The organism is Providencia sp. PROV236, from assembly GCF_033676985.1.
In the GTDB taxonomy this organism is placed as follows: domain Bacteria; phylum Pseudomonadota; class Gammaproteobacteria; order Enterobacterales; family Enterobacteriaceae; genus Providencia; species Providencia manganoxydans.
This window is the reverse complement of the sequence record NZ_CP096297.1, coordinates 1,153,430-1,211,100: the sequence shown is the minus strand read 5'-3', so window position 1 is coordinate 1,211,100 and position 57,671 is coordinate 1,153,430. Positions and strand designations below refer to the sequence as shown.

The following is a 57,671-nucleotide window of genomic DNA, read 5'->3' as shown; positions in this document are numbered from 1 at the left end:
GTACCACTGGGTATTATCGGTGCGTTACTATTTACCTCAGTGCGTGGGCTTTCAAACGACGTATACTTTAAGGTGGGCCTCTTAACAACCATTGGTTTATCGGCGAAAAACGCAATCTTGATTGTTGAATTCGCCAAAGACTTGATGGAAAAAGAAGGCAAAGGACTCGTCGAAGCAACACTTAACGCAGTTAAGATGCGTTTACGACCAATCCTGATGACATCTCTAGCCTTTATGTTAGGTGTTATCCCACTGGTATTTAGTAATGGTGCAGGTTCTGCGGCACAAAACTCCGTTGGTACAGGTGTACTCGGTGGTATGTTTGCAGCGACCTCTTTGGCTATCTTCTTCGTTCCGGTATTCTTTGTGGTGATCCGTCGCCGCTTTAATAAGAAATCGGATGATATAGAGCATAGTCAACCACCGGCAAAAACTGAATAATCAGTTGAAATAAAATCATAGTTAAGGGTCACAGATAATTGTGGCCCTTTTTATTTTATAGTGATTATGAACTAATGGGTCTCTTGAATAGCTAAAACTGCATCATTTGCTAGTGGTTTCACCATTCGGTTATTCAAAAGCGAGCTTGATAAGCCACTATTTCTCATTTGGCTTATTTGCTCAGATAATACAGAATAGCTTTTTGATTTATTTTGATATGCATTACTAGAAGATTGTGCGACTAGTAATGTTAGTATCGCCACCGAAAGGTTTTTATCTCTAAAGAAATCAGCCATAAACTCTGCATGCAAATTATATACGTTATCATTGATTCTAATTTCAAAATGACGATAATATTCATATTTCGAGCTATATATTCCCATTAAAATAAGAGAAGTTTTATTCTCAATATCAAACACCACTAAATCATCACCACTGCGTTTAATAAAAAGTTTATCAAGACCATCATCAATGGATAGATCGATATAATCTACTTCTTTATATACAGCATAATTATCAATAATAATCGAATCATACTGTTGCCAATCTTGATAATTAAATTTATAAATATCAATGCCTTCTCCACCACTTACTGTAAGATGTTTCACATCACCTATTTTGTTGACATGAAGAAAATCATCATAGTTAGTTCCATTGATAACTAAAGAAGATCCTAATGTATATTTATTTCTAACTTCGTAATCATTAGATACTGGGTGATAAATAACTCCATTATTTTCCATTATCAATAATAGCCCTCCATCAACTAATTTAACGTCTTTGAATATTAAATTAGGATAGATTATGGTAGCCTCTGGTAAAAAATGAGTATCTTCAATCATAACAAGAGACTCACCAAACGCTCCCTCTAATTCGTTATACTGCACTGCCTTTTGATAATGTAATTTACCTGTTATTGTATCAAGAATATATCCGCCTTGATAATCATCAGAAAAACCGACAAAGTTTAACTTATGTGAAGATGCTAAGGATTTGGCAATAATTGTTTTTCCTTTAAAATACCATGCAGGAACTAAGTTACTATGAAGATCTTTAAGCCCCAATAATGCTATAGGATGGGTGAGATCTGTATAGTACTGCTCTAATTTCATCCACCAAGTCATATTATTGCTTGTATTTTTAAGCCATGTTTTATTAAAAGCCACTAAATGCATACTTCCATCGGCATAAATTTGTTCAATACCACCAAATTCTCCAATAAGTAATAGCTTACCATTATCTTGAATAACATTATCAATAAATGGAATATCTGCAATTATTTTAGCTGTAGGTACATTATCATCCAGTTTATCTTGTCCCAAACCTTCCTGACGGTAAACCTTATTTTCTTTTTTACTAAAAAAGAAAAATATTTCATTGCCTGTATCATCAATTAAGCTTCCTCCTAGTTTTACATCATCAGGAGGAGTCCATTTTTTATTATTTATAATATTATTTGGTGAGTGAATACTAGATTCAATATTTGGTTTTATCAGTGTATTAGAACTCATCCTTAACCAATAACGACGATTAATTCCATTACTATCTTTTCCATCAATTTCTAATACATCATCATTATAAATAGAGTCAAGTACATTATTTTTTTCAGTAACGGTGAGCTCATCTGATGGGTGATAAAGTAAATAATCGATAAATTTAAATTTATCAGGAAGGTTTTCAGTTGCTGTATTCGCCAAATTGTCAAGCAAATAAGAATTATTTGTTAACCTGTTAAGTAAAAGAGTTTTTTCATATGGTGTAAATCTAGCAATAACCTCTTTATCTCTAATTTTAATACTAGCTTCAATAAAGATTAGGTCATTTCTTTTCCATATATAATTTACTATTGCTGTGTCATTATTTACTTTTATTTTTGAAAAATCATAAGTTCCTTTAATTTTCCCACTATTAATATCAACATACCAAGCTAATGTCTTATCATCAGAAATAAAATAGGCATAATCGTTATCGACTAACGAGAGCACACCTGAACGATATTGCTTACCATATGCCTCAGTGAATATCATTCTTTTATGTTTAGTATCATAATAAGAGCGACCGACATTTTTATGATTATGCTGATAATTGTGAACAACAATATAGGGAGTATCAATAAAGTTTTTACTCTCTAATTGATTAAAGTATTGTTCGAATGATAGTCTTTTTTTTAATCTTGTTACTTTTGAATTGAATGCTATTTCCTCATCCAATTCATCTCCACTATCATCTTGCCATTGACTGGCATCAGTTGCCTGCATAGTTAACTTTGAATTAGCTAAATTATATTGATATAGCTCATGCATTTTATTAACAATAGTTATTACTCCAGTTTTACCTAACTCATCAATATAAATAGGTACTCCATCAATTTCTATTCTATTGTTATAAAAATCAAACCTATCTCCATCGACGAAACTTGCATCAATAATCCATTTTGAGCATTCATCATTTACAGCTTCATCTTGTAATCTCAGAGCGGCTCCATGATTAATATTAATTCTATAAGATCCTCCATACCCTTTGATAAAATGAAGTAATTTATTTCTATATTCTTCAGGTATATTTGGCACAATTAAATGAGCATCTTTTTTATCTAAAAGAATACTCATCGTTGTATATTCATATTCAAAATGTAACTTTGTAATAATTTTTTCAGAAAGCGCATGATAAAAATCAAAATAAAACTGATACTTCCACTCCATATTTCTAAGAATTGAAAAACCGTTATCATCACGTGAGGTCGCTCCAGCAAGAGAACCATATTCATAATCAATATATGATTTAGGAACAACGGGCAATACCACGATACCAAATAACGTTTTATCAAATTGTTGTTTGGTATGAGTAACGCCAACTGCTTCTCTTACATTAATCGCTTTATCTTTACTGGTGTCACTACCAGGGTTAGATCCAAAGTCAGTAATAATATTTCGAGGAAAAAATGCCTCTCCAGTCCATATAACCCCCTCTTTGCCACGATAAATATATTGGCTATCAAGTAGCAGCTCCCCATTACGGAAATTAATCGATTTATAGACAACATTATCGGAGGGAAGTATCAATTTTCTATCTGTATCGTAAATTAAATGTGCATTTTCATATGATCGCTTTAAAGTGGCAAAATATGCACCGACTGAGGCTGCCTCCTGTGCATGTTGAGCATTTATCTTAACTAATTCAGTTATACCGATACCTATCCCCATAAGAGGAACAGCTAAAGGCCCAAAAACACCTTGAAGACTTTCAATTGCAGCTATTGAGGCACCATACTCAACAACACTGGTAGCTAAAATTGTAGTATCAAATATTAATTGGGTAGCATACACTTCTCTTTGAGGCTCATTTTCTGCATTAGCTAATTCATAAATATCTAATCCAACCGATGCAACTTGAAGAACAACGGCTAATTTCTCTCCAGCACTCCGAGCTAACGATGCTGAAAAGCTTTCCATGGCTTCTTTTTCAAGTGTATTTCCTTGCTTCCACAAAGAATGTACTAACTTTGTCACTTTAACAGTATCACTTACTGTGCCATGGGCGATCATGGCATAATTTACATAGCTGTGAATTTTAAGAGCCACTTTTAAATTTAATGACCCACCATAAGCCATTTCATTTCTATTTTTATTCGATATATACTGAAAGAGTGTTTGAAGAGCCATACCTGCATTAATTCCATCAATATGCTCTATATTACTAACATGAGTTTCTCGCTGAAATTCTCCATTTTCAAATGAATAGATTTTTTTAAAAGATTGTAATTTATTATTATAATACTCTTTGAATTCAATAAATGTTTTATCTGTGGTTTCGACCCATCGAGTATTTAATGTATCTTCCTGAGAAATAAATTGAATTCTATATTTTTCATCACTGACAGCTTCTATATTAGAAAAATTTGGAAGCCACTTATCATATAGCAAATATCCAACCGTTGTCGGATCGTTATCTCTGTATTGAGTAGATATTAATATATTATAAGCATCAGAGACCCTCTTTCCCCATTGCTCAGCTTTTAAAAGCTCTAATGATGAACGTATTTGTAAATCCTTAGTAATATTATTTTGTTGTTCGATAAAATGGTTTAATTCTTTTTGTTGACTCGCTATCATATATAAATCAGCGTTATTTGATAAATCGCTGACTTTAATACCATTGCCAATTGATACTTCACCCATAGCTTCAGTGTTGATCGAGATTAACTCAAACGTTGGTATCGATTTTGAACCTAACGCTTTATACGTTGAAGCCATTTTATTTTTTATAAAAAACTCATTCAGTGCAGAAAAAAGATGCTCAACATTATCATAGCCTAGATTAATGAAGTTAGGGTCATAAAAATGATAACTTACATTGTCTTCATTAACTGTTTTTCCTATTAACATCGCATGTGTTCTAGTAACCAAAGCATACATCTCTGTAGAACTGGCTTCAATAAGCTTAGAGTGTATTTCATTTAAATTAAATTGCCCATGGGAGCTAGATGCTTGTACCGCATCAACATTCGAATGAAGATTTTTTAATGATGTTTTTAATAAAATAGAGTTTTCTTCTGTAGGCGCTCCTGCCGCTAAAAATAATTTATTTAAAAGAACATTTGCATCTACTCGCCCCTTGTTAGCAAGTGCAACAGCCATCGCTCTTACCAATGGATAACATCGTCCTCCAGAATTATCCCCCATTAAAGGTAAATAAAAATCCTGAGGTGCCAGATGAGTATAAATCGCACCATGTCGTTGAAATAATATATTCACCTTAGCACTCAACTTTAATATATTATCAATATATTCTTTTGCTAGAGAATCCTCAATATGATGATAAAGTGCACCGCGTTCTTTTATGCTTAAATTATTATTTAAATACAATGATTTCATTTCGGTGGAAGTCATACCATCACTGAAGCCAGTAATGACTATTTCTTTATATTTTTCATTTCCCTCATTAAATTCCACATTATTATTTCTGATATGCGCACGCACAGCGAGATCGTATCGCCTATCAATCGATATATTACCTAACCCACTTCCTAGTGCCTCTACATCAACTTGAACAACGGACTCAAAGCCTTGCTTATTTTTAATTTGTAACCATAGCCAACTACGTTCAACTGACTTTGCTTCACTTAATACAGAATTAATTTCATTCAATAAAAATCGCTGTGTATTAGTATCATGAACTCTTTCTATATGAGATTTAATTTGATTAATTAAATTTAGCCAAGGTTCAATTGCTTGATGTGTTAAGGAAAAATCACCGTCAACGTAATGACTATCAACAATATTATTTGTGTTAATTTCGTAGCGAGATGCTAATTCTTTTAATTTATTGTGAACTTGTTCCCTATACCTTAAAAATTTTTGTAGATTATTTTCAGTCCATTGTTCATCTGCATATAGTATACTTATTGATGCTTCATTTCCTCTTAATACAGGGATCACTCCTGTACGCGTAACCTTATACTCTTGCCTTTGTAGTATTAACTGCCATTGCCCATTCTTAAAGTGCATATAAGCCATTCCAAGGCCTTCATCAGTACCTGAAATTTGGTAATCGCGGTAATCAAAAGCCATCATCACGTTGTCGTAAAGCAGCGAACTATTTACACGACCATCATGATAAACCCGATAAGTTGTATCATTTAATTTAGTCACGACCACAGAACACCCAGTTAAAGAGCCCGTAAAAACAAAGCTATTCTCCGCAGCAATGATTGGAATATCGATATAAGCTGGATTTTTAGCTGATTGATTTGCTCCGTTGTAGCCTAAAAAATAACTATCAACACTTAAGTTTTCATTTTGAACTAAAGGATGATAAACATATTCAATCGCATAACTATGGGGATCTATTTTCACCAATTGGGCACGGCCCTGAGTAGGGAGGCGCCCCATTTTTGTCATGCTATCACCACTAATTGCATTCTTACTCATGAATGCCAAAGGATCCATGTTGAACTGCTGGATATCTTGACTTGCTTGACCATTTCTTAGCACTAAGCTCCTCCCTAGTGCTGACTTTATATTAAGCTCATCCCGAGCTTGTAATGCCAATATACGCTCATTCATACTATCGGCTTTTGTTTTTAATATGTATTTAAATTGCCTATCAACCAAATAATTAGCCAATAGTTTTTGAATTAATATAAAGGTTATAATCCCTCCTCTAGACAGCCCTTGTACCCCAATATGAATATTTCGCCCTAACTCTTTGCTGACCTCAACCTTACCAGCAAATAACTTCCTATTTTCATCATTAGTATTTTGATTTTTAAACCATTTATTATAATAAACAAATGATTCACCCAACCTTTCTATATCTTTTTTTAGTCTATTTTGTTTATTTGTTATTTTTATAAAATAGCTATAGCCATTAGAATTACTCCACTTATTCATATCATAAAGTGTATTTTTAATATCAATAAAATCATCCCCCATTAATTTCAAGATGAATAAATGGCAGTTTTTCTTTTGCATATGTTCCCCTTATAACCAACAATGTGTTAATTAATAAAAATAATATCAAAATAATAATAAAACAATTAAATTTTAAAATAAAAGTTATTCCTATAATTATTTATTAAAAAACTGCCATCATATTACAAAAAATTATAGTTTTATAAAAAGCTATTTATTAATGTATTTCAATAAACATAGACCACAGATAAATCTACTTACTGTAAGTATTAAAGAAATCTAATGCTCTAATGTTTTCTCTTGTGTTTACATTATCCATTACATTACTGAATGATTTATCATCATATATTAAACTCATTCTTTCACGGAGTAAATTTGTTCTACTTCGTGATCTTAAGCTTACTCTTGAATCTGGAGCTATAGTTTGTTCTGTATTTAAATTTAATCCTGAGCTTTGACTTGAGATTGGATTTACATGTAAATCTACATATATAGAGTCATTTTCATCTCTTATCATATAAAAAGAAATTGGTAGCTCTTGCCCATCCAAACAATTTATAATTGTGCCTACATCTAAGTAAAAGGAATAACCTTCAACTTTAATTTTAAAATGTCGGTATGATTCTGCCTGCGAACCAAATACTCTACGTAAGATAATCAATGTATCATTTACAACATCCGAAATAATTATATCATCCCCTTTCCTTTCAAATAATAAATCATCGAAACAATCCTTAATCGGTAAAATAATTTCATCTATTTCTTTATCTGTGGAAAAATTATCAATAATAATAGCTTTATATTTCACCCAATCATCAGGTTTAAGTTGATATATATCCCTTCCTTCACCAGCACTTAATATAATATATTCAACATCTGATACCCTAGTTGGGATAATTATATCATTACCCTCAGTTCCCATAATTAATAAAGAAGAACCCAGTTTACTTCCTTGATTATTAACATCACTACTAGACATGGGATGATAAATAATTTCATTATTTTTAGTTATCATCATTAGTCCATCACCAAAACTTTTAATATTCTTAAATTGCAAATCTTCATAAATAGGTACGCTTTTAGGTAAATACTGAACTGTTTCTATTATTGAAGGAGTATTACCTATGCTTTTATTTATTGAATCATTATTGGTAATTTCTTGGTAAAATAACTTACCTGTTGTGATATCAAAAATATAAGCTCCATTATTTTCTTTATCAATCCCTAAAAATTCTAACTGATGTGATGATGATAAAGTATGAGCAATAATTATTTTCCCTTTAAAATACCATGCTGGTAATTTTACCTCTCCATATTTTAATCCTAATAATGTTATCAAAATTTCCGCTTCTTTATAATTTTTATCTAATCTTGACCACCAAGAAAGCTCCCCTTCTTTAAAATTAAGCCATTTATTATTAACACCAACTATTTGACTACCGCCATCAATATTTAACTGTTTTACTTCACCCTGTTTATTAACAATAAGAATATTTCCATACAATGTGGTAGCATATTCAATCTCATTTAATCCTTGTATTATTTTAGCTGTTGGATTACCATTTTCTATAATATCTTGACCCAGCCCTTCCTGCCTATAAATTTTATCTTCACATCGGCTGTAAAAGAAAAACACCTCCATTCCGCTGCTAGAAAACAATCTGCCGATAAACATTAAATCATTTGGTGGAGTCCATTGTATTATATTGCCAGTACGATCGCTATGAGTATAAAATGATGCTTCTAGATTTGGTTTAATCAAAGTTTTACTATCAGTACGTAGCCAATAACGACGATTAATCCCTTCACTATCTTTCCCATCTATTGTCATTAATTTTGCATTTTTGATTTGTACATCATGATAAATACCACTCACTGCTCGCAAAGAGCCCTGATCGCCCCCTAATAAAGTAGATATTGACTGAATATCATCCTCTACATTACTAGTAGCGGTAAGAGCTATTTTATCTATTAATGCTATATTATTTGAGACCGATAACAATTCAAGTTCATAACCTATAATTTGATATTCACTAATAATTTCCAAATTATCTCTTTGAGAACTAATTTTTATCAGTACACATTCATTTTCTTTCCATAGAGAAATTACTTTTGATGTAGAATCCCACAAACTAAAGTTATCATAAGTAGCACTTATATTTCCATTTTCAATATTAACTCTCCAAATCATTAATGTATTTGGAGAAAAGAAATAAGCATGTGGACCATCAACAGCACCCAATATTGACGAGTGATAGTTCTCATTTGAAGAGTTAGTAAATATTATTCGGTTATTAGCGACTTCATAATAAGCTAGTCCAACATTATATCCATCATGAAAATAATTATGTATAATAACAAATTCATTATTTAAATAGCTTTTATTTTTTATTGATGAAAAGTATTGTTCGGCAGTAATACCTACTCCCCATTGGCTAGCATCTGTAGCAACCATACTTAGTTTATTTTCAATTAAGTTTACTTGATATAACTCATTTTTTTTATTAATTATTAAAAGTTGTGAGTTTTTATTTAGTTCATCAATATAAATATTTACCCAATCTATTGTCAGTCGATCATCTAATAACTGTATATCAGAACCATTTACAAAACTTGTATCAATAATCCACTTTGATACTTTTTTATCTTCGGTATCATCCTGCAAAGATAATGACGCACCATAATTAATGTTAATTCTGTATTCACCACCATATCCTTTTACTACATGAAGCAATTTATTTTTCCAAGGCTCAGGTATATTCGGAACAATTAAATGTCGATTATTCTCATCTAAAATAATTTCTATAGATGTATAAATATATTCATGTTTTAATTTTGTGATAATTTTATGATAAGCACCATGGAAAAAATCAAAATCAAAGCGATATTTATGTTCCATGTCTCTAAGGATATCAAATCCTGTATCATGACGATAACTAGAAAAAGCAAGACTACCATATTCATAATCAATATACGATTTAGGAACAATAGGCAAGATCATTGTATCTGTTTGGCTTGGATCAAACCTAATGATCGTCATATCAGCGCCTACTGCTTCTCGAATATTAATTGCTTCATCTTTATTAATTATTGAACTAGGATTAGACCCCCAAATACTAATATAATCTTCATCACCGCTACCATTTAGACCATACTTGCTACGATAAATATATTGGCTGTCGAGTACAAAATATTCCCAGCGAAAATTAATCCTCTTATATACAATATAATCTGTGGGTAATATCCATTTTTTTTCAGGATCATAGGCTAACTTAGCATTTTTATACCCATTTTTTAGATGATAAAAATAATTACCAACCTGAGCTGCCTCTTCTGCATGTAGGGCATTAATCTTAACAAGTTCAATAATACCAATACCCACCCCAAAAATAGGTATAGATAAAGGTTCAACTAGCTCTGCAATATTTTCCGCTCCTAATATAGATATACCAGATTCAAGACTTATTACTGAGTCAAAAGCTAATTGTGTTCCAAAAACAGATCGTTCCGCTTCATTTTGCGCATTAGCCAACTCATAAATATCTAGCCCAATCAATGTTTCTTGAAAAATTCTTCCAATGCTTTCATTTGCTGTTTTCATTAATGCTGATGAGAATTTCTCAAATTTTATTTTTTCAATTTCATTTTCCTCTCTCAGCAAGGTATGCACTAACTGAGAGATCCTAGCTGAGTCATGAATCTCGCCTTGCACCATCGTAGCATAGCTGATATAACTATGAATTCTTAAAGCAGTATTAAGATTCGATGAACTTTTATTATCTATATCCCCACTGTTATCTTTCATATCTTCTAATAATGCATAAAAAGCCATTCCCGCATTCATACCATTTATTTGTTCTATACCACTTATATTAGCGCCAGCCTGAAACTCCCAGTTATTAAATGAATAATTACTTTGAAACATTTGCATATTTTTAGCGAAGTAGTTTCTAAAGTCATTAAATGTTTTATCTGATGTTTCTATCCAACAATCACTAACTTCTTGGCTCCTATTAATAAACTGAATACGATATTTTCCATCCGCCAATATTTCTATATTTGAAAAGTTAGCTATCCACTGTTCATTTAAGTTATTGAGTTGTGTTATTTCATTATAAGAGTGATTAATCTTATCCTTCCATTGCTCTGCTTGTAAAATATGTAAAGAAGCTTGTATCTGTAAGTCTTTTAAAACATTATCCTTACTTTCAATAAAATCACTCACATACTTACGATGAGTAATAACATCATTTAATTCATTTTTATTTGATAAATCTGTTACCGTTAATCCTCCACCGATAGGTACATTAGCCATTTCAGATGTATTTATTGATATAAGTTCAAAGATAGGTTGCTGTTCTGAACCTAGAGCAAGATAGATTGTTCCCATCTTGTCTTTTACCATAAAATCATTTAATGAAGAAAATAATTTATCAATACTATCAAATTCAAAAATACCAAAGTTAGGATCATAAAAATAATAATAGGTATTCCCATCATGTATATTTTTTCCAAGTAGCATTGCATGTGTAGTAGTATTAAGAGCGTACATTTTTTCTATATCATCTCGACCCAACTCGCTCTTTATTTCATCTAAGTTAAGACGACCAAGAGATTCAGAAGCTTGCGTTGCATAAATATTTGAATGAAGCTTTTTTAATGCATCCTTTAACAAAATAGAGTTATCAGTCGTTGATAATGCAGCTGCTAAAAATATTTTATCTAGTAGTGTATTAGCACCTTTTAGACCATCTTTCGTCAAGGCAACGGCCATAGCCCTTACTAAAGGGTAACAACGCCCTCCAGATCTATCCCCCATTAATGGCAAATAAAAATCTTGCGGTGCTAATCGACTATTAATACTTCCATGATGTTGAAACAGCTCATTAGTTTTAGATGTTAATTTCAACACGTGCATATTGTGCTCAAGTGCAACTTTATCTTCAATTTTCTGATATAATGCACCTCTCTCACTCATACTCAACTCAGAATTTAAATAAACAGATTTCATTGCTAATGAGCTCATATCCTCATTAACATTTTGAATAGAAACACTGTCAGAATTTTTAATTCCTTGATTAAATTCATGATTACCAGATATAACATTTTCATGAACCATTAAATCATAACGTTTATTTATTTCTATATTTGATGTTCCTTGCCCAATAGCCTCATCTTTATCCTGAACAACTGCACTAAATCCATTTTTATTTTTAATCTGTAGCCATAACCAGCTTTGTTCTACAGAACTAACTTCTGTTAACACTGATAAATAGTTTCTTCTATAATATTCAATAGCCTTTTCTTTACCTTCGATTATCTTGATACCTAAATCAATTCTAGCATTATCCTCTTCACTTCTTCTATTTTTCCACTTTATTTTATCTAATTCATCTTTAACTTTAATAATCTGATTATTAATGTGTTGAATTTTTTCTTCATAACGTTTATTTATTTCATTTTTAAAATTTAACCAGGGTAGAATAGCTGGATGAGTTAATGAGAATTCGCCATCAACATAAGTGCCATCGCTGATATCCTCTTCTTCAACACCAAAATAAAATGCAACCTGCTTTAGCTTTTGATGAACTTCTTCTCGATAGGTTGAAAATATTTGTTGATGATTTTCAACCCACTGAGGATCTGGGGAGAATGTACTTACTATTGTTTTATTAGTATTTAATCTGAAAGTTGGCATCCCATCAATGATTTCATGTTCCTGACGTTGTATGACTAATTGCCATTGTTTATCTTGAAATCGCATATAAGCCATTCCCAAAGCATCGTCTGAGCTAGAAACTTGATAATCACGGTAATCAATTGCCATCACGACATTATCATATAATAAAGAGCTATTAGCCCGACCATCATGATAAACCCGATATGTCGTCTCATTAAGCTTAGTCACCACTATCGATCCTCCGGTTAGCGAACCAGTAAATAAGAAGCTATTTTCTGCTGCATTAATTGGAATATCGACATAAGCGGGTGTTTTAGCTGATTGAACAGCACCATTATACCCTAAAAAATATGCATCAATGCTTAATTGATCACTTAACCTCGATGGATTATAAACAAATTCAATATCATAATGATCAGGCTCTACTTCAACAAATTGGGCACGACCATGTGCAGGTAATTGCCCTAATCTTGAGATATAATCGCTTCTCATTACATGTGTTCTAGTAAATTTCAATGGGTTAGCAGAAAATACTTGAACAGCAGCGCTAGCAATGCCATTCTTTAAAGGAATCGTGCTTGTCAAACCTGTTTTTAATTGATGATCTAGTAAAGTTTTGACGATTAAATATATAACCTCATTACATTTTTCTCGGGTATTAATCATTAAACGATAATTATTACTTCGCATTTAATATATCCTTATAATAAACACTTATGAAATAAAAAAACAATTTGAAATATTAATTAAAATAGAATTTCAACCTAGCAACAATAATCATTAAAATATCTCAAGTCAATAATTTGATTGCCAACACTAAATAATGAAAATTTATTTAATACAAAAAACAAATTAAATTAAAAACATTGTTTTTAAAATCAATCATCAGTTAATCATAAAAAATTTTCATCCAGAGTATAAAGTTCAATTTTAAATATATATACTTTAAATAATTCGATAGGCAGGTAAGCGACAAGTCAAGATAGTCGTGGAGCATAGATAAATGTTGTGAATTGACAAGCGTATCGTAGTCAACACCTTTGCACCTTGAAGTATGTAGAGTATAAAACATTTTATTTATTAAGCCATTAATAAATATTAGAAAACCAAAATTAATAGATTTGATATTACAATTAAAGATAAGAATAAATTTCCTTCACAACATGGAGTGTTATCATGAAATATACATTTAATTTCATTTATCTACTAACCTTAGTTTTAATTGGAAATTCAGCAGTTGCAACAATATCTCCTGATATCAATCAAGTGAAAGTGATTAATATTGTCGAGCCTCTTGATAATCATATTTCATTTAATAGTTTTGAAACACTCTCATCTAATGAACATGGTTTAATTTTTAATAATGATATAAATGATAATCAAGCACTAGGCGGAAAAGCAGCTAAGTTGATATTAGCTGAAGTCACAGGAAATGAAGCAACTAACCTGAAAGGTGTGTTAGGGATAAAAGGCCAAATAGCTAATCTAGTGATAGCTAACCCTAATGGGATCACATGGAATAATGGTTCTGTAAGTAATATAAGCAGCTTATCGCTAGTCGCAGGGAATTTTGAAAGGCAATTTATTAAAGATAAAACAGATCCAAGTAAACTTATTCCTAAACCATTAAAAGACTATACTCAATTAAAGTTTTCAGTGTCTCCTAATAGCCAAGTTACAATCAATCACACTCAAGCAACCCCCATTCAACTTGCTAAAATCAACATTTTTGCCGATCGTATCAAGCTACAAAATGCAGTCAATATTACATCAGCAGTCCAAAACTATCTGAGCTCCTCTGGCCATGCCTCATTATCTATCAATGAAGGTGCACTTCGCTCTGGTAGCAAATTTAAATCGACCGCAATGCACAGCCATGGAAGCCATTTTGAGTTAGGTGAAAATGCAAAGTTAATGGGTCGCTCAATCCTATTAGAAAGCCATCAGTATCAGTGCAAAGATAGTTTTATGTGCCCACAAAATAAAATTGATATTAAAGGGTTAATAGAGGCAATGAATTTTTCATTACAGGGAGATAGCCAACTTTCTGTCACTGGTAGAATACGATTAGGAAGTAATCAACAAACTTTAGTTGGGCAAAATATGACTGATTAATAAAAGTTAAAAACTCAACAACTCATATCTGTAGCGACAAAGTTTCTCATTAAATTTATCAAACAAACAGCAGCCTCAAAATAAGGCTGCTGCATTTTCTTATATTATCTGCTTATTAATTACATCCAGACGAACCAAGCAAACAATGAAATAACGATAATACACGCTACGTTTAATACGGCGCCAACACGTACCATCTCTATCTGCCTGATATAACCTGAACCAAATACAATCGCATTCGGTGGTGTGGCCACAGGTAACATAAAGGCACAGGATGCGCCAATACCAATAATCATAGTTAGAACCATAACTGGCATACCTAGCGCTTCAGCAACCGTCGCAAAAATAGGTACTAACAATGCAGCACTCGCTGTATTACTGGTAAACTCAGTTAAGATAATGATAAAAGTGGTGACAGCGAGTATAATGATAAACCAATGGCTTTGACCAAATGTCATTTGCATCCAGTCAGCCATGATCTTACTTGCGCCTGACGAGCTTAGTATTGCACTAAGGGTTAAGCCTCCGCCAAACAGCATCAATACGCCCCACTCGGTATTTTTCTGAATTTGCGCCCAGCTAGCAACACCTGTGACACCAATAAGTATTGCAGCACTCACCGCTATAATGGTATCGAGATCTTTAACACCGCCTAATGCTTCGCTGATAAACGTACTGGTGATCCAGCAAACTACTGCTAATAAGAAAATCACCATTGCTGTAATGCGCTTGCCATTCCATTTCACATGTTCTAATTCTAATTCAAAACGATGCTTCAAATTTGGACGTAGCATCATAAACATCAGAACAAACATCATAGGCAACAGCACCACCATAATTGGAATGCCATATTTCATCCATGATAAAAAGTCTAAGCCCAGTGCCGAAGCTGCGATCGCATTTGGTGGGCTACCCACGATAGTCCCTAAACCACCAATACTCGCACTGTATGCGACACCAAGTAAAACAAATACAAAGGTATTACGTTCATGACGCACATCTAAGTTAGAGAGGATCCCTAACACTAATGGAAGCATCATTGCAGCTGTTGCAGTATTACTAATCCACATTGATAGCAATGCCGTCACACCAAATAACAGTACAACGGCAACGGATAAGCGACCACGCGCAACCATTAATAAACGGTTAGCAATTAATCGATCAAGCCCTTGAATATGCAGAGCTGTTGCTAAAGCAAAACCGCCAAAGAATAAGAAAATGATGGGATTAGCAAATGACTTGAGGGCATCCCCTGTATTCATTAACCCAAGCCCAACCGCTAAGATTGGAATACATAATGCTGTGATAGTTACGTGTATTGCCTCTGTTAGCCAAAGCACGCCAATAAATACCATCATTGCTAAGCCTGCATTCGCTTTATCATCAAATGGCAGATACTTTAAAAGTAGAATTAGCAATACGATATCAATAGCTAAAATAACCCAGCCCTTTACATTAGATGGGGTTGGTCCTACAGCGGGTTTTAAGGATTCAGACGCATCCATATTTGTTCCCTCGGCTGATATTAGTGCTATGCACCTCAAGCTCTTGTTAAGATTTATTTACAGTGGAGGGAATATAAAGTTAATTGAATGAAATTCAAATGTAGATGATCTAATTTTGAGATCTGAAACGCGCAATTAAACTATTTTTTCATTTGAAATACAAAAAACTATCGATTTTATCGACTAAATTTAAGGTAAAAAAATGGAGAGCCTAGGCTCTCCATTTCAATAAAAACTTAACATAAGTTAAATTATGCTTGGCCTTTAACTTCTTTCAGACCTTTAAATGGCGCACGGTCACCCAGCGCTTCTTCAATACGGATCAGTTGATTATACTTAGCAACACGGTCAGAACGGCTCATTGAACCCGTTTTGATTTGACCCGCAGCTGTACCCACTGCTAAATCAGCGATAGTTGCATCTTCAGTTTCGCCTGAACGGTGAGAAATAACCGCGGTATAACCAGCATCTTTCGCCATTTTGATTGCAGCTAAGGTTTCAGTCAAAGAACCAATTTGGTTGAATTTGATCAGAATAGAGTTAGCGATACCTTTGTCGATACCCTCTTTCAGGATCTTGGTGTTAGTTACAAATAAGTCGTCACCAACCAGTTGGATTTTGTCCCCAAGAACTTTCGTTTGGTATGCGAAACCATCCCAATCAGATTCATTCAGGCCATCTTCAATAGAAACAATTGGATATTCTTTAGTTAAGCCTTCTAAATAGTGAGTGAACTCTTCAGAAGTGAAAGTTTTACCTTCGCCTTTCAGCTCATAGTTGCCAGTTTCTTTGTTGTAGAACTCAGAAGCAGCACAATCCATTGCCAAAGTAACATCTTTACCTAAAACATAACCTGCTTGTTCAACCGCTTCTTTGATAGCAGCCAGTGCAGCAGCGTTAGATTCTAAGTTAGGCGCATAACCACCTTCATCACCAACAGCTGTATTCATACCTTTAGATTTCAGTACTTTTGCTAGGTGATGGAAAATTTCAGAACCCATACGAACAGCTTCTTTCAGGGTAGGCGCACCGACAGGCTGGATCATGAATTCTTGGATATCAACGTTGTTATCAGCGTGTTCACCACCATTGATGATATTCATCATTGGCAGAGGCATTGAATATTGGCCGTGAGTACCATTCAGATCAGAAATATGCTCATAAAGAGGCATACCTTTTGCCGCCGCAGCAGCTTTAGCATTTGCTAAAGACACAGCAAGGATCGCGTTCGCACCAAATTTAGATTTGTTATCAGTACCATCTAGATCAATCATGATCTTATCGATAGTCGCTTGGTCTTTGGCATTTTGACCAATCAGCGCTTCTGCGATTGGGCCATTAACTGCACCAACAGCTTTTAGAACGCCTTTGCCCAGAAAACGTGATTTATCACCATCACGCAGTTCTAGTGCTTCACGAGAACCTGTAGATGCACCTGATGGCGCAGCAGCTAAACCAACGAAGCCACCTTCTAAATGAACTTCAGCTTCTACAGTTGGGTTACCACGAGAATCAATGATTTCACGACCGATCACTTTAACGATTTTGGACATTAGGTTTTCCTCAGTACAAGTTAAATTGTGGGAGGTAGGCCATTAACCTACCTCGCCATATCTTATTTCAACTCACCTTTCTGGTAGCTACCAGCGGCTTTAACAAAACCTTCAAACAACGGATGACCATCTCTTGGTGTTGAAGTGAATTCAGGGTGGAACTGGCACGCCACAAACCAAGGATGATTTGGGTTTTCAATGATTTCGACCAGTTTATTATCTACTGAACGACCAGCAACTTTTAAGCCAGCCTCTTCAATACGTTTTAACAGTAGATTATTCACTTCATAACGATGACGATGACGTTCAACAATAGTTTCTTCGCCATACATACCACGAACCAAACTGTCTTTAACTAAATGACATGGTTGGCCACCAACACGCATGGTTCCACCGAGATCGCTCTCTTCAGAACGGACTTCAAGGTTACCCTCTTCATCGCGCCACTCAGTAATTAATGCAACAACTGGATATTTACAATTCGCATCAAATTCAGTTGAGTTTGCCCCTTCCATATTGGCAACATTACGTGCAAATTCAATCAGAGCAACTTGCATACCTAAACAAATACCTAAATAAGGCACTTTGTTCTCGCGTGCATAGCGCGCAGTCATGATCTTGCCTTCGATACCACGTTCACCAAAACCGCCCGGAACAAGAATGGCATCTAAGCCTTTTAGCAGATCAACACCACGAGTTTCAACATCTTGTGAATCAATGAGCTTGATATTAACGCTCAATCGATTTTTCAAACCACCGTGTTTCAGCGCTTCAATGACTGATTTATAAGCATCAGGTAATTCAACATACTTGCCAACCATACCGATAGTGACTTCGCCAGTAGGGTTTGCTTCTTCATAGATCACCTGCTCCCACTCAGCCAAGTTAGCTTCGCGGCAATCTAAGTTGAAACGCTTGCAGATGTATTCATCCAAGCCTTGTGATTTCAACATACCAGGGATTTTATAGATAGAATCGACATCTTTCAGTGAAATAACTGCTTTCTCAGGTACATTACAGAACAATGCAATTTTTGCACGCTCATTTGCAGGGATCACACGATCTGAACGGCAAATCAACACATCAGGCTGAATACCGATAGAGAGCAATTCTTTAACTGAATGCTGAGTTGGCTTAGTTTTCACTTCACCCGCAGCTGCCAAATATGGCACAAGGGTCAAATGTAGATACAAAGTACGTTCACGACCAACTTCCGCCGCCATTTGACGAATCGCTTCTAAGAATGGCAGTGATTCGATATCACCGACTGTTCCGCCAACTTCAACGAGAACAACATCATGACCTTCACCACCACGGATGATGCGGTCTTTGATTTCATTAGTGATATGAGGGATAACTTGAATTGTTGCGCCTAAATAGTCGCCACGACGCTCTTTACGCAGAACTTCTGAATACACACGGCCTGTGGTGAAGTTATTGCGACGCGTCATCTTAGTACGGATAAAGCGCTCATAATGACCTAAATCCAAGTCAGTTTCAGCGCCGTCTTCTGTTACGAAAACTTCCCCGTGTTGGGTTGGGCTCATAGTCCCCGGATCGACGTTAATGTACGGATCCAGTTTCATAATGGTAACATTGAGTCCACGGGCTTCGAGTATAGCCGCCAGAGAGGCTGCGGCAATGCCTTTACCCAGAGAGGATACGACCCCGCCGGTCACAAAAATATAATTAGTTTTCATGCTGAACCTGAAAGTTTAGGTTTAAAAGATGATGGATATAACAGGACGGGAAAGCAGTATACCCGAACCTTAATTTCGCTACAAACGATCTAAGCACGATAAGGTTAATTTTCATCTGTATCCCATTAATATCAGCAAGTTAAAAGAAAAAATATTTTTTAGCCCTCAGCTGGTTTGATTAACATCCAAGCATAAATATCGCTATCATTATGAACATTCAGCAAGTTAGGTAGATTTCAGTCCATAACTAAGTAACGTCACATTCAAAAGCAATTTAGCTTAAACTTAAAGGAAGTCGCATAGCCATATATCATTACTGAACCAGTATAATACATATTTCAGACTGGTGATTTTGTGTCAAAGTGCCTTCATGGCACTCAAAACAAACATTCCTGGCTGACTCTACACTCATCTATTCATCACTTAGATAGATTAGCATAGTTCTCAGAAAAGCTAAATCCTTTCAGCATTAAAGAAAGGGAATAATTATTGTTTTATATCAATCTAGTGAAACTTTGCTATTAAAAATTGAAAACAGTATCGTTATCACGGATTGTAAACCACGTTAATACTGTATTTTTCATATCAAAGATTAAATTGCATGCTGCATATTCAGGCTATGAGATCCAACTATTGAGTTGAAGATCAAAAACTCGATCGGCAGACTTTATCATTTCAGGACGATGGGCAACAAAAATGCGAGTAATTTTTAGAGAATTAATAGCTTCCGTTATTTTTGAAACTTCATCACAATAAATAGTCCACTTTCATTCATATAGCTAATTCTTAACATAAAGATCCCCCTTAGATAAATCCATAATAATAACTTTGTTGTTTAGATAACTCATACCTAATAATCCATCAAAATCGATCTCATCACTCGTGGCTGAAGGAACAATCATGGCTGGACTTTTTATAATTTCACCCTTTCTATTTTTCATGTAAAATTCAACTACTTTACAATCAGTATAGAGGAAATCAGGTGAAAAAGTATTACACCCTAATAATTTGACTCTATCAGGTAATTTGCCTTCAAAAAGAATCGAATGACTTGCCGCAGTATCTATAACAAAACGTAATGATTTTTTTTCAATCATAGTATTTATAACTAATCCTGATTTGGTTTTATTAACTGAATATAATGACCATGCATCAATATTTCTAGGTAAGGAATGTAAAATTTCAATTCTATTTTTTTCAAAATCCATCATAACAATTTGATTTTTAAACATCCCTAAACCTATTACCTCACTCTTAGGAAGTTCACCACCTATTGCTAATCCCCATGGTTTTAAATTGACGACCTCAAAATCACGAAAATATATATTAGAGATTTCTAATTGACTAATTTTTATAGAAGAAACTTTTTATTCCATTCCTGTAACATCAATAAATCGATGTACTTTTTCATCATTGATGTTATTTACATCATTATTTTTTAATTTATTAAAACTATCCAATTCTAAATGTAATCCAGAACTACTTCCTGTATCTAACATTAGTGTGTGTTTTTCATTTAAGAATACAACATCAACTAATGGAATACCTTTTTCATCATACCTTATATTCCAATATTTGTTGTTCTCGATAGCTGAACAACTCATAACATAAGATAATAATATCATAAGAAACTATTTCATTCGATACCCTCTATGCTTTTCTTATTTTCATTAATAAACAATAATATGTTAATTTCCCACAAATAAACCAATAGCTTTATACGCATTTTACAATGCATATATAATAAAAAACATTAAACCCTATAAAATACTTTTGAAATCAAAAAACTCGCTGCTCTTAAAAGACTTTAAAACGACATGTATTAATTAAAAAACTAATAAATTAAGCTAACATGTTAACTTAATTTATTAAATAACAATTAACTACAATCATAAGAAATCAATTTAAATTAGAAAACAATTTAATATCTATGATTATCTAAGTCGAATATAAGTGAATAACGAAAAAATAAACATTACTCAGCTAACTTAATCTGCTGCCAATGTTGCTCCATCTCTTCAAGTGTTGCCGTTTCAGTGGTTTTACCTTCTAGCGCCAGACGTGACTCGATTTGACGAAAACGCTTTTCAAACTTCTGGCAAGCCTTGTTCAGTGCCATTTCGGGTTTATGGCCTAGGTGTCGTGATAAATTCACAGTCGCGAACAGTAGGTCTCCGATTTCTTCTTCTAGGCGCTGTTCATCAACAACCACTTGAGTCGCTTCTTCCATCACCTCATCTAGCTCTTCGCGAACCTTATCGACCACAGGCCCCAGCGTATCCCAATCAAAACCCACTGACGCGCAACGTTTTTGAATTTTATAGGCTTTCATTAATGCGGGTAATGCACTAGGAATATCATCAAGCACAGAAAATTGTGCCTTTTGCGCACGTTCAACAGATTTACGCTTTTCCCATCCAGCTAACGCGGCATGACCATCAGGATGGTTTTCTGCATCAAAAATATGTGGATGACGATGTTCTAGCTTATCACTCACCGTTTGGCAAATTTCATCAAAATCAAATAATGACTGTTCTTTAGCCATTTGTGCATAAAATACGACTTGAAATAGCAGATCACCTAATTCCCCTTTTAAATCACTGAAATCCTCACGCTCAATGGCATCGATCACCTCATAGGTTTCTTCTAAGGTATAGGGAGCGATAGTTTTGAAGGTTTGTTGTGTATCCCATGGGCAACCCGTTTCTGGGTCGCGTAGCTTGGCCATAATTTCCAGTAAACGTTCAATTGGTGGCGTTGTTGAATTCATATTTTAACCTTTTAAGCATAAAAAAATCCCATGCATCAAAGGATAACATGGGATCTTAGATTATTACTAAAACGTATTATTGTGAGTGGCGCTTGGCTTCAATCACATCGGGCAGTTGATTGAGTTTCGCTAGCACTCTAGCTAAGACTTGTAGATTATAAATCTCAATTGTCATATCAATTGTTGCCAATTGCTGCTTAACATCGCTACGACTGCTCACACCTAATACGTTAACTTTTTCATTGGCTAAAATAGTGGTGATATCACGCAGCAAACCACTTCTATCATTTGCGACCACACGTACTACTAATGAATAACCACTTGAGTAGTTTTCACCCCATACTGCTTCAACGAGACGCTCAGGAGCATGACTTTGCAATTCGGCGAGCTGTTCACAATCAACACTGTGGATTGAGATCCCTCTGCCTTTGGTGATAAAACCAATGATATCGTCGCCTGGGATCGGTTGGCAGCAACGTGCAATATGGTGCATAAGATTCCCCACACCTTCGACCACCACTCGCCCACTGCTATTACTCTGTGACGCTGGACGCGGAGCTGCTGTTTTACTTTCCAGCGTCTTCATAGCTTCACGATCTGCTTCCTCAGCCGTCGTCTTCTTGAACTTACTTTGTAAGAAATTAACCAATTGATTGATACGAATATCACCACCACCAATACCGGCCAGTACTTCATCCAATGAATGTACGTTATAACGTGCTATCAGTAGTTTCTCGGCTTCTTTAATACCAATATCCAGATGGGCCAATTCGTTATCAAGTATTTGGCGCCCTGCCAGTATGTTTTTATCACGATCCTGTTTACGGAACCAATTGTGAATTTTGGCTCGTCCACGGCTGGTTGTCACATAACCTAAGTTTGGATTGAGCCAATCACGACTTGGATTTGGGTGTTTTTGAGTAATAATTTCAATTTGATCACCCATTTGTAATTGATAGCTAAATGGTACGATCCGTCCACCAATTTTCGCTCCAATACAACGATGCCCTACGTCACTGTGAATGTGATAGGCAAAATCCAATGGTGTTGATCCCGCAGGTAAATCAACCACATCACCTTTAGGCGTAAACACATACACACGGTCGTCAAATACTTGGCTACGGACTTCATCAAGCATTTCGCCTGAATCAGCCATTTCTTCTTGCCATGCAATCAGTTTACGCAGCCATGCTATACGGTTTTCATAACCACCACCTTTACCGCCAGCAGTCGCACCTTCTTTATATTTCCAGTGCGCCGCAACCCCTAACTCAGCATCTTCGTGCATTTGTCGCGTACGGATTTGTATTTCAAGTGTTTTGCCATTAGGTCCTAACACGACGGTATGGATCGATTGATAACCATTCGGCTTCGGGTTAGCCACATAATCATCGAACTCATCAGGTAAATGTCTAAAATGAGTATGCACAATACCCAGCGCAGCATAACAATCTTGTAAGCGTTCAACCACGATACGCACCGCTCGCACATCGAATAATTCATCGAAAGCCAGCGATTTTTTCTTCATTTTGCGCCAAATACTATAGATGTGCTTGGGGCGACCGTAAATTTCAGCTTGAATATGCTCTTTAAGCATTTTTTTACGTAACGTCACCACAAAGTTGTCAATGTAGTCCTCACGATCAATGCGGCGTTCATGCAGAAGTTTGGCAATTTTCTTGTACTCATCAGGATGTAGATAGCGGAAACAAAAGTCTTCCAGCTCCCACTTTAATTGCCCTATTCCTAAACGGTTAGCTAAAGGTGCGTAAATGTTTGAACACTCTTTAGCAGCCAATACCCGCTCATCTTCTGTCGCGTCTTTGACTTCACGCAAGTGCGCGATACGCTCAGCGAGTTTGATAACCACGCAGCGGAAATCTTCCACCATGGATAACAACATACGCCGGACGTTATCCACTTGGATAGAGCTGGTTTCGCCTGATTGAGTGGCTTTCAACTGGCGAATAGCATCCATTTCAAGGACGCCTTTAACTAAATCGTGAATAGATTGACCAAAGTCATCAATAACGGATTGGTCATCAAGTTTTTTTTCTTCAACTAAAGGAAAGAGGAGTGCGGCTTGTAAGCTGCCAATATCCATGCTTAGCGTCGAGAGAATTTCGGTCATCTCGATCCCACGCCATAATAATAATGGTGCAATTTCTTGCCCTGCTAATTTATCATGACAATATTGCCAGGTGTGGATAAGCTTTTGTTCTGATTGTGGATTATTTAGCCCTAACCCGCTCACCCACTTTTCGGGGGCGAACTCACCTGCTGGGGTAAGATGTGCACTTCTTACAGCAACCATATTTTCTCCTACCTATTATTTGGGCCATGTATAAACAGCGCCATTGATTCCAGATGACTAGTCTGTGGAAACATATCCAACATCCGCAGCTGTACTAGCTGATATCCGGCCTCAAGCAAAACTTTGCTATCCCGAGCCAATGTGGTCGGGTTACAAGAAACATAGACAATTTTTTCAGGTGCTAGTTTAACTAAATGTTCCATGACACCGGCAGCACCTGCCCGAGCAGGATCTAACAACACCTTATTAAACCCTTTTGCAGCCCACGGCTGAGTATGGATTTGCGCTTCTAAGTTTTCATTATAGAAGGTTGCATTAGCAATTGAGTTGCGCTGGGCGTTATTTTGAGCTTGTTTGACTAAATTTTCGACGCCCTCAACACCGACAACAGACTCAGCCAATCGTGCTATGGGTAAAGTAAAATTCCCCATTCCACAAAATAGGTCTAAAACACGATCATGAGGGCTGAGCTCCAGCCATTCAAGAGCTTGAGCAACCATCTTTTGATTAATTTCACCATTGACTTGAATAAAGTTTAGAGGACTAAACTGTAACCGCTCTTCAACAACCTGATATTCAGGAAGTACAGCGTTTTCATTCAATGGTTGTAAACTATCTTCATCACCAGCTAACCAAATAGAAACAGAATATTGTTGCTCAAAATCTTTGAGTTGTTGTTTATCAGATGGAGGGAAAGCCGCTAAATGACGGATAAGTACGATCAGGCAATTATCAGCGCGGATCAACTCAACATGGCCTAATTTCGCAGCTATTTTTAGCTGGTTTAAGCAATTTGATAATGGCTGAATGAGCTTATCTAAATCAGGATGTAGCACTGGGCATTGCTTGATATCAACTAGGGTATTGGATTGTGTTTGGCGAAAACCCATCACCAAATGTTGATTTTTGTGTTGATATTGCAATCCAAGGCGCGCTCGACGACGGTATCCATATGCCTCGCCGAAAATGACTGGTTGCGCTTCTTTTTGTAGCCCCGTTTCTCTCGCGATTAAATATTGTAATGCGTTAGCTTTGCTTGATCTTTGCAAAGCAATATCAATGTGTTGCTGCTGACACCCTCCGCATTGATTAAAATATCGGCAAAGTGGCTTCACGCGTGATGGACTGGTTGTCAGTCGTTTAACCACTTTGGCTTTTGCAAAACGGCTTTTTTCCTCAACTAATTCGATGATAGCTTGCTCATCAGGTAGCAGCCCTGCAACAAAAATTGCTTTACCATCAGAGCGGGTAACGCCTTGTCCGGCAGCATCTAGGCTATCAATAGTTACCGTGATTTGACGGCGTTGCGTGGTACGGCGATTTGGCGAGTAAAATTGGGCCATAAATTGTCACTACAAAGATTTAAATTTTAAAAATAGCGTTGTTAGCTCACTCAACAACGTAGTAAAAAGCGAGCTCATAATAGCAGTTTTTTTGCTAAGATGAGTTATCACTTTTTTACTTAACGTATATTTTTTTATTATTTTTGGTCGCTTTATAAGTTTTTATCAAAAATAGAAATGCATAATTAGTTAGCAACTATGCTTTTACGATACTCTTCATATGCATAGTGATCGGTCATTCCACTGATGTAATCTTGAATTAATCGAGCGCGGTAATAGAATTCAAGAATGGATTTTTCAATTTCACTGGTTGCTCTAATACCTTCAATAGCCTCACTGTATGATAGCCGGTGTTTGTTAGAGAGCTTATGAAATAAACGTGTCTCAATAAAAAATTGTTTATGATAGTTATTTTCTACCAATGAGCTAAAACTCTCTCTTTCTAACATCAATAAGGGTTTATAAAAATCCAATAATCCGCCAATAATGCGATAACCTTGCAGCTCAAGTTCTTCAACTTCATGGTGGTTAAACACATGTTTGAAAGCAACGGTTTTTAATATCTTAAGTAACCGATGTTCTGGGCTTTTATCTTCCAATAATGCACTATTAAAACGCCCCGCATAAATTTCAGGAAGGTTTTGGATAAAACGTTGAGCACTGTAACGCGCCAATTTGCTAGTAATATTGACACGTAGATACATAAAAAACTGATCTTGTTGAATGCGTTTCGTATGATTGTCACTGATGTTATTAAATGCTCCCATAATGGTTTCATCAAACAAATCACCTTTTTTGACCTCCCCCCATTCGGCCTGCAAATACCCCATTAATTGCTCGACCGTAAAAATCCCTTTTTCTGCGGCATCATCTAAATCTGCAATGCAATACGAAATATCATCAGCGGCTTCCATAATATATGAGAGTGGGAAACGGCAATATTTACCCATATCTAATTTTTTACATAATTCATTCACAAAGCTTGATTCTGACCAGTAATAGCCCGGTTTTTTCATTAAATAATCAAACTCAGTAGGGATAGGGTCAAGATCATAAGCACCGCGCGTATATTTTAAAATAGACCCGACTTGCGCATAAGTTAGGTTAAGTTTAAGTAAGCGATGCACCATGCGTAGCCCTTGGGCATTCCCTTCAAAGGAACACAGATCTTTTTTTAATTGACGCCGAAAGAGATCTAAACGTTTATCACCCGTCAAGCGCATCACTGCAATTTTACAAGGGTCGGGGGAGCCTTCGCTAAACTGATAATCAGGTGCAAGTAACTCACTAAACCAACTTTGGATAGCGGCCTCGCCAAAGTGGCCAAATGGCGGGTTACCAATGTCATGCATTAAACAGGACATCTCAACAAGACTTTCAAAAGCATCAGTACGCTCACTCAAGCCATATTTCTCTAACAGATTTTTCTTTTTTAATTCATGCAGCACCGTTTTACTGATATAACGCCCCACTTGCTGCACTTCCAATGAGTGGGTTAATCGACTTCGCACTGCTGCATTTTGTTCTAATGGAAATACTTGGGTTTTTTGCTGTAATCGGCGAATAGCGGCTGAATTGATAATACGCCCGCGATCACTTTCAAATAAACGATTAACCGCGTCTTCATTACTCGCTGAAACTTTCGGGCTTTTCGGACTGCTATAATTTCGTTGGTAATTCAATTTAGTTAGGAAATTAATTTCATTCATACTAGCGTCTGTTTATCTTTGAAAGTGAATTTTTATTCGAATTAAAGACATTTTAGGCAAGGCGAGAGCCTCTCAACACAGCATCAAATGACTTTAATCGAACCCGTAAGGCAACATTCAAACATCATTTTTAACTCAAACCCTAAAAAGCTAGCCATAACATAAAAGATAGAGCAATTAATCTGGCTACTTTTCAACCTTCTCTATACTCTAAATAATTCGAGGTGCAGCTAGGCGACAAGTAAATGAGGCGCCAAAAGCATAGATAACTATGTGACTGGTGCGAGTGAGCGTAGTCAACAACGCTGCAACTTGAAGTATGGCGAGTATAGTTGTAAAAATCATCAGCAAAGATAAACAAGCTCTAATGTCCCATTCTTTTGCCCAAGATTAATTAAAATAAATCTGCCGTTCAATGCTACACTTTAGCCATCTCAAGTATCATTGTCTAATTAATCAACGAGGAACCTAGCATCATGAAAGTGGGTATCATCGGCGCAATGGAGCAAGAAGTTGCTATCCTGCGCGAACAAATTGAAGGTTGCCAAACCTTAAGCCGTGCTGGCTGTGAAATTTACACAGGAAAAATTAATGGTGTTGAAGTTGCACTGTTAAAGTCAGGTATTGGTAAAGTCGCTGCCGCAGTAGGTACCACATTGCTATTAGAGCATTGCCAGCCTGATGTGGTCATTAATACAGGTTCGGCGGGAGGGTTAGATCCACGTCTCAATGTCGGTGATATCGTGGTATCGACAGAAGTCCGTTATCATGATGCTGATGTCACTGCATTTGGTTATGAGCCCGGTCAAATGGCACAATGCCCTCCTGCATTTATTGCTGATCAAAAACTGATTGCACTGGCAGAAAGCTGCATTCAGCAACTTGGAATGAATGCGGTTCGTGGTTTGGTATGCAGTGGGGATGCCTTTATTAATGGCGCAGAGCCGTTAGCACGTATTAAAAATACTTTTCCTCAAGTCGCAGCAGTTGAAATGGAAGCGACAGCTATCGGGCAAGTTTGCTACCAATTTAAAGTACCGTTTGTTGTGGTACGCGCAATTTCAGATGTGGCAGATAAAGAATCACATACCAGTTTCGATGAGTTTTTACCCGTTGCTGCACGCCAGTCGTCTTTAATGATCAGCGCTATTTTAGCTGAATTAGCGTAATACCTAATAAAAAGTGTGGGTTGAAAAATATCCATACTTTTTTGCTTATCTACAGAATAGAATGATGAAATTGTACCTCACGACACTACTGGCTGTACTACTGTTCTTTAATGCACCGACTCTGGCTGAAACTAAGCATCGTGTGATTAGTCTCTCTCCAGCCAATACAGAACTCGCTTATGCGGCCGGATTAGGTGAAAGCTTAATCGCCGTGAGTGCTTACTCAGACTACCCGTTAGAAGCCAAACAACTCGAACAAGTTGCCGACTGGCAAGGTATGAATGTAGAGCGGATCATCGCACTAAAACCAGATTTGATATTAGCGTGGCGCGGAGGTAATCCGCAACGCCCTCTCGATCAATTAGCCGCGTTAGGAATTCCAATTATTTACTTCGATCCTAATAGTATTGAGTCCGTTATTTCTAGCATTGAACAATTGGCACAATACAGTCCCAAACCTGATATTGCTCAGCAATCAGCATCTCATATGCGTGAGCAACTGACTCAGTTAAAACAGCACTATCAGCAAGTTCAACCCCCAAAATCATTATTTATTCAATTAGGTACTCAACCGTTATTTACTACCGGAAAGGGGACTATTCAAAATGATATTGTTTCTTTGTGTGGTGGTAAAAATATTTTTGCAAACAGTGCCGTGCCTTGGCCACAAGTCAGTCGAGAGCAAGTGCTGACTCGCAAACCTGAAGTGATTGTCATGACAGAGGATCAAACGCAACAAAATGCGGTCAAACAATTTTGGAAAACACAACTATCTGTACCGATTATTCGTTTAAATGAAGATTGGTTTCATCGAGCTGGGCCTCGATCGCTGCTTGCAGCACAATCACTCTGTGCACAACTACACCCAGAGCAGTAATCGCCTTTAAATGGAAGTTTGAGGTGATTGACGAAGCGGGATCAATCTGTCATTTTCCCGCTCCGTTTATTAGACGTTATACGCTAAATGAAGAACCACAACCGCAAGTGGATTTGGCATTCGGATTGGTAACGATAAAGCGAGAGCCTTCCAACCCTTCAGTATAGTCAACACTACCACCAACCAGATATTGTAGGCTCATTGGGTCAACAACCAAAGCAACGCCTTGCTTTTCAATGGTCATATCGCCTTCATTGATTTTATCATCAAAGGTAAAGCCATACTGAAAACCGCTACAACCACCACCGGTAATGTAAACACGTAGACGCAGGTTTGGGTTGTCTTCATCAGAAACTAGGTCTTTTACTTTAATTGCTGCCGCATCAGTAAACTGCAACGGCAGAGCTGCATCATCACTCATTTTTTACTCCAAGCCGGTCAACCGGTAATTCAGCGTAAGCAGATAGCCTACTCAGATCAATTAACCTAATTATCCGCCAGCTTAGGTATTGATTCAAGCCCTGTTACGTAATTCAACACATTGTGCATACCAATCAATGCATTTGGTTTAATTGATTGTGTGCTTTAGTATACAATCATCGTTTTATACTCTAAATAATCCGAAGTGCAGCCAAGTGACCATAAAATGAGTCACGAAGTACCGATATAAGTAGATGACTGAACGCGAGTGAACCTAGTCACCGAACCTTTATTCAAGACGCTGTAACTTGATGTATGACGAGTATATTTTTAATTAGTCCCGACTCAGGAGCCCTGCATGAGCCATTCTTTAGATCTCTATAATCAAGCACAACAGCTGATCCCTGGCGGTGTTAACTCACCTGTTCGCGCATTTAATGGTGTTGGTGGTACGCCACTATTTATTGAACGCGCTGATGGTGCTTATATCTATGATGTTGATGGTAAAGCTTATGTTGACTATGTCGGCTCATGGGGACCAATGGTTCTGGGGCATAACCATCCCGCTGTTCGTGATGCCGTGATCAAAGCCGTTAATAAAGGATTGAGCTTCGGAGCCCCCACTGCCGCTGAAGTCGAAATGGCAAAACTGGTTTGTGAATTAGTTCCTTCTATCGATATGATCCGTATGGTTAACTCAGGTACTGAAGCGACCATGAGTGCGATCCGACTCGCTCGTGGCTATACTGGCCGCGATAAAATTATTAAATTTGAAGGCTGCTATCATGGTCATGCTGACTGCTTACTCGTGAAAGCAGGCTCTGGTGCATTAACCATGGGGGAGCCAAATTCTCCGGGTGTACCTGAAGATTTCGTAAAACACACATTGACTTGTACCTATAATGATCTCGCATCAGTTCGCCAAGCTTTTGAAAACTACCCTGAAGCAATAGCCTGTGTGATCGTTGAACCTGTTGCCGGTAATATGAACTGTGTACCACCAACCGCAGAATTTTTACCGGGCCTACGTGCACTGTGTGATGAGTTCGATGCATTGCTGATTATTGATGAAGTCATGACTGGTTTCCGCGTAGCACTCGGCGGAGCGCAAGATTATTATGATGTGCAACCAGACCTTACTTGCTTAGGCAAAATTATTGGTGGTGGTATGCCTGTAGGGGCATTTGGTGGCCGCTATGAAGTGATGGAAAAACTCGCGCCAATTGGTCCAGTTTATCAAGCAGGAACCTTATCAGGTAACCCTGTTGCCATGGCTGCTGGTCTAGCGTGTTTAAATGAAGTCTCTCAACCAGGCGTTCATTCAAGACTAACAGAACTGACAGATAAACTTGCTCGTGGTTTAGAGCGTGTATCAAAAGCACAAGGGATCCCAATGGTGATAAACCATGTTGGTGGGATGTTCGGTATATTCTTTACTGATGCCAAAAGTGTCACTTGCTACCAAGATGTGATGAAATGTGATGTTGAGCGTTTTAAAACCTTCTTCCACCTCATGTTAGAGCAAGGTATTTATTTAGCGCCATCAGCTTTCGAAGCAGGTTTTATGTCTATTGCACACAGCGATGAAGACATTGAAAAAACCATCGAAGCCGCAGAAGTCGCATTAGCCAAAATGAAAGCAGCTTAATTTATCCTATACGAGGAGGCGCTCCCCTCGCCTCCTTAAATAACTTAATTTTTAATCTCTCTCTTAGATTCCCCCATTTACATACTTTTATTGACACTATGTGGTGTACAAAGTACACTTTAACTATTGTGTTTCAGGGAGGGAAACCAATGGGTCATGCAATAGAATTTATCGAAACATCTCTTTTTACAAAACAAATCAAACAAATAGCTACTGACGACGAATTAAAAGCACTCCAAATCACACTTATTGGTTACCCAGATATCGGTGATCTGCTCCAAGGGACTGGAGGTCTACGAAAAGTGCGAATGGCGACAGGTAATCAAGGCAAAAGTGGAAGCGCAAGAGTTATTTATTTTTTAGCGACTAAAGAAATAATTTATCTTTTAATGGCTTACCCAAAAACAGTAAAAGATAGCTTAACTGATACAGAAAAAGCTGAATTAAAAAAACTAACGAAACTACTTAAGAATGAGGTGTAAAATGAGTATTTTCAATGAACTGAAAACTTCATTAGAAGAAGCCGTAGAGATAAAAAACGGCAAAAAAAAGCCATCTAAGGTAACGCGTTATGAAGTGGCTGATGTGAAAGAAATTAGAGAACAGCTGAAAGTTTCACAGGTTGAATTAGCTGATGCATTGGGTACGAGTATTGATACGATAAAAAGCTGGGAGCTAAAACGACGCAACCCAACTGGCTTAGCTGCCAAAGTTTTAATCGCAATTAAAAAAAATCCCTCTTTGTTTCATGAACTAGCAGCGATTTAATGCTATAAATTTCTGCATAAAAAAATCCCCCGTCATTTAAACAATCACGGGGGATTTTATTTATGGCGCTAATTAATTATTACCGAACATTTCTTTCACCCAATCAGGCGCATCGTCGGTTGCTGGCTGTTCGGAATTATTATTTAAATCCCAAACTGGCTCTTGATTGGCTGATGCTTGGCAAAGCGCATCTGGATTATCGGTCCAAATAGGTAGAGTACGTCCGCCACCAAAGTCAGAACAATTGAATTGGCCATCAGGCATTACCTTCATATCAACAATGCCTTCCGGCTGACGGTTGATTAAAGCTAATGGAGCCTGATTATCTAAATAACGCTGGTATACTCTAAGCGCTCCTGTAGAGCCGGTTAACTGTGTTGGCTCATTATTATCACGACCAATCCACACAATGGCGACTTCTTTACCATCAATACCTGCATACCAACTGTCACGTAAATTGTTAGTGGTTCCCGTTTTACCAGCTAAGTTATATTTGCCATATTTCGACAATAAAACTCGCCCAGTACCTTGCTGAACCACTTGCTGCATACCATATAGTGTCAAATAAGCCGCTTGGGAAGGTATAGCACGTTCTGCGGACGGGTAGCTTTGATAGATTTCACTACCATCACCATCAATGACCGAACGCAATGCGGATAATTTAGCGCGATTACCATTACCACCAATAGTTTGATAGATTTGAGCGACTTCAGCTGGTGTTAAGTTCACCGCACCAAGTAACATCGCAGGAACCTTTTCCATCGCGCCAGCTGGGGCGCCTAGACGCACAAAAATATTCACTATCTGGTCTAACCCAACTTCTAATCCTAAGTTTACCGTTGGAATATTTTGTGATTTTGCTAAAGCATCAACCAGTAGCATACCGCCAGTAAAGTTACGGCTGTAATTTCTAGGTTGCCATGTTTGATTCCCCACTTTCACTGATAATGGTTCGTCTTTCAACCATGTGCTGAGGCGGAAACGGTCTGGCTCATTTAATGCTGCAAGATAAACAGGGGGTTTTGCTAACGAACCAATGCTCCGACGTGCATTAAGCGCTCGGTTAAAACCTGAATACTGTGGTTGTGAACCGCCAACCATTGCACGTACTTCACCATTAATACGGTCGACTACGACCATTGCCCCTTCGATATCGTTTAATTTACGATCTTTACGTAACTGAGCAACCCCTGATTCAACCGCTGTTTCCGCAGCAGTTTGCGCAACAGGATCTAAAGTTGTGAAAATTTTCGCGCCCGATAACTGTTGAACTTTGTCCCCTAGTTTTTCGTTCAATTCCTGACGCACCATTTGCATAAATGCAGGCTGTGAAGCCACTAAACCTTCTTTGGTCTTGACCCCTAATGGACGCGCACTTAATACTTGATACATTTCATGATCAATAACATTGCGTGTTTCTAAGATTTTCAACACGACGTTACGGCGCTTAGTGGCATTTTCAGGGTTAGTCCATGGATTATAAAGAGATGCACCTTGAACCATTCCCACTAGCAGAGCCTGTTGGTCAAGGCTTAGTTCATTGATAGGACGCCCAAAATAGTACAGGCTGGCAAGTGGGAAACCACGAATTTCATCATTCCCATTTTGCCCTAAGAAAACCTCATTGAGATATAATTCAAGAATGCGCTCTTTACCGTAATTGTAATCAAGCAGCACCGCCATAATGGCTTCGTTAATTTTACGTTTAAGGGTTCGCTCGTTAGTTAAAAACAGGTTTTTCACTAATTGTTGCGTTAATGTACTTCCCCCTTGAACGGATTTACCTGCCGATAAGTTAGCCACTACGGCACGACCAATAGAATAAAGACTTACCCCATCGTGCTCATAAAAATCGCGATCTTCTGTCTCAATCAATATCTTGATTAATGATTCAGGGAAATCAGCCAGTGGTAATACTAAACGTTGTTCATTATTGGCTGATTGCATCATGGTGATCAGCTTTGGATCTAAACGGAAGAAACCAAACGAACGCCCGTTTTCCATGTTTTCAATTTTATTCAATACCCCATTATCAAATGACATTTTAGCCAATATTTGGCCTTCTTTTTGATCGGGGAAATTAAATGGTCGTCGTAAAATTTCAATCGAATTGCCTTTTACTGAAAACTCACCTGAATTGGTAATTTTAGTCACTTTACGGTACTGCATACCTTCAAGCAAACGCACCATCTCAGCTTGGCTATAATCCATGCCGGGTTCAAGATTGACCATACGGCCATAAACAGCAGCAGGTAGATCCCATACCTTACCATCAAGACGTTCCTTGATTTGTTGGTTGAGATAAAAAGCATAAGCGGCAAGTAACACTGCAAAAACGATCAATAATTTGACGAGTAGCCAAAACCAACGCCAATTACTTTTTGGTTTGCGGTTCTTGTTACCGTTATTTTTTTTCTTAGCCATTAGCTCGTCCTCTTCATCATCGAGGTCTTGCTCATCAATATCATCATCGTTAAATAATTCTTCTTCATAATCATAGTCATCACGGCGGTGGCGGCGTGAGTTAGATGATTTTTTTTTGGTAGATGGTTTTCTACGTCTACCAATAGGTTCTAAATCTTTACCGGACATGGTCGCTCCATATCACCCGAACTCTTAACTGAATGCCTGTAATTTTGGCTTAAAAAACCAATTAGTTCACAGAAGAAAGCTCTTAATTACATTTCATTACGCTATTTAGCTATCACCTTCTGGCAACGAGTCCCTATTAGAGCACAAAACAGACTGATTTCGCACTTATCTTTTATTTTGCGTTGCCGCAAAAGAAAACAGATCCACGCAATCATTTCCCAAATGTTATTTATTGATAAAAAAGCCTATTTTAAACATCAATAAACAACGATTAAATAAAAGAAAAACAACCATTATTCAAAGCAATTTTAAACTATTCGTGTATGAGGAATATGATGAATTACCCAGCAGAGCCCTACCGCATTAAATCTATTGAATCCATTTCTCTGTTATCGAGAGAAGAAAGGATAAAGAAAATACATCAAGCAGGCTATAACACCTTTCTCCTTAGTTCTAAGGATATTTATATTGATCTACTTACCGATAGTGGCACGAATGCGATGTCGGATAAACAGTGGGCAAGTATGATGACAGGTGATGAAGCTTACTCAGGTAGTCAGAACTTTGAACTATTGAAAAAGACCGCACAACACCTATTTGGATTTAAATATATTGTGCCAACTCATCAAGGAAGAGCGGCTGAAAACTTACTATCACTTATCACAATCAAGCCTGGACAATATGTTGCAGGTAACATGTACTTCACAACCACACGGTTTCATATAGAAAAAAATGGCGCAACTTTTATTGATATTATCAATGATGATGCTCATGACGCCATGTCAAACGTTCCTTTTAAAGGCAATATTGATTTAGATAAATTAAAACAACTAATTGAAGAAAAAGGGGCTGAAAATATTGCTTATATTTGTTTAGCAATCACAGTCAACTTAGCGGGCGGTCAACCTGTATCAATGCAAAATATGCGTGATGTGAAAGCATTATGTGAGAAGCATCATATTCGTGTTTTTTATGATGCAACTCGCTGCGTCGAAAATGCTTATTTTATCAAAGAACAAGAAGCCGGCTATCAAGATGTCTCCATTAAAGAAATTGTTCGCGAAATGTTCAGCTACGCTGATGGCTGTACAATGAGCGGTAAAAAAGATTGCCTTGTCAACATAGGAGGGTTTCTCGCTCTTAACAATCAACAGCTATTTGAACAGGCTTCCGAGTGGGTGGTTGCTTATGAAGGTATGCCATCCTATGGCGGCATGACTGGTCGTGATATGTCGGCAATGGCCATCGGCATGCAAGAAGCAATGCAGTTTGAATATATTCAACATCGTATTCTGCAAGTTCGCTACTTAGGCAATAAATTAAAGGCCGCCAATATACCGATTATTGAGCCTATTGGCGGTCATGCTGTATTTTTGGATGCTAAACATTTTTGCCCGCATTTAACGCAAGAACAACTCCCCGCTCAAAGCTTAGCTGCGCGTATTTATCTTGAAACTGGTGTTCGCACAACAGAACGAGGCACAGTTTCCGCAGGAAGAGATAAAATAACTAAGAAAAACTATTTCCCTAAACTTGAAACCGTCCGCTTAACTATCCCAAGACGCGTTTACACATATGCACACCTTGATTTCGTTGCTGATGGTATTATTGCTTTGTATCAACAAAAAGAAACCATACTAGGGCTCAAATTTACTTACGAACCGAAACAGCTACGCTTCTTTACGGCTCGTTTTGCTTATATTTAGTTATCATATTAATTATTAGCTAAATTAATTGCTTTTTTCGTTTTATTGGTTGGTGCTGTAGTGGCAGGATCATCAGGCCACAGATGCTTTGGGTAACGTCCTTTCATCTCTTTTTGTATTGTGCGATAACTTCCTTGCCAAAAAGCACCTAAATCTTGTGTGATCTGTAATGGGCGCATTGCTGGTGATAATAATGATAATGTCACCACCACTTGACCATGAGCAACTGTTGGATTCGTCGCCTGCCCATACATTTCTTGCATTCGGATCTCAATTAGGGGCGGTTTCTCCAAAAAATAGTGAATACTTACATTGCTGCCAGAACCAGCTAAATAATGCGTCGGCAATGCCTCATCGAGCCATTTTTTTTGTTGCCAATCTAATCGATGTTCTAATAACTCACCAATATTCAATGCGTGTAGCTGCTTGCGATGAGTAATGCCATCCAGATATGGTGCTAACCAAGACTCTAAAGAATCTAATAAAGTTTCATCATCAACTGCTGGAAGAGAAATATCAGGAAACCATTGCTGTGCCAATTGACAACGAATGCGTAACTGCTGGGCAAATAGGCTCCAATCCAAATTATCTAGCCCATTTTGACGAAGCCAATGCAATAATGCCTGTTTAATTTGCTGACTATTTGGATTTGCTAACCTTTCCGATTGGATCACCAGTTGCCCACATTGTAATCTTTTCCAAGCAATCAACGTTCCTTTTTGTTCATCCCATTCCACCGTTTCCTGCTGATAAAACAATTCAGGGCAAGTTGCTTGTAACGTTTCGATATCAATAGGCAGCGCCAACGCAATTTTCGCATCAGCTGATGCTTCAGGTTGCCAAAGCACAGGCGCTATTAACCATGCAGAAGTAAACAATGTATCGTTTTCATCTAATGAAGCCCCTAAGCCACTGGATAATAAATAACGGCCTTGGTTATCACGATTTTTAGCAATGCGATCCGCGAATCCCGACACTAACAACGTAGGTAACCACTCACTTATCAAGTTGCTATTTTTGCCAACGGCTGATGTCACCTTGTGCCCGCTAAGTATTGAAGCACGCTTACACCAATTATCTGTTGGTCGCTCTACATAATAAGATAAATCGCAATGGTTTTGACGTGGTGGTTCTTCAATGATAGCCACCAGCAATGCCGCTAATTTAATGACTTCGATGTTTTGGTTTTGTTGAGCCTCGTGCAGTATAGCGGCTGTACGCACAGAGCTACCTGAGCCCGTCATTCCCCTACCTACTTGAGTGAGTTGACCATATTGATCAATAGCACCTAATCGCTTGAGTAAATCTTTTGCCGCCCCAATAGCAGGCTGTGGAGGACTATCTAACCACTGTAACTGAGTCACTTCTTGGCATCCCCACTGTAATAGTGATAACCATAATCCACTTAAATCACTGTGCAGGATTTCTGCCTCACTAAATTGTGCAGCGCGTTCGGCTTGCTCCTGACTAAATAAATGCCAACAAACACCTGATTCTAAACGCCCTGCACGCCCAGCTCGTTGCACCATTGAAGCTTGGCTTATACGCTGCTTAACTAATTTTGTTAATCCAGTTCTTGGATTGAATAAACCTATACGCTCAAAACCACTATCAACCACTAATCGAATACCCTCTATCGTAAGGCTGGTTTCAGCGATATTGGTGGCTAAAACCACCTTTCGTTTCCCTTCGGGTGCTGGCTGTATGGCTTGTTGCTGCTCTTTTATCGAAAGAGCACCGTACATAGGGCATAAAAGTATGTCCTCACTAACCATCAAAGCCAGCTCTGTACGTGTTCTTTCTATTTCGCCAACTCCCGGTAGAAATAGCAGTAACGAACCACTTTCCTGTTGAAGTAGTTGCCAAACAGCACTGGCGACTTCTTTATGAAACAACTTATTAGGGTTTATCGGTCGAAAGTGTCGACTAACAGGGAATGACCGACCTTCAGAAGTAATAACAGGAGCATGAGGGAATAACTGAGTTAGCCCTTGATCATCGAGTGTGGCTGACATCAGTAGGATTTTTAAATCATCACGTAACGCTTCTTGAACGTCTAATAATAAAGCGAGTCCTAAGTCCGCTTGTAAGCTTCGCTCATGAAACTCATCCAATATAATCAGGCCGATTCCCTCTAACATAGGATCCTGTTGCAGCATTCGAGTTAAAACACCTTCGGTAACCACTTCGATACGCGTTTTGCCACTAATCCGGCTTTCAGAGCGCATGCGTAGGCCAACTGTATGCCCAACCTCCTCTTCGAGTTGCTGGGCTAAACGAGCAGCCACACTACGAGCAGCAATACGCCTCGGCTCCAACATGATAATTCGCCCATCAATGATCCCGCTTTCTAATATAAGAAGTGGAAGAACCGTTGATTTGCCCGCACCAGTGGGTGCATGCAGTAGAACTTGGGGTGATTGTTGTAGTGCTGTCAGTAAGGGATCACTAACATCATGAATGGGTAGCACGTGAATAATAACTCCAATGATGTTTAACTTTTGCAAATAAAGATTGTAGCATGAACCATTATCTTTCTTGAGTGTAACTCTTTGGAGACAACATGGAATTTTCGCCTCCTTTGCAACCTGCTACTTTAATTAAACGCTATAAACGCTTTTTAGCTGATGTTGTGACCCCGGAAGGTCAAGTCATGACAATCCACTGTGCAAATACAGGAGCCATGACAGGGTGTGCGACACCTGGTGATACAGTTTGGTATTCCACATCGGATAACGCGAAAAGAAAGTACCCTCATAGCTGGGAAATCACCCAAACATCACAAAATCATCTTATTTGCATCAACACATTACGAGCAAATCAACTCGTCGCTGAAGCGTTGTCGCAAAAAAACATTCCAGAATTATCCGAATATAGTGTAATAAAGCCTGAGATGAAATATGGTTCGGAAAATAGCCGTATTGATTTTCTCCTGTCCGGTGATGGGCTACCTGATTGTTTTATCGAGGTAAAATCAGTAACTTTACTGGAAAATAACCATGGTTATTTCCCTGATGCAGTCACCGTGCGCGGACAAAAACATTTACGTGAGTTAACAATAATTGCTAAAGAGGGAAAAAGAGCCATACTGTTGTTTGCGGTTTTGCATACGGGGATCTACGAGGTATCAGCAGCTGCCCATATCGATAAGCAATACGCTAAACTTTTAGATGAAGCTATCGAAAGTGGTGTCGAAGTACTGTGTTATCAAGTAGATATCAATACACAAAAAATGCTATTGGGTCAAAATATTAAGTTTACTTCCATCAAATAATGATGGCTTAATTGTTTATTAAAGTGAGGACGCATGGGTTCTGGGGGCTTAAAAAGGAATAAACACGCGCGCCTTCACAGCATTACAAAACTCATAACATGAATGATTGCCAAGACGGCACTCTTCTGCTATTTATAGCGACCTTAATTTTTCCCCTTTGGGGTTTTGTGAAATTTGCGTGTGTAGGAGAAGCATTATGCAAGAAGGGCAAAAACGTAAGACATCGTCCTTAAGCATTCTCGCCATTGCTGGGGTTGAACCCTATCATGAAAAAGCTGGCGAAGAGTACATGAACGAAGCCCAGTTGGCGCATTTTAAGCTCATTCTCGAAGCATGGCGCAATCAACTCAGGGATGAAGTCGACCGGACAGTTACTCATATGCAAGATGAGGCAGCTAACTTTCCAGACCCTGTTGATCGGGCAGCTCAGGAAGAAGAATTCAGTCTTGAATTACGTAACCGGGATCGTGAACGTAAGTTGATTAAGAAAATCGAGAAGACACTGAAAAAAGTCGAAGAAGATGATTTTGGCTTTTGTGAATCATGTGGAGTGGAAATCGGTATCCGTCGTTTGGAAGCCCGCCCTACCGCTGATTTATGTATTGACTGTAAAACATTAGCAGAAATTCGTGAAAAGCAAATGGCTGGCTAATTGCTGATTATGGAGTCCTTAACGGCGCAACTCAGGCTGCGCCGTTACAAGGAAATCTATTAATGAAAAGCACAACATCCCCTTATATCGGTCGTTTCGCTCCCTCTCCTTCTGGTAACCTACATTTAGGCTCCCTTGTCACTGCATTAGGTAGTTATCTGCAAGCTCGCTCACAAAATGGTAAGTGGTTAGTTCGTATCGATGATATCGATCCTCCCAGAGAAGTTGCAGGGGCATCTCAACGTATTTTAACCACACTCGAACACTACGGTTTATATTGGGACGATCACGTTTTATACCAGTCACAGCGCCATGATGCCTATCGAGAAGCCTTAGAATATCTCCACCAACAAGGGAAAAGCTACTATTGCACCTGCTCTCGTCATCGCATTAAAGAGTTACAGGGGCATTATGATGGGCACTGTCGCCATCTCCAACTCCCCGCTCTCGACGCAGCGATACGTTTAAAACAGACTCACCCTGTTTATCAATTTACCGATAAAATACGAGGCACTGTTTATACAGAAGCCAATGTGGCAGAAGAAGATGTTATTATTCACCGTAAAGATGGATTGTTTGCTTATAATTTAGTCGTTGTAGTGGATGACCACTATCAAAATGTCACAGAGGTGGTAAGAGGTGCGGATCTGATCCCTGCCACGCTACAGCAAATTTCACTCTATCATCATCTTTCTCTACCCATTCCTCGTTATGCCCATTTACCATTAATCCTAAATCATGATAATAATAAGCTATCAAAGCAAAATCATGCCACTGCGCTGCCAATGACCGATCCTCGCCCTGTTATATGCCATGCGTTAGCATTGTTGAAACAACCGCCAATCGCGCATTGGCAGGATCTGAGTACGCATCAGTTATTAGAAATAGCAACGCGTCAATGGCAGTTAGCAGTGATCCCATCTCATGATATTATTGATAAGACTTATGACTGAATATGACTTTTATGCGTTTAAGCATTCTCAAAGAAAGGCCAGTAAGCTATGATTAGCCGCTTATTTTGTTTAATGAATATTCGTAACGATATCGAGGTGTACTATTTTTAACCGAGTAGCAAATTTCTGCCGCAATATTTTATCGCGAAATGACAAGGATACGCGTGACGCACAGGCAGCCGGTGAAAGGCCAGTCACTTATTCTGACACGGCGGAAACTAAGCCCGTGGAGCAGAACGCTAAACAAACAAAACCTACGGTTCGTCATTCCAAGCGTGCCGATGTTCAGGCAGAGAAGCAACACACAATGACGACTGTAATTGATGAAAACATCACCATCATCCCGCGTTCAGGGCATACTATTTCACGTAGTGATATTAGTGATAATGCACTAAAGGTACTTTATCGCCTCCACAAAAGTGGTTTTGATGCCTATTTAGTTGGCGGCGGTGTGCGTGATCTCCTTCTTGGTAAAAAACCTAAAGATTTTGATATCACCACTAACGCAACCCCAGAGCAGATCCGCAAACTGTTTCGTAACTGCCGCCTAGTTGGCCGTCGTTTCCGTCTTGCTCATATTATGTTTGGACCTGAAGTGATTGAAGTTGCGACCTTCCGTGGCCATCATGACCAAAATGAGTCAGACGACAAAAACTTATCGCAACAAGCACAAAATGGCATGTTACTGCGCGATAATATTTTCGGGTCAATTGAAGATGATGCCATTCGTCGCGATTTTACTGTTAATAGCCTCTATTACAACATTGATGACTTCTCTGTTCGTGACTATGTTGGCGGTTTAAAAGATCTCAAAGAAGGCATTATCCGTCTGATTGGTGATCCTGAAACACGCTACCGCGAAGATCCAGTAAGGATGCTACGCGCAGTACGTTTTGCTTGTAAGCTAGATATGCGTATCGAGCCAAATACGGCACAGCCAATTCAACGACTTGCCCCATTGTTAAAAGAGATCCCTTCTGCGCGTTTATTTGAGGAGTCCTTAAAACTACTACAAGCAGGCAAAGGCTATGCGACCTATAACATGCTGAAAGAGTATCATCTGTTTGAGCAATTATTTCCTGTGGTTAGTAGCCGTTTTACGGCGAACAATGATTCACCAATGGAAAAAATTATCGATCAGGTACTTAAAAATACTGACTTTAGGATTAAAAATGACAAGCGGGTTAACCCTGCGTTTTTATTTGCCGTTATGTTATGGTATCCGGTCACTGAGCATGCTGAAAAGCTGTCTCAAGAAGGCGGTTTAGCGTATTACGATGCATTTGCACTAGCAATGAATGATGTGCTTGATGAACAATGCCGCTCAATTGCTATACCAAAACGCATTACAACCACTATGCGCGATATTTGGCAGCTACAACTACGTCTTCCACGTCGTCAGGGCCGCCGTGCAAATAAATTGATGGAGCATCCTAAGTTCCGTGCTGCTTTTGATTTATTAGAACTAAGAGCAAATGTAGAACGTAGAAACGAGCTCCAAGAACTGGCGATTTGGTGGGATGATTACCAACGTTCTAATAACACTAAGCAGCGTGAAATGATCGCCGAGCTGGGAAGTGCACCTGTTCGTAAACGTCACCGCCCACGTAAGCCTTCAAATGGTTCGCGTAAATCGAATACGCTCTAAATAATTCGAGATGTCGTTAAGCAACCAACGAACAAGTTGCTAAAAATAGAGGCTAATTTAGCCTCTATACCTCAACGAAAAGTGCGACAACTTGGTGCATAACGAGTACAAATACTAGGAGTGATAAAATGGAGTTGGTCTATATAATCATTGGCAGTAACCTTGGTGAACCATTAAAGCAGGCTCAGCAAGCTATTGATGCATTAAGTGCTATCCCACACTGCCGAGTGACCAAAACTTCTGCTGTATATCGCTCTAAGCCTCTAGGGCCACAAGATCAAAATGATTTCCTTAATATGGCCGTGTTACTTGAAACTGAGCTTGAACCAGAGGCGTTGTTGGATCACACTCAGCGCATCGAATTAGAGCTTGGTCGAGTCCGCAAAGAAGAACGTTGGGGCCCTAGAACCCTTGATCTTGATATTATGCTTTTCGGTGATCGTGTTATTAATACCCCACGGTTAACCATACCTCACTATGGGCTAAAAGAGCGTGAATTTATGCTATACCCGCTCAGTGATATTGCTCCCAACCTTATTTTTCCTGATGGTGAAACACTATCAGAAAGGCTCACACTCGTTCCACGCAATGGCCTTACCTTTTGGGATAGCACAACCTAAATTAATTGTGCGCCGCCTAAAATAAGCAAGGCCATCCGTGGATCTTTTCCGGAGGTTATTATAATGAAACCAATTTCTCTGGCTGATCTGGGTCAGTTCAAAAAAGATAAACGTAAATTCGCTACCATGACGGCTTATGACTCTAGCTTTGCCCAATTGTTTGCAGAGCAAGGGATCCAAGTCATGCTTGTCGGTGATTCTTTAGGAATGACCATTCAAGGTGAATCCAGCACCCTGCCTGTTACCGTTGAGCAAATCGCTTATCACACCCGTTGTGTCCGTAAAGGTGCTCCTGACGCATTTATTATTGCCGACATGCCATTTATGAGTTATGCCACTCCTGAACAAGCTTGCACTAATGCAGCAGTGCTAATGCAAGCAGGTGCTAACATGGTAAAAATTGAAGGTGGCAGCTGGTTATGTGATACCGTCAAAATGCTATGTGAACGCTCTGTTCCTGTCTGCGGTCATTTAGGACTAACACCACAAGCAGTGAATATCCTTGGTGGCTATAAGGTTCAAGGACGTGATGAAGTCACCGCAAACCAACTAATGAAAGATGCCATCGCTTTGGAAAATGCAGGTATGCAGTTATTAGTTTTGGAATGTGTACCGACCTCTCTAGCGAATGACATTACCGAAGAGCTTCTGTTACCTGTTATTGGTATCGGTGCAGGAAATGGAACTGATGGTCAAATCCTTGTTATGCATGATGCATTAGGGATCACTGCTCGCCCACCTAAGTTTGCAAAAAACTTTCTTGCGCAAGCCGGCAATATCCAAGATGCTGTACGACTCTATATCCAAGAAGTTGAAACGGGTCTTTACCCAAATGAAACTCACTCGTTTGAATAATTTGATTATACTTTAAACAATTTAAGGTGCAGCTTGACGACTTATAAACGAATTTCTAAGCACATAGAAAACGATGTGACTCGTGCACAACGCTGCAACTTGAAGTATGACGAGTATATGATCCAATAATAAGGAATGCACTTATGCTGATCGTCGAAACGTCACCTATACTTCGCCGCGAGATCCGCCGCTGGAAACTTGATGGCAAGCGTATTGCGCTAGTGCCAACTATGGGCAATCTCCATGATGGGCACCTGACTTTAATTGATGAAGCAAAACAACAAGCAGATATTGTTATTGTTAGTATTTTTGTTAACCCGATGCAATTCGATCGCCAATCAGATTTAGCAAACTACCCACGCACACTACAAGAAGATTGTGAAAAACTAAAACGCAGTGGTATCAATCTTGTATTTGCGCCATCTGCAAAAGAGTTTTATCCAGAAGGAATGGAAAAACAAACGTTTGTTGAAGTGCCAGAGCTGTCGTCAATTTTAGAAGGTGCCAGCCGTCCTGGTCATTTCCGTGGTGTATCAACGGTTGTCACTAAGCTATTTAATTTAGTACAACCTGATTTAGCATTCTTCGGTGAAAAAGATTTTCAGCAGCTACAATTAATCCGTAAGATGGTGCATGATCTTTCCTTTGATACGCAGATTGTCGCTGTTCCCATTGTTAGGGCTAAAAATGGCTTAGCGCTGAGCTCAAGAAATAATAACCTTTCCGCTGATGAGCTAAAAGTTGCACCTCAATTGTATAACATAATGAAGCAAGCTTCAGAGAAGCTTATTGCTGCACCTGAAACGGCAGACACCCTTATTCAAGAAATGAATGAGTCCCTGCGTCAAACAGGTTTCACACCCGATGAATTATTTATTCGTGATGCCGAAACACTAGCACCGCTGACTAACACAACGAAAAAAGCCGTTATTTTAATGGCTGCGTGGCTAGGGCAAACTCGCCTGATTGATAATTTACAGGTTGAGTTACCCACCATTTCGTCGTAAAACAACAAGCAAACACAGCACCTCGATTAAGATGGCAGATGACTATTATGTTAAGAAAAATGTTACAAGGTAAGCTACACAGAGTCACAGTGACACAAGCCGATCTACATTATGAAGGCTCTTGTGCAATTGATCAGAATTTTATGGATGCAGCGGGTATCTTAGAGTACGAAGCTATTGATATTTATAACGTAGATAATGGCGAGCGTTTCTCAACCTATGCAATCGCTGGTGAAAGAGGCTCCAAAATCATTTCTGTCAATGGCGCCGCAGCTCGCCGTGCTGCTGTTGGCGATAAACTGATTATTTGTTCTTACGTTAATATGAGCGATGAAGACGCTCGCCACCACCAACCGAAGGTGGCTTATTTTGATGGCGATAACATTATGAGCCGTGTAGCCAAAGCGGTACCAGTACAGGTTGCTTAATCCATTTTGTTAGCACCGCTATATTAAGGTGCTAACAAATCTCTTTATGTCTCAATCAAACTGTAATACAAACTGCGCTGTCGCTTCGGCCTTACCAGCTTTGATATTCTTTCCATAGCGATAATACTCCGCTTTTAAAGGAACCGTTGTTTCCCCTTTTTGCAAGTCGGCCAATTTTACAAATTGCTGATTAACTAATACCGTATCCTCACTCAATGGTGATTTCACAACAAAACCAATCCCACTCGCGTTACTGCCTTGGCCTTCATTATCAATTTTAATAATGGATTCTTTACCATCATAACTTTCAGTTTTGTTTGCCTGTAATTTTATTTTTGCAGATACATTACCAGTACAAACAATATTCATATTTTCTTCCACTGCCGATGATTCTGATGGAAAACCTATTGATGAAAATGCCGTAGTTGGTAAGCGCGGTAAATTAAAAGCCAGATCAGTATTTTGAGCAGTGCATGATGTCGGTGCACTAATCACTTTACCTTTTAGCTCATAAGTGTAACCAACACGTGTCGTTCCGCCACCAGTACTATGCCTCTTAATTAAAGCAGCACCAATCACAGAGTTATTAAATGTTGTTTCTTGTGGATTATCTTTTGCCGCATAGAGGATAACGGTTAAATCCAGCGGCATAAGTTGGCCTTCAGGTACAGGTATTTCTTGCCCTGGACGGTTACGAAATGCTAAACCCGTTCTATTATCAATTAAAACATAAACAATATTTGCAGGGCCTCCAGCATGGACATGGTAAGCAGGTTGGCCATTGATATCACCATAATACCTTGCATAAATACCACTGCCTTCCCCATAAGTTGCATAGCCGTATACTTGCGCATCAACACCACACTTAGCGACTCCACCACGACCGCCTTGTCGCTCAAAATTAAAGCGCCCTAATTCGTCATGTTGTTTTATAACACCGCTTAATTTTACTTCTATAGTAGCTCGCATTGTCGAATGATTTTGTCCTTCTCCGCCCTCCTGACAATCTTGAGCAGCAAATGCAAAGCCATTACAGAATAGTAATAATATGAAATTTAAAGCAAAGGTATAAAATCTATCTATTTGATATCTCATTATTATTTATCCTGCTATCGACAGTCTGAATTGATTAAATAAAGACCGTTATTTGATAAATTATGCTCAACGTTATAATCCATAGAACAAGACTCATAAACGCCTTCATTTTTCCAATTAATCTTAATTTTTCCTGTAGGCTTTTCTGTGACCAAATATAGGGTATTAAAGTTGGAAACTAAATGTGTCGCGCCATCCTCTTCAATGGCTTTAGCACCGACAGGCAGTTCTTTATATGTTGAATGTTTCAACTTAAATAATATTTTGTAGCCCTTTTTCGCTTCAAAATCTGCCAGAATCAAAGCACCTTTTGTCGGAATAACGTTATTAATAATGTTATTTTCAATTTCGGTATCTTCTGGCAGCGTCTTTGTATCAATCGCTAAGGTGTTTTTACGGTAAGGTGCAATACCTGGCACAATAGCCAATCCAGAAGAATTGGTTTCAACTGACTGCCCGTTAATCACACCGACCCCTTGAGCACCTTTTGTTAATATCAATGCACTCGTTTCTTGCATTGATGGTGCTAATACCACACCATATTGAGTGCCAACAAATGCACCGCTGATGCCATAATTTAAATTTTTACTGTGTTCGCTATATGCATAGCCTGCATTCATTACTGCATAACTAGAACGGTAAGCAGTACTGAGTCCACCTGCATAACCAACACCTTTATCGCCATAACTTTGGTAGATATCCCAATTTCCTCTGTACGACTCACCATAATTACCACTTAATCGAGCTGTTTGTAATGTTCGATGTTGATCATCAGTTGATATGCCATAGTTAACGTGCATAGAACGATCAAAGAGATCAAATGGCACACTCATATTCAAATTTAAATTGTATGCGCTTTTATTGTCAGGGTTAAATTGCTGACCTTTTGAGTATGTATAGTAGATACTATAAGTAATTCTATTAATATTACTATTAAAACCCGCATTATATGACTGTTGTTTGTTTCCGCTACTATATTGATAAACAACAGTATTTAAATTAATTGAGCTAGAATTATTAAATATTGGCTGTGTCAGTGATAATGTATATTCATTTTTTAACTTATCATTATTACTTTGGTATTTTTCATCATAGGAAAACGCATCATTTATATTTAAAAAATCAGTATCAAAATGACGGAATCCCGCTAATGTAACGCTAGTATTTGTTAATTCAATTCTTTTCGAGTAGTTGACTCTAAATGCATTGCCATTCAATACATCGTTAGTAAGGTTAGCCTTAGAATGCACAATGTCTGCTGTAATCGCACCGATGTTACCAAGGTTAAAACCGGAACCAAACGCATAAGCTTGGTAATCACTGGCCAGCAAAACACCACTAAAAATGGTGACATAATCAGTTAAACCATAGTAGATTTCAGCTTCATTGATATAAGTGCCATCACCTTTGTTATTACCATCATACTTACCGCTAGCGAGACTATATTTAATGCTTCCTTTTCGCTCTAAAAATGCGATCGAAGAAAAAGGAACGATAAAGTTAACTTCACTACCGTTTGATTCCTGCACAGAAACATACAGATTTCCACCATTACTCATTGGATAATAATCAGTAATTTCGAAAGGTCCAGCAGGAACGCTCTTTTTATAGATAACTTGATCATTCTGTACGATAGTAACTACTGCTTCAGAATTAGCAATACCGTTAACACTTGGTGCATAGCTCGTTAAATCATAAGGTTCCATTTGCCTATCAGTGGCTAACTTGATCCCCTTAAACTTAAAAGAATCAAACAGTTGTGAACTAGTATATAAATTACCTAATGTTAATTCGCTTTTAATTACATTGATATTTCTTGAAATGGTATTACTAATATTATTCCATTTGTTTTTTTCATTTACATTGTTAGACCAAGTAGAATAATTGCGAAATCGCCAAGCATCAAAGTTAACTTTGGTTTGAATATTGCCATAATAGTTATCATCAAACTTTCCATGTTCATAACGGTTAAACGATGAAAATGAATAGTTAATAAAAACAGCAGGAATACCGTTATCCCACTTTTTTTCCTCTATTTCGTTAACTCTTTTTTTATTAATCATTGCTTGTGGTATGGACAGTGAATAAACCCTTGTATTTAAGTCAAGATAACTTTTCATATACTCAATACGATTAATATTGAAGCATTCTTGCTCTATGCTCTGAGGGTTATGAAAATCGATACCGAAGCTTTCCCATTCAGTTAAACTGAAGCAAGGTATTAACGTTTTAGTGTCATTATCCCCAGGCATTAATACAAACTTAACCTCTTTAGAGAAAATATGATTATTATTAATATAAAATTTTACGTAATAATCTCCAGGTGCTAGATCGTTTTCTTTAAAAACATCTAAGTCTTCGTTAGTGAGTTGCGTATCCATGCCTGCAATATTCAACAAGCTAGGGGAATAGTAGTCTGCTGCTCTAATATAAAGTGGAAATGTAGTTAATAAAATGGTAATCGAAATAGATAATAAAGAATACGTTTTCTGATAATTATGCTTCATGTCCCTTTACTCTTTTGTATGGTTATTATTTTATGAAGTAATTAACATCTAGCCCCTTACCAAAATCATCAATATAGTTTAGGGTGATGTTTTTATCTCCATTAATTGCTTTAGGGAGTTTAATTATCGATTCAGAATACGGTTCTAAATAGCTAGGAGCCTCAATAGCTTTATTATTAATCTTTAACGTTGCAATATTGATGAAAAAAGGTGTTGGATTAGTTACTTTTATACCTGATGGTGTATAACTCCAACTCAACTCATTAATGGATACTGCTAGTTTCTTATCCGACACATTTTTTGGTCGATAAATTAACTTGATTCGATTTGTCATCGAATAACGTAAAACATTTTCTAGATCTTCACTACTAGGTGCGACAAACTTCACATTCAGCCAATACAATGATTCTCTATCATTAGGTAGTTCAGCTATTTTCGTTAACTGAATGGTATTTTTTTGTTCTGCTCTTAATTTTAATAATGGTGGTGTCACAGCAAAGTCTTGAGTAATTTTCCCTTTTATGTCCTCAACCCATGACTGAAGTAAATAATTTCTATTTTTATCACTATTAAATGCAACAACGCCTTCACTTTTATCTTTCTCATGATAAACAACGCGGGTTGTTTCTAAACCAAACCCTGCATAGCAAGTTGAAATTGAGCTCAAAGTTACCAATAGAATAGATACTAATTTTTTCGCAAACACAATATTTAGCTCCAAAAAATTAACGCAGATTAATATTAAATAATCTGCGTTTTTAAATTATTTATAGGTGATTTTATAATTTAAAGTTGCATCCGCCTGTCCAGCTTCTACGGTATCATCCGTACTTACATATTTAGCAATAAATGTACCACGCCATTCAGAGCTATTTCCTGATACATCGATATCTTGACTTTTACTTCCATCAACCACGATTGGATTTGCTAAGTCATCTTCATGATAGATACGGATACCTACATTTTTTGCAACACCAGCACTGCCTTCATTATCTAGTTCTAAAATAGTGTCATCATAACGTTTAGCCTTACCCATTAAATTAATAGTCACTGTTCCTTGATCTGGACAATCAATAAGTTCTATTTTTAATTTACCATCACCACCAGTACCACCGACTTCATCATCTTCACCATTAAATTCACTGGTTGCAAAACGACCCATTTTAACCTCGGCGTCAGGCGAGTAGGAATCATTAAGATTAATAGTGCATGTAGCGTTATAAATAAGCCCTTTAAATGATATTGTACCTGTTTGCTCTTCAGCTAATGCAGAAAAAGAAAAGCTAGAAATAATCGTAGCCATTAAGATACTTTTAGTTGATAAAATTTGCATTTATATCCCCATATAAGATTCATTGTTATTAATAGTAATTTTACTTATTTTAAGTTCAATCAATGAAATTATTTCTAGGCGAAACTATGCCTGCCAATTTATTATTCAAAGATTGATCTAACAGATCCCGCTAATGATATTGAGATTTTAAAAGTAATAATAAATTATTAGCCCTCTCATAGGTAACCCGTAAGAAGAGTATAGTTGAGGAATATAATTATGTATTTATATAAATCTTTCAAAAGATGAATTTATTGATATACGGCACATATTTTAGAAAGAAATAAACCATTGTTTTTAAAGGAATTAATTTATTGACTTATATCAATAATTTATCATCCATTTAGCTAAAACAAAAAATATTTTATTATCAATGAATTACACATCATTGATGTAGACAACTCAAATTACTTTACTCATATAAATTGCATTATTTTTTTACACTTTTTTGGAGTAACATGATGATAACGCCACCAAACAAGTCATATTTAGACCAAAAAGACATCATGATTTACTCATATAAAGCAAAAAACCAAGGTGAATTTCACCTTGGTTTTTAAAATACATTTACATTGTTATTAGGAAGCCATCAATATTGTTACAAGAGTAATTATAACCTAAAAAATCACCTCTTATTTAATCTTTCCATCGCGGTAGTAATATCATTTTCCACAAGAGAATTATATTACAGATATTATCCTTTATTTAACTTTGGCCATTTTAAATGGCCACCCTATATTAAATGTAAATTTCAATAGTTACCGCAGATAAATTATCATTTAAATATTTGCTTACTTAGCTTACTAAGTAAAAGCACCTACTTAAATTAGCTTCTTAAACCTCTACCTTGCTCGATTAAATACCATGTTAACGCATAAAATACGACCAAGAAGATAAGTAATACACCTAGAGTTACCGCAATTGATACATCTGCAATCCCTAAAAAACCATACCGAAAACCACTGATCATATAAACGATTGGGTTTAATTTGGATACAGCTTGCCAAAATGGAGGCAATAATGACAATGAGTAAAATACACCACCTAAATACGTCAAGGGGGTTAATACAAAGGTTGGTACGATACTAATATCATCAAAGGTTTTAGCAAAAATAGCGTTTAACAAACCCGCCAACGAAAAAACAATCGCCGTCAGTAACAACGTGATTACAATCATCATCCATGAATGCACTTGTAACGGAATAAAAAATAACGATACAACAGTTACCAACAAACCAACTAAAATTCCCCTAGCGACTCCACCACCAACAAAACCCGCAATAATCACATGGGTCGGTACAGGAGCGACCAGAAGCTCTTCTATATTTTTTTGAAATTTAGAACCAAAGAATGAAGAGCAAACATTCGAGTAAGAGTTTGTGATGACTGCCATCATGATCAAGCCTGGTACTATAAATTGCATATAATCAACACCTCCCATCTCGCCAATTCGGGAGCCAATTAGGTTGCCAAAAATGACAAAATAGAGCGACATAGTGATGACAGGCGGTAATAAGGTTTGTACCCAGATACGAGCAAAACGAGTGATCTCTTTAATCCAAATCGTTTTTAGTGCAACCCAATACAGAGAAATCATTTTGTTTCCTCCAAAGGTGCAACACCGTTATCTCTTTTTACTAAGTTCACGAACAACTCTTCTAAACGGTTAGCTTTATTACGCATACTGACAATTTCAATTCCTTGCTCATTTAGCTGACTAAATACACCGTTTAACCCTTGTTCCCTCTTAACATCCACTTCCAAAGTTGAGGTATCAATTAAACGTGTTTCATAACCTTTCAATTCAGGGATAGGGCTTTTGGCACCAAGGTCAAAAATAAAAGTTTCAGATTCCAATTGACTCAGCAATTGTTTCATACTGGTATTTTCAACTAATTCTCCATGTTGAATGATCCCAATATTACGACATAGCATCTCTGCTTCTTCCAGATAGTGAGTGGTTAAAATAATGGTGGTACCTTGCGCATTCAGCTTTTTCAAAAAGCTCCACATTGAGCGACGTAGCTCTATATCAACACCCGCTGTTGGTTCATCTAAAATGAGCAATTTAGGTTCATGCATCAAAGCACGTGCAATCATTAACCGGCGTTTCATCCCACCCGATAAATTACGCGCGCGCTCATCACGTTTTTCCCATAAATCCAGTTGAGAGAGATACGTTTGTGCCCTTTGATGAGCAACAGAACGTGAAACACCGTAATAACCGGCCTGATTAAGGACTATCTGTAATACGGTTTCAAATGGGTTAAAGTTAAATTCTTGTGGGACTAAACCCAACTGTTGTTTGGCTAGGACCACTTGTTTGTCTAAATCATAACCAAAAACTTTTACTGATCCGCTGGTTTTGTTAACCAGAGAACTAATAATTCCTATCGTTGTGGACTTACCCGCGCCATTGGGGCCAAGTAATGCATAAAAGTCACCATCTTCTACGCTTAGATCAATTCCTCGCAACGCTTTCACGCCACCTGAATAGGTTTTGGTTAATTGCGATAACTCAAGTGCGTAAGTCATATGTAAAAAACACCTTTATTCTTGGGGCAGTTTAGTAGCAATATAATAATGTTAAACTCGAAATAATTCGAGGCGCAGCTCAGCGGCAAGTCAATGAGTCACAAGGAACATACATAAGCATGTAATGCGTAGCGAGTGAACATAGCCACTATGCCTCAACAAAAACCGCTGCAACTTGAAGTATGACGAGTCTATGATGCCATTTTTTTACTGGCACCGTTATGCAGAAAGAGTAAATGGGTATATGCTATTTAATTCATATAGTTAATAATACCAAGATGGTATGCCTGTAATAAAATGAGCATCATAGGATGCAATAATTAATGCAACAAACTATTAATTAAGAAATACTGTATAAGATTTTAACGTAAAGTAACACAACTAGGCTATACGTCATGATGAGAAAAATTGAAGAGCTGTTCGCGAATAATGAAGCTTGGTCAGCTTCAGTAAAAGAAGAAAATCCTGAGTTTTTTAAAGAGTTATCTAAAGCGCAGAAACCACGATTCCTATGGATAGGTTGTTCAGACAGCCGAGTACCTGCTGAAAAATTAATCAATGCAGCTCCAGGCGATCTTTTCGTACACCGCAACGTTGCAAACCTTGTTATTCACACAGATTTAAACTGTTTATCAGTGATCCAATATGCTGTTGATGTCCTGCAAGTTGAACACATTATTATCTGTGGTCACTATGGTTGTGGTGGTATTGAAGCGGCGGTTGATAATACCGAACTCGGCCTAATTAATAACTGGCTACTACACATCCGTGATATTTGGTACAGACACAGCTCAATGCTCGGCGAGCTGAAACCTTGCGAGCGTTTAAACCGTTTATGTGAATTGAACGTGGTTGAGCAGGTGTACAATCTAGGTCACTCAACCATTATGCAATCAGCATGGAAACGTGGGCAAAAAGTGATGATCCACGGCTGGGTTTACGGTATCAATAATGGTCGCTTACATGACCTACATACCACCGCAGATAGTCGAGAAAAACTGGAGCTTTGCTATCGTGAGGCGATTGCTAAGCTGACAAATAAAAAATAAATATTTTACAAATTAAAGTTCGAGTTGCAGCGGTTTTTGTTGAGATATAGTGGCTATGCTCATTTGCACTATTCGCCTAGTTGCAACTTGAATTGTGTAAGTAATATGCTTTAGCAAAACAAAGGGCCACTCATCCGAGTAGCCCTTTGTTATTTAGTACCTATGACGATATGAACTTAAAATAATTTGAAGTATAACGTATATACCGAGTTATTACTCTTCAATCAAAGTCACATGGCCAATATAGGGTAAATGGCGATATTGCTGTGCATAATCAATACCGTAACCAACCACAAATTTATCTTCGATTGAGTAACCAATCCACTCAACGGGCACGTCAACTTCACGGCGTGATGGTTTATCCAGTAATGTACAAATCGCAACAGATTTAGGTCCACGCAATTCAAAAATTTCACGAACCTTGTTTAAGGTGTTCCCTGAATCAATAATATCTTCAACAATCAATACATGTTTACCGCGGATGTCTTCGTCTAAATCTTTGACAATTTTAACGTCGCGGCTTGAATTCATTGCATTGCCGTAGCTTGAAACGGTCATGAAATCGACTTCGTGAGGAACATCAATTTTACGGCACAGATCCGCCATAAAAATAAAAGAGCCTTTTAATAAGCCAACTAAAACCAGCTCACCATCAACGTTTTTATAGTGTGCGCTGATTTTTTCTGCGAGTTCACCAACACGCTGGCTCAGCGCTTCTTCAGAGATCATCACTTCAAGAGTATGTTTCAATTTACCAATACCTATTTGTTTTAACACCAAAAACTCATATTACCTACAGCCGCTTACCCTAAATAAAAACAGTGCGTAAGAAAAAATGAGAACATAATTCGAAGAGTATACCAGAACTCACGATTGGCGAAAAATAGCTGTGATTGATTTTTACCAACAGCCGTTTTTTAGCAATTAATGTCTGTTCTCGCTTTTTTAATCATCCAGAGCACGAAGGTGATCGTTTTTATTCAAGGTCAGCAGAGCCAATAAACTGATCAGCGCTGTCGCCATCACATACCATGCTGGAATATCAAGATTACCCGTTTGTTTGATCAAACCGGTAATGATAAGACCTGCACAGCCTGAAAATACCGCATTAGATAACGAGTAAGCCAATCCTAGTCCTGTATAGCGAACTTTGGTTGGAAACATCTCGGCTAGCATCGCAGGACCAGGCCCTGCAAGTAGGCCCACGATCCCACCCGCAATAAAAACCACCACCGCTTTGATCAATAAAGTCGATGATTCACTTTGTAATATCTTTAGAAGTGGTAACGAGAACACTAACAATAAAATAGTGGCTAGTACCATAATATTACGTCGCCCTATTTTATCACTGAGCATTCCAGCAGGGAGGATAGTCACCGCAAAGCCAACATTTGAAATAACGGCAATTAATAACGCGGTATTAAAATCAGTATGCAGTGATGATTGAAGATAGGTTGGCATGATCACTAAATAGGCATACCCTGCGGCAGACCAAGCCATTAATCGTCCAATACCAAGGAAAATGGCTTTGAAGATATCGACTTTAGCCGCATTCGTTTCTGATTGTTCTTTTTGTTGAGCAGACACGAAACTTGGTGTTTCCTCCATGTTGTATCGCAACCATAAAGCCAACAGCCCCATTGGTAATGCTAACCAGAAAGGGATCCGCCATCCCCAATCATGTAAACTTTCTGTACTCATTAAAAAAGAAAGTAAAGACACTACGCCAACACCAGCTAACAGACCTAGAGCAACAGTGAACGATTGCCAAGCACCAAATAGCCCTCTTTTCCCTTTTGGTGCAGATTCCGTCATTAATGAAACCGCGCCACCATATTCACCACCCGCAAATAAGCCTTGGAAAATCCTTAACAAAGTAATAATAATCGGTGCTGCAACGCCAATAGTTGCATAAGTAGGTATAAAACCAATCGCAGTGGTGACTAGCGTCATCATGACTAACACAAATATGAGTGTCGGTTTACGGCCTAACTTATCCCCAATGCGTCCAAATATCAGTGCGCCCAATGGCCTAAAAAAGAAAGCGATAGCGAATGATGCATAGGTTAAGAGGATCGCCGTAATCTGTGATTCTTCTCCTGAGTAGCTAAAAAAGTTTTGAGCTATAATAGTGGCAAGGAAACCATAGATAGCAAACTCATACCACTCAATAAAATTACCAACCGAACCTGCAAGTAAAGCTCGCTTATGACTATATGAACTGATAGCCATTTCATTTGAATTTTGCATATTTTGGACTCAGATGAGTGTTGTAATTATTATCTAGAGTATATACTCGTCATACTTCAAGTTGCAGCGTTGTTGACCTCGTTCAGCTAGCCGAATCACATAGTTTATCTATGCTCCCCGACTATCTTCACTTGTCGTCTATCTGCACCATGAATTATTTAGAGTATAGATGCTGAATAAAATTAAATGAGTCAAAAGTTTCAATAAAAAAGCCATCAAGGTATTTTATGATGGCTTATCGAAGGTTGGTTGGCGAATTTTAACTGACCGTAAAGCCCATCATCATACCTGTATCTTCATGTTCTAATAGATGACAGTGCGCCATATAAGGATGTTGTTGAGTCGCAGGATGTTTAAATTCAACTAATATCTCACTCACTTGGCCTTCGACTTTGACAATATCTTTCCAACCTTGTCGATGAGGCTCAACAGCTCGCCCGTTTTCTTTTAAGATACGGAATCGTGTTCCATGAACATGGAATGGATGAAGCATCATATCGCCCCGCCCTGAAACGACCCAGATCTCTTGCTGATTGATTGGTGCATTAAACGCAGCTTCAGTCATAGAGAATGCTTGGCCATTGATAGTATTAGCATTATGAATATTTAATTCGCCACTACCCATACCACAATGATTACCGCCGCCCATATTTCCCATATTACGTTGATTCATGCCACCATGACTCATCATGCCGCTGTTTCCACTATTTGACATCATATGGCCGTTCATCATAGCACCGTG

The 57,671-nt window shown here is 37.8% G+C and carries 40 protein-coding genes (2 of these 40 running past the window's edge); 17 read left to right on the top strand and 23 right to left on the bottom strand.

The genetic code is table 11. From position 1 onward, the window contains the following. Positions 1-441: the 3' end of an efflux RND transporter permease subunit gene (locus M1E96_RS05225; protein ID WP_070925183.1), read on the top strand. 2,721 nt of this gene lie to the left of the window's left edge; only the last 441 of its 3,162 coding nucleotides appear in the window; the start codon falls outside the window, past its left edge; it ends in the stop codon at positions 439-441. Between the two features lie 71 nt (positions 442-512). Here the strand turns inward: M1E96_RS05225 and M1E96_RS05220 are convergent, their stop codons facing one another. Next, positions 513-6,914, bottom strand: coding sequence for a TcdA/TcdB pore-forming domain-containing protein (locus M1E96_RS05220; RefSeq protein ID WP_319066327.1), 6,402 nt, complete (start codon positions 6,912-6,914; stop codon positions 513-515). A gap of 193 nt (positions 6,915-7,107) precedes the next feature. After that, positions 7,108-13,224, bottom strand: coding sequence for a TcdA/TcdB pore-forming domain-containing protein (locus tag M1E96_RS05215; protein ID WP_369427405.1), 6,117 nt, complete (start codon positions 13,222-13,224; stop codon positions 7,108-7,110). A 486-nt stretch (positions 13,225-13,710) separates the two neighbouring features. Here M1E96_RS05215 and M1E96_RS05210 point away from each other — a divergent pair, with 486 nt between their 5' ends. Beyond that, positions 13,711-14,649 (top strand): filamentous hemagglutinin N-terminal domain-containing protein, encoded by a 939-nt coding sequence (locus M1E96_RS05210; protein WP_319066330.1) that lies wholly within the window; start codon positions 13,711-13,713, stop codon positions 14,647-14,649. A 119-nt stretch (positions 14,650-14,768) separates the two neighbouring features. Here M1E96_RS05210 and M1E96_RS05205 read toward each other — a convergent pair whose 3' ends face one another. The 9 genes from M1E96_RS05205 to dgt form a co-directional block, all read right to left on the bottom strand. Further along, positions 14,769-16,154, bottom strand: coding sequence for a DASS family sodium-coupled anion symporter (locus M1E96_RS05205; protein ID WP_272580221.1), 1,386 nt, complete (start codon positions 16,152-16,154; stop codon positions 14,769-14,771). Between the two features lie 251 nt (positions 16,155-16,405). After that, positions 16,406-17,707 (bottom strand): phosphopyruvate hydratase, encoded by a 1,302-nt coding sequence (gene eno, locus M1E96_RS05200; protein WP_070925187.1) that lies wholly within the window; start codon positions 17,705-17,707, stop codon positions 16,406-16,408. A gap of 62 nt (positions 17,708-17,769) precedes the next feature. After that, positions 17,770-19,407, bottom strand: a complete 1,638-nt coding sequence (gene pyrG, locus M1E96_RS05195) for a glutamine hydrolyzing CTP synthase (RefSeq protein ID WP_070925188.1) — start codon at positions 19,405-19,407, stop codon at positions 17,770-17,772. A gap of 779 nt (positions 19,408-20,186) precedes the next feature. Further along, on the bottom strand, positions 20,187-20,639 hold the full coding sequence (locus M1E96_RS05190) for a hypothetical protein (RefSeq protein WP_319066334.1): 453 nt from the start codon (positions 20,637-20,639) through the stop codon (positions 20,187-20,189). Between the two features lie 135 nt (positions 20,640-20,774). Then, positions 20,775-21,032 (bottom strand): hypothetical protein, encoded by a 258-nt coding sequence (locus M1E96_RS05185; protein ID WP_319066336.1) that lies wholly within the window; start codon positions 21,030-21,032, stop codon positions 20,775-20,777. A 350-nt stretch (positions 21,033-21,382) separates the two neighbouring features. Then, positions 21,383-22,177, bottom strand: coding sequence for a nucleoside triphosphate pyrophosphohydrolase (gene mazG / locus M1E96_RS05180; RefSeq protein WP_319066338.1), 795 nt, complete (start codon positions 22,175-22,177; stop codon positions 21,383-21,385). 76 nt (positions 22,178-22,253) lie between these two features. Next, positions 22,254-24,491 (bottom strand): GTP diphosphokinase, encoded by a 2,238-nt coding sequence (gene relA / locus M1E96_RS05175; protein ID WP_272580224.1) that lies wholly within the window; start codon positions 24,489-24,491, stop codon positions 22,254-22,256. An 8-nt stretch (positions 24,492-24,499) separates the two neighbouring features. Beyond that, entirely contained in the window at positions 24,500-25,834 is a 1,335-nt protein-coding gene (gene rlmD / locus M1E96_RS05170; RefSeq protein WP_272580225.1) for a 23S rRNA (uracil(1939)-C(5))-methyltransferase RlmD, read from the bottom strand. A 185-nt stretch (positions 25,835-26,019) separates the two neighbouring features. Next, the gene (gene dgt / locus M1E96_RS05165; protein ID WP_337979831.1) at positions 26,020-27,543 is read right to left on the bottom strand and encodes a dGTPase; all 1,524 of its coding nucleotides are present in this window, start codon (positions 27,541-27,543) and stop codon (positions 26,020-26,022) included. A 476-nt stretch (positions 27,544-28,019) separates the two neighbouring features. Between dgt and mtnN the strand changes: the two genes are divergently transcribed. Further along, positions 28,020-28,712, top strand: a complete 693-nt coding sequence (gene mtnN / locus M1E96_RS05160) for a 5'-methylthioadenosine/S-adenosylhomocysteine nucleosidase (RefSeq protein WP_070925194.1) — start codon at positions 28,020-28,022, stop codon at positions 28,710-28,712. Positions 28,713-28,773: 61 nt separating this feature from the next. Next, positions 28,774-29,589 carry a vitamin B12 ABC transporter substrate-binding protein BtuF gene (btuF, locus tag M1E96_RS05155; protein ID WP_337979830.1) on the top strand — a complete coding sequence of 272 codons (816 nt, stop codon included), beginning with the start codon at positions 28,774-28,776 and terminating at the stop codon, positions 29,587-29,589. 76 nt (positions 29,590-29,665) lie between these two features. Here the strand turns inward: btuF and erpA are convergent, their stop codons facing one another. After that, positions 29,666-30,010: an iron-sulfur cluster insertion protein ErpA gene (gene erpA / locus M1E96_RS05150; protein WP_070925196.1), complete on the bottom strand. Its 345-nt coding sequence runs from the start codon at positions 30,008-30,010 to the stop codon at positions 29,666-29,668. A 357-nt stretch (positions 30,011-30,367) separates the two neighbouring features. On the opposite strand from erpA, the gene hemL reads away from it, so the two are divergent. The 3 genes from hemL to nadS all read left to right on the top strand — a co-directional run bounded on the left by hemL (position 30,368) and on the right by nadS (position 32,425). Further along, positions 30,368-31,657, top strand: a complete 1,290-nt coding sequence (gene hemL, locus M1E96_RS05145; protein ID WP_272580228.1) for a glutamate-1-semialdehyde 2,1-aminomutase — start codon at positions 30,368-30,370, stop codon at positions 31,655-31,657. 149 nt (positions 31,658-31,806) lie between these two features. Continuing rightward, positions 31,807-32,139 (top strand): type II toxin-antitoxin system RelE/ParE family toxin, encoded by a 333-nt coding sequence (locus M1E96_RS05140; protein WP_070925198.1) that lies wholly within the window; start codon positions 31,807-31,809, stop codon positions 32,137-32,139. Position 32,140: 1 nt separating this feature from the next. Next, positions 32,141-32,425, top strand: coding sequence for a NadS family protein (gene nadS / locus M1E96_RS05135; RefSeq protein ID WP_070925199.1), 285 nt, complete (start codon positions 32,141-32,143; stop codon positions 32,423-32,425). Positions 32,426-32,497: 72 nt separating this feature from the next. Here the strand turns inward: nadS and mrcB are convergent, their stop codons facing one another. Next, positions 32,498-35,017 carry a bifunctional glycosyl transferase/transpeptidase gene (gene mrcB, locus M1E96_RS05130; protein WP_369427404.1) on the bottom strand — a complete coding sequence of 840 codons (2,520 nt, stop codon included), beginning with the start codon at positions 35,015-35,017 and terminating at the stop codon, positions 32,498-32,500. A 335-nt stretch (positions 35,018-35,352) separates the two neighbouring features. On the opposite strand from mrcB, the gene M1E96_RS05125 reads away from it, so the two are divergent. Further along, on the top strand, positions 35,353-36,723 hold the full coding sequence (locus M1E96_RS05125) for a tyrosine phenol-lyase (RefSeq protein WP_306803364.1): 1,371 nt from the start codon (positions 35,353-35,355) through the stop codon (positions 36,721-36,723). Between the two features lie 8 nt (positions 36,724-36,731). Here M1E96_RS05125 and hrpB read toward each other — a convergent pair whose 3' ends face one another. Then, entirely contained in the window at positions 36,732-39,200 is a 2,469-nt protein-coding gene (gene hrpB, locus M1E96_RS05120; protein ID WP_272580264.1) for an ATP-dependent helicase HrpB, read from the bottom strand. Between the two features lie 86 nt (positions 39,201-39,286). Here hrpB and sfsA point away from each other — a divergent pair, with 86 nt between their 5' ends. The 8 genes from sfsA (at position 39,287) to panD (ending at position 46,160) form a co-directional block, all read left to right on the top strand. Continuing rightward, positions 39,287-39,997, top strand: a complete 711-nt coding sequence (gene sfsA / locus M1E96_RS05115; protein ID WP_272580232.1) for a DNA/RNA nuclease SfsA — start codon at positions 39,287-39,289, stop codon at positions 39,995-39,997. A 196-nt stretch (positions 39,998-40,193) separates the two neighbouring features. Beyond that, positions 40,194-40,649: an RNA polymerase-binding protein DksA gene (gene dksA, locus M1E96_RS05110; protein WP_004922522.1), complete on the top strand. Its 456-nt coding sequence runs from the start codon at positions 40,194-40,196 to the stop codon at positions 40,647-40,649. Positions 40,650-40,711: 62 nt separating this feature from the next. Beyond that, on the top strand, positions 40,712-41,602 hold the full coding sequence (gluQRS, locus tag M1E96_RS05105) for a tRNA glutamyl-Q(34) synthetase GluQRS (protein ID WP_272580233.1): 891 nt from the start codon (positions 40,712-40,714) through the stop codon (positions 41,600-41,602). Positions 41,603-41,909: 307 nt separating this feature from the next. Beyond that, positions 41,910-43,250: a polynucleotide adenylyltransferase PcnB gene (gene pcnB / locus M1E96_RS05100; protein WP_272580265.1), complete on the top strand. Its 1,341-nt coding sequence runs from the start codon at positions 41,910-41,912 to the stop codon at positions 43,248-43,250. 128 nt (positions 43,251-43,378) lie between these two features. After that, complete coding sequence (gene folK / locus M1E96_RS05095; protein ID WP_070927719.1) at positions 43,379-43,870, top strand: 2-amino-4-hydroxy-6-hydroxymethyldihydropteridine diphosphokinase; 492 nt, start codon at positions 43,379-43,381, stop codon at positions 43,868-43,870. 63 nt (positions 43,871-43,933) lie between these two features. Then, positions 43,934-44,725 carry a 3-methyl-2-oxobutanoate hydroxymethyltransferase gene (gene panB, locus M1E96_RS05090; RefSeq protein WP_272580234.1) on the top strand — a complete coding sequence of 264 codons (792 nt, stop codon included), beginning with the start codon at positions 43,934-43,936 and terminating at the stop codon, positions 44,723-44,725. Between the two features lie 143 nt (positions 44,726-44,868). After that, positions 44,869-45,732, top strand: a complete 864-nt coding sequence (gene panC, locus M1E96_RS05085) for a pantoate--beta-alanine ligase (RefSeq protein WP_272580235.1) — start codon at positions 44,869-44,871, stop codon at positions 45,730-45,732. 47 nt (positions 45,733-45,779) lie between these two features. Further along, the gene (gene panD, locus M1E96_RS05080; RefSeq protein ID WP_070927781.1) at positions 45,780-46,160 is read left to right on the top strand and encodes an aspartate 1-decarboxylase; all 381 of its coding nucleotides are present in this window, start codon (positions 45,780-45,782) and stop codon (positions 46,158-46,160) included. 51 nt (positions 46,161-46,211) lie between these two features. Here the strand turns inward: panD and M1E96_RS05075 are convergent, their stop codons facing one another. From M1E96_RS05075 to M1E96_RS05050, 6 genes are all read right to left on the bottom strand, one after another. After that, positions 46,212-47,255, bottom strand: coding sequence for a fimbrial protein (locus tag M1E96_RS05075; RefSeq protein ID WP_272580236.1), 1,044 nt, complete (start codon positions 47,253-47,255; stop codon positions 46,212-46,214). A gap of 14 nt (positions 47,256-47,269) precedes the next feature. Beyond that, complete coding sequence (locus M1E96_RS05070) at positions 47,270-49,762, bottom strand: fimbria/pilus outer membrane usher protein (RefSeq protein WP_272580237.1); 2,493 nt, start codon at positions 49,760-49,762, stop codon at positions 47,270-47,272. A 25-nt stretch (positions 49,763-49,787) separates the two neighbouring features. Continuing rightward, on the bottom strand, positions 49,788-50,468 hold the full coding sequence (locus tag M1E96_RS05065; protein WP_349489795.1) for a molecular chaperone: 681 nt from the start codon (positions 50,466-50,468) through the stop codon (positions 49,788-49,790). A 57-nt stretch (positions 50,469-50,525) separates the two neighbouring features. Further along, the gene (locus tag M1E96_RS05060) at positions 50,526-51,095 is read right to left on the bottom strand and encodes a fimbrial protein (protein WP_369096735.1); all 570 of its coding nucleotides are present in this window, start codon (positions 51,093-51,095) and stop codon (positions 50,526-50,528) included. 826 nt (positions 51,096-51,921) lie between these two features. After that, positions 51,922-52,692, bottom strand: a complete 771-nt coding sequence (locus M1E96_RS05055) for an ABC transporter permease (RefSeq protein ID WP_070927731.1) — start codon at positions 52,690-52,692, stop codon at positions 51,922-51,924. After that, on the bottom strand, positions 52,689-53,630 hold the full coding sequence (locus M1E96_RS05050; protein WP_070927733.1) for an ABC transporter ATP-binding protein: 942 nt from the start codon (positions 53,628-53,630) through the stop codon (positions 52,689-52,691). The genes M1E96_RS05055 and M1E96_RS05050 overlap by 4 nt, the downstream gene beginning before the upstream one ends. A 395-nt stretch (positions 53,631-54,025) precedes the next feature. On the opposite strand from M1E96_RS05050, the gene can reads away from it, so the two are divergent. Then, entirely contained in the window at positions 54,026-54,679 is a 654-nt protein-coding gene (gene can / locus M1E96_RS05045) for a carbonate dehydratase (protein WP_070927735.1), read from the top strand. A 213-nt stretch (positions 54,680-54,892) separates the two neighbouring features. Here can and hpt read toward each other — a convergent pair whose 3' ends face one another. The 3 genes from hpt to cueO all read right to left on the bottom strand — a co-directional run. Then, entirely contained in the window at positions 54,893-55,429 is a 537-nt protein-coding gene (gene hpt / locus M1E96_RS05040; protein ID WP_140181539.1) for a hypoxanthine phosphoribosyltransferase, read from the bottom strand. Positions 55,430-55,624: 195 nt separating this feature from the next. Continuing rightward, positions 55,625-56,929, bottom strand: a complete 1,305-nt coding sequence (locus M1E96_RS05035; RefSeq protein WP_257644808.1) for an MFS transporter — start codon at positions 56,927-56,929, stop codon at positions 55,625-55,627. A gap of 259 nt (positions 56,930-57,188) precedes the next feature. Continuing rightward, on the bottom strand, positions 57,189-57,671 hold the 3' end of the coding sequence (gene cueO / locus M1E96_RS05030) for a multicopper oxidase CueO (RefSeq protein WP_272580240.1). Its footprint extends 1,149 nt past the window's final position; 483 of the gene's 1,632 nt are visible here — the last part of the coding sequence; its start codon lies beyond the right edge, outside the window; its stop codon occupies positions 57,189-57,191.

Excerpts from the sequence above, each read along its gene's own strand:
- M1E96_RS05185 (WP_319066336.1), bottom strand. The coding sequence starts at position 21,032 with ATGATATTATTATCTTATGTTATGAGTTGTTCAGCTATCGAGAACAAC.
- hemL (WP_272580228.1), top strand. The coding sequence starts at position 30,368 with ATGAGCCATTCTTTAGATCTCTATAATCAAGCACAACAGCTGATCCCT.
- can (WP_070927735.1), top strand. The coding sequence starts at position 54,026 with ATGATGAGAAAAATTGAAGAGCTGTTCGCGAATAATGAAGCTTGGTCA.
- M1E96_RS05060 (WP_369096735.1), bottom strand. The coding sequence starts at position 51,095 with ATGCAAATTTTATCAACTAAAAGTATCTTAATGGCTACGATTATTTCT.
- erpA (WP_070925196.1), bottom strand. The coding sequence starts at position 30,010 with ATGAGTGATGATGCAGCTCTGCCGTTGCAGTTTACTGATGCGGCAGCA.
- M1E96_RS05035 (WP_257644808.1), bottom strand. The coding sequence starts at position 56,929 with ATGCAAAATTCAAATGAAATGGCTATCAGTTCATATAGTCATAAGCGA.
- pyrG (WP_070925188.1), bottom strand. The coding sequence starts at position 19,407 with ATGAAAACTAATTATATTTTTGTGACCGGCGGGGTCGTATCCTCTCTG.
- M1E96_RS05215 (WP_369427405.1), bottom strand. The coding sequence starts at position 13,224 with ATGCGAAGTAATAATTATCGTTTAATGATTAATACCCGAGAAAAATGT.
- M1E96_RS05190 (WP_319066334.1), bottom strand. The coding sequence starts at position 20,639 with ATGTTTAAAAATCAAATTGTTATGATGGATTTTGAAAAAAATAGAATT.
- M1E96_RS05070 (WP_272580237.1), bottom strand. The coding sequence starts at position 49,762 with ATGAAGCATAATTATCAGAAAACGTATTCTTTATTATCTATTTCGATT.
- eno (WP_070925187.1), bottom strand. The coding sequence starts at position 17,707 with ATGTCCAAAATCGTTAAAGTGATCGGTCGTGAAATCATTGATTCTCGT.
- M1E96_RS05075 (WP_272580236.1), bottom strand. The coding sequence starts at position 47,255 with ATGAGATATCAAATAGATAGATTTTATACCTTTGCTTTAAATTTCATA.
- rlmD (WP_272580225.1), bottom strand. The coding sequence starts at position 25,834 with ATGGCCCAATTTTACTCGCCAAATCGCCGTACCACGCAACGCCGTCAA.
- panB (WP_272580234.1), top strand. The coding sequence starts at position 43,934 with ATGAAACCAATTTCTCTGGCTGATCTGGGTCAGTTCAAAAAAGATAAA.
- M1E96_RS05210 (WP_319066330.1), top strand. The coding sequence starts at position 13,711 with ATGAAATATACATTTAATTTCATTTATCTACTAACCTTAGTTTTAATT.
- panC (WP_272580235.1), top strand. The coding sequence starts at position 44,869 with ATGCTGATCGTCGAAACGTCACCTATACTTCGCCGCGAGATCCGCCGC.
- nadS (WP_070925199.1), top strand. The coding sequence starts at position 32,141 with ATGAGTATTTTCAATGAACTGAAAACTTCATTAGAAGAAGCCGTAGAG.
- M1E96_RS05050 (WP_070927733.1), bottom strand. The coding sequence starts at position 53,630 with ATGACTTACGCACTTGAGTTATCGCAATTAACCAAAACCTATTCAGGT.
- pcnB (WP_272580265.1), top strand. The coding sequence starts at position 41,910 with ATGACGACTGTAATTGATGAAAACATCACCATCATCCCGCGTTCAGGG.
- dgt (WP_337979831.1), bottom strand. The coding sequence starts at position 27,543 with ATGAATGAAATTAATTTCCTAACTAAATTGAATTACCAACGAAATTAT.
- M1E96_RS05205 (WP_272580221.1), bottom strand. The coding sequence starts at position 16,154 with ATGGATGCGTCTGAATCCTTAAAACCCGCTGTAGGACCAACCCCATCT.
- dksA (WP_004922522.1), top strand. The coding sequence starts at position 40,194 with ATGCAAGAAGGGCAAAAACGTAAGACATCGTCCTTAAGCATTCTCGCC.
- mtnN (WP_070925194.1), top strand. The coding sequence starts at position 28,020 with ATGAAAGTGGGTATCATCGGCGCAATGGAGCAAGAAGTTGCTATCCTG.
- sfsA (WP_272580232.1), top strand. The coding sequence starts at position 39,287 with ATGGAATTTTCGCCTCCTTTGCAACCTGCTACTTTAATTAAACGCTAT.
- folK (WP_070927719.1), top strand. The coding sequence starts at position 43,379 with ATGGAGTTGGTCTATATAATCATTGGCAGTAACCTTGGTGAACCATTA.
- M1E96_RS05125 (WP_306803364.1), top strand. The coding sequence starts at position 35,353 with ATGAATTACCCAGCAGAGCCCTACCGCATTAAATCTATTGAATCCATT.
- M1E96_RS05140 (WP_070925198.1), top strand. The coding sequence starts at position 31,807 with ATGGGTCATGCAATAGAATTTATCGAAACATCTCTTTTTACAAAACAA.
- M1E96_RS05220 (WP_319066327.1), bottom strand. The coding sequence starts at position 6,914 with ATGCAAAAGAAAAACTGCCATTTATTCATCTTGAAATTAATGGGGGAT.
- panD (WP_070927781.1), top strand. The coding sequence starts at position 45,780 with ATGTTAAGAAAAATGTTACAAGGTAAGCTACACAGAGTCACAGTGACA.
- mrcB (WP_369427404.1), bottom strand. The coding sequence starts at position 35,017 with ATGTCCGGTAAAGATTTAGAACCTATTGGTAGACGTAGAAAACCATCT.
- mazG (WP_319066338.1), bottom strand. The coding sequence starts at position 22,177 with ATGAATTCAACAACGCCACCAATTGAACGTTTACTGGAAATTATGGCC.
- M1E96_RS05055 (WP_070927731.1), bottom strand. The coding sequence starts at position 52,692 with ATGATTTCTCTGTATTGGGTTGCACTAAAAACGATTTGGATTAAAGAG.
- relA (WP_272580224.1), bottom strand. The coding sequence starts at position 24,491 with ATGGTTGCTGTAAGAAGTGCACATCTTACCCCAGCAGGTGAGTTCGCC.
- btuF (WP_337979830.1), top strand. The coding sequence starts at position 28,774 with ATGATGAAATTGTACCTCACGACACTACTGGCTGTACTACTGTTCTTT.
- gluQRS (WP_272580233.1), top strand. The coding sequence starts at position 40,712 with ATGAAAAGCACAACATCCCCTTATATCGGTCGTTTCGCTCCCTCTCCT.